Here is a 56,587-nt window from a genome sequence, read left to right as displayed (position 1 = left end):
GATCCGCACCCCGAAGCGGCCGGGCAGGTAGATGCCGGGCTCGATGGAGAAGCACATGCCGGGCACCAGCGGCCGCTCCTCGCCCTCGACCAGGTACGGCGGTTCGTGCGTGGTGATGCCGATGCCGTGGCCGGTGCGGTGGATGAAGTACTCGCCGTAGCCGGCCTCGGTGATCACCCGTCGGGCGATCCGGTCGATCTCCTGGCAGCTGATCCCGGGGCGGACCGCCTCGAACGCGGTCTGCTGGGCGAGCCGGACCACGTCGTGCACCTCCTGGACCTCCGCCGGCACCTCGGTGCCGACGTACACGGTGCGGGTGGTGTCGGAGCCGTAGCCGTCCTTGAGGCCGCCGAAGTCCAGCACCACGGTGTCGCCCGGCTGGATCACCCGGTCGCCGGCCTCGTGGTGCGGGTTGGCGCCGTTCGGGCCGGAGCCGACCACGGTGAAGTCGACCTGGCTGTGCCCGTACTGGATGAGCAGCGCGCCGAGGTCGGCGGCGACGTCGGTCTCCCGGCGGCCGGCGAACCCGACCTCCAGGATGCCCCGGTAGGCGGCGTCCGCGGCGCCGCCGGCCGCGGCCAGCAGTTCCAGCTCGTCGGAGCCCTTGACCGCGCGCAGCATCGGCAGGGTCTCGGTGAGCGAGGTGAAGCCGGTGCCGGGCAGCGCCGCCTGGAGGCCGAGCAGGTGCATCGCCCAGGCGTTGTCGGAGATGCCGTACCGACCGGCCGGGTCGAGCAGTGGGCCGGCGGTGGCGTACGGGTCCTCGCCGTCGGACCAGTCGAGCAGTCGCAGGGCCGGGGCGCCGGCCGCCTTCTCGGCGTCCGGGCGCTCCAGCTTGGGGACGACCAGCGCGGGTTCGCGCCCGGCGGTGAGCACCAGGGCGGTGAGCCGCTCGGTGATCGCGGTGGGCTGGTAGCCGCACAGGTAGACCAGGTCGGGGCCGGGGGCGATGACCAGGCCGGTCAGCCCGGCCGCGGTCGCGTCGGCGGTGGCCCGGGCCATCCGGGCGGTGTAGTCCTCGGTGGTGAAGGGGCGAGGCACGGTGGGGTCCTCCTCAGGGCCGGACGGGTTAACGCTGAAACTCCATCATGTTCGGGCGGAGTTGGCGAAGTGCCGCAGGAACAGGGCCTCGACGTGGGCCATGTGCTCGATCTCGCCGGGGTCGACGCTCTCGTTCGGCGCGTGGATCAGGCAGCGCGGCTCCTCGACGCCCATCAGCACGATCTCCGCCGCCGGGAAGGCGGTGGCGAACACGTTGCAGAGCGGGATCGAACCGCCCTGGCCGAGGAAGGAGATCGGCTTGCCGTAGACCTCCCGCATCGCCTTGTCGAGCGCGGCGTACGCGGGCCCGCCGGTCTCCGCGCGGAAGGGCGCACCGGCGCCCTCCCGCTCGACCTCCACCAGCACGCCCCAGGGCGCGGCGGCCTCCAGGTGCGCGATCAGCGCTTCCTGGGCGGCGCGCGCCTCGGTGCCGGGCGGCACCCGCAGGCTCACCCGGGCCCGGGCGGTGGCCGGGACGGCGGCGGCGGAGCCGACCACGGGCGGGCAGTCGATGCCGAGGACGGTCACCGCCGGGCGGGCCCAGAGCCGGTCGGCGACCGTCCCGGAGCCGGTCAGCCGGACGCCGTCCAGCACGCCGGCGTCGGCGCGGAACTGCGTCTCGTCGTAGCCGACGCCGCTCCAGGTGCCGGTGCAGTCCAGGTCGTCGATCCGGGTGCCGCCGACGGCGTCGCGCAGCGAGTCGAGCATCCGGATCAGCGCGGCGAGCGCGTCCGGCGCGGGGCCGCCGAACATGCCGGAGTGCATGTCGCCCTTGAGCGCCCCGACGGTGACCACCACGTTGGTGACCCCGCGCAGCGAGGTGGTGGCGGTGGGGACGCCGACGGCGGCGTTGCCGGTGTCGCAGACCAGCAGGGCGTCCGCGTGCAACTCCCCGGCGTGCGGGGGCACGTACTCCTCCAGGCCGCCGGTGCCCTGCTCCTCGGAGCCCTCGACGACCAGTTTGAGGCCGACCGGGACGCCGTCGCCGAGCGCCCGCAGCGCGGTGAGGTGCATGACGATGTTGCCCTTGCAGTCGGCGGCGCCGCGCCCGTACCAGCGGCCGTCCCGTTCGGTGAGTTCGAACGGCGGGGAGGCCCAGGCGGCGGCGTCGAGCGGGGGCTGGACGTCGTAGTGGCAGTAGAGCAGCACGGTCGGGGCGCCGGGCGGGGGCGGCCGGTGGCCGACCACGGCGTGGCTGCCGTCCGGGGTCTCCTCCAGGTGGACGTCGCGCAGGCCGGCCTCGGCGAAGGCGGCGGCGACCCACTCGGCGGCCCGGCGGCACTTCTCCGGCGGGTACTGGCGGGGGTCGGCGACGGACGGGATGGCCACCAGCTCGGCCAGGTCGGCCTTGGCGCGTGGCATCAACTCGGCTATTCGGTGAGCGAGTTCATCGGTCATCTGGGCTCCTGGGCGGGTGGCTTGCGGTCACCTGCGGACGGTGTCGCGCAGGTTGAGGTCGTCGATCCCGTCCTGGATGTCGGCGAGCTTGTCCGGGCAGTACACCGAGAGCAGGCCGGTGATCAGCATCGCGACCAGCCGGACGATCGCGCCGAGGTGGATCCAGCGGGGCCGGGAGGCCGCTCACCGGATCCGCTGGAACCGCCCGGGGCGCCGGCCTCGCCGGGGCCGCCCTGGCCGGGTGGGGGCGCGTCCGTGGAACCCATCTGTCCTCCTCCGGTACGGCCCCGGTCGGCTGCGCGAGGTCCGGGCACGAGGCGCCCCGGGCCCGGATGCCGCCTGGGAGGAGCCCCGGGGGCGGGCCGTACCCGGCCAGTTCACCCGGTTGCCGGGGCCGCCGCATGCGGCGTGCACCCGTGCGGGTGATCGCCGGTCAGGCCTGGGAGGGGGCCGGCGCGGTCGGCCAGACGGCGCGGCGCAGCGTCCGGCTCGCGGTCGCGGGCAGCAGGGCGACCGCGAGCAGGGCGGTGATCCCGGCCAGCGTGACGGAGGGGGAGAAGTGGTCCAGCAGCAGGCCGCTGCCGAGCGTCCCGGCGGGCATGCCCGCGGTCAGCAGCGTCATGGTCGCCGCGATCACCCGGCCGCGGAGCTCGTCCGGCACCTGCCGGAAGACCAGCAGATCCAGCATCACCCGCAGGGACGGAAGGCCGAGCCCCACCACGAACAGCCCGGCGAACACGGTGACCGCCCCGCCCGGCAGCAGCGGTGCCAGCGGCACCGGCACGGTGGCCCACGCCACCGCCAGCAGCAGGGCGCCGGGCCCGGCCCTCCGGTGCAGCCGGGAGACCAGGACCGCTCCGGCCAGCGCCCCGACCGCCTCGCCGGCCAGCGCCAGGCCGATCCCGCCGCTGCCCGTGCCCTGCTCCCGCAGCAGCACCATCACCGGCAGCACCAGGGCGGCCCCGGCGAGGTTGACCACCAGCAGGACGCCCAGGACGGAGCGCAGCAGCGGGGAGGCGGCGAGCAGGCGGAACCCGGCCAGGGCGCCGCCGGACTCGGGCTGCCGCTCCGCGGTTGCGGGCTCGTGGTTCGGCCGCGCGTCGGCGGGCCGGCCGGGGAAGCGCACCACGAGCGCGGACACCAGCGCGAGCAGGGAGGTGAACGTGGTCCCGAGGAAGGGCACGGCGCCGCCGAGCCCGTACAGGAAACCGGCCAGCGGCGGACCGGCCAGCGCGGCCCCGTTCAGCCGGGCCTCGTCCTGGGCGAGCGCCTGCGCCAGTTGCTCCGGCGCGACCACCGAGCGCACCGCCAGCATCCGGACCGGGCCGCTGTACGCCATGGTCGCCCCGATGGCGGCGGCGACCAGCAGCAGGTGGGGCAGGGTGAGCCGGTCGAAGGCCATGGCCACCGGGACGCTCGTCGCTGCGAGCAGCCGGGCGGCGTCGGAGGTGATCAGCACCCGGCGGCGGTCGAGGCGGTCGGCGACGGCGCCGCCGTGGATGCCCAGCAGCAGGGTCGTGATCATCTGCACGGCGCCGAAGGCCCCGGCGGCGGTGGAGGAGCCGGTGAGCGCGAGGACCAGCAAGGGGAAGGCGGTGTCGCCGACCCGCATGCCGAGCGACGCGGCGGCCTGGCCGGCCCAGAGCGCCTGGAACCGCAGGTTCCGCCGCAGCGGGACGGGCGGTGCGGCGGTTTCCGCCTCCGCTTCCGCTGCCGTGTTCGCCGCCGTGACCGGCCTCGACTCGTCGACCGTCGTCCTCTTCCCCGCCACGCTGTTCCCCGCCATGCCCACCCCATCGTTCGCGCTTTCGCCATCGTTCACGCTGTCGTGAATGATTGCGTGTCCGTGATTGATTACGCAAGAGTGATTGCTCACCGGAGCGTGATTGCGTGCGGCGCGGCCGATCTGCGAAGGTGTGCCCGTGGCCGAGCACGATCCGAGACCCGCCGACGGCGGCGAGCAGCCCGCCACCTGGGTCAAGGAACGCCAGGTGGCCGACGTCGCCGTCCTCAAGGCGCTGGCCGACCCGCTGCGGCTGGCCATCCTCGGCGCCCTGAAGTCCGCCGAGGACCGCCCGCAGACCGCCAAGGAGATCGCCGCCGCGCTCGGCGAGCCGCAGACCAAGCTCTACCGGCACATCAAGCAGCTGGAGAAGGCCGGGCTGATCATGGTGGCCGGCACCCGGCTCGTCTCCGGCATCGTCGAGAGTCGTTACACCGCCGCCCAGGAGTCGATCCGGCTCGCCCCGGAGATGTTCACCGCCGACTCACCGGCCCGCTCCGAGGCGTACGACGCCATCCTGGCCGCCATCGACCGGGTCCGCGGCGACTTCCGCGCCCAGGTCCTCGGCGGGCGGCTGGACTTCAGCTCGCCCCGGGACGGATCGGTCGGCCCGCCCGGTCTGTTCGCGCATTCGGTGCTGCGGCTCAGCCCGGACCGGCTGCTCCGGCTGCGGGCCCAACTCGCCGACCTCCTCGACGAACTGAACGAGGAAGCGCCCAGCACGGCCGAGGACGCGATGGACGTGACGCTCTTCACCCTGCTCTACGGACTCCGGACGGGCACGGAATCATAAACTCCGGGCCGACTGTCGGTGCGGTGGGACACGATGTCCGACATGCCCTATGAACTTCAGGCGCTGATAGGAACATGTGAGCTGCTGGCGGTCGCGGCGGCGGAGGTCCCGGCGGCCCGGGTGGTGCCACTGGCGCAGGGGCTGGCCCTGATCCCGGTCACCCCCGCGGTGCTCTCCGCGCTCCAGTCCGACGGCGACACCCGCAAGGCCGCCGACGGGGCCGGCTTCGGCTGGCACCCGGAGGGCTTCGAGCTCCGGCTCGCCGCCTGGTCCAAGGCCGGCCCGATCGCCTGCGTCGAGGCCGACTACTTCGGCGGCAGCGGTACCCAGCGCGCCGCCGTCTGGGACGACGGCCGGATCACCCTCGGCCCGCTCGCCAGCGGCGAGTTCGAGCCCTCCCCGCCCGAGGGCAGCCCGATCTCCCGCGCCCTGCGGCGGCTCGGCGCCCGCACCGAGCAGGGCCGGGTGGACGAGTTCGATTCCGTCGGCCTGTCCGCCCACCGCAGCACCGACGGCTGGGCCGCCGCCGACTGATCGGCCCACCCGCGGGAAAGGGCCCCGCTCCCATCCCGGGAGCGGGGCCCTGCCGCACAACCCCCCCAGGGGTCAGCGGTAGTTCACGTACTGGATCGCGAAGTCCAGGTCCTTGCCCTTGAGCAGTGCCTGGACGGTCTGCAGGTCGTCGCGGCTCTTCGAGCTGACCCGCAGCTCGTCACCCTGGACCTGCGCCTTGACGCCCTTCGGGCCCTCGTCGCGGATGATCTTCGCGACCTTCTTGGCATCCTCCGTGGAGATGCCCTCCTTGATGTCCGCGAAGATCTTGTACTCCTTGCCGGACAGCTGCGGCTCGCCGGCGTCCAGGGCCTTGAGCGACAGTCCGCGCTTGATGAACTTGCCCTGCAGGACGTCCAGGATGGCCTTCACGCGCTCCTCGCCGTTGGCCTTCATCTCGATCTTCTCGCCGGAGCGGCTGATCTCGCCGCCGACGCCCTTGAAGTCGAAACGGGTGGCGATCTCACGGGAGGTCTGGTTGATCGCGTTGTCGACCTCCTGCCACTCGACCTTCGAGACGATGTCGAAACTGGAGTCGGCCATGGGTGTTGGTCTCCTTGATGCTCTGGCTTCACTGACACGGCCCGCCCCACCGGGCGTCCGCCTCCCCAGCCTATCCAGCGCCACCCCGCCCCCGCCCCCGACAGCCACGCGTACCCCTTGATCATCACGTGACCAATCGAGTGGCGAAGCACCCCCCGGCATCGGGTATCGTTTACGAAGTCGAACGGGGCGCAAGCCCCCGGAGACGAACATCCTGGCTGGTTGCCCGAGCGGCCAAAGGGAGCAGACTGTAAATCTGTCGCGCAAGCTACGCAGGTTCGAACCCTGCACCAGCCACAGGATAGAGAAGGGCCCGTGACCTGCGGAAACGCAGGTCACGGGCCCTTCTGTCATGGTCGAACAGTGATATTGATGTCTGGTTGTTTTGGGTGGTTTGTCTCACCTAGTTCCGCCCGGATCTCGCTGCTGACCAGGGCGTACGGACCAGCTACGGACCAGGATCCGGGGCTGGCGGCGCCGCACGGTTCCGGTTGAGCCGCTTCGAGATCAGCTCGTTCGCGTACTCGACGGTGCCGTGCAGGCACTTCGCGTAGACCCGGAGCATGACGGCGACGCTGTGCCCCGCCCGCCGGGCGACCTCCGTCGGGTCGACTCCGGAGTTCAGCCCGAGCGAGATCCCCGCGTGCCGCAGGTCGTACGGCCGCTTGCCGAGCTTCGTCGCGCAGTCGGCCGGCGACAGCACCTCGGTGCGGGCCCGCTGCCAGACGACCCCGTACCCGCTCTCCTGCACCATCCCGCCCCGGGACGTCCGGAACAGCCGCCCGTCGGGCGCGGCGCCGAAGGCTGCGACGTGCTCCCGCAGGATCGCCACCAGCTCGGGCGGGACCGGAACGCGGCGGGTCGCCTTCTCGGCCCGGTGCTTCAGCCCGCGCTTGTCGTGCGACGTCCCGTCGTCCGTCCAGGACGAGCCGACCCGCGGCCGGGTCTCGTCCAGGACGACATAGCCCCACCCCTCGACCGGGAGGTGGCAGCGAGCGAGCGTGAGGAACACGGCCTCGGCCGGCCGCAGCCAGCCGTAGTAGAGGCACGCGAAGAAGGCCCGGAGGTGGGCCCCGCGCTTCCCCTGGCGCCCGGCCGCCTCGATCAGTGCCGCGGCCTGGTCCTCGTTGACCACCACGCCGGGGTCGACCTCCTCCTCGGTCTCCGGCGGCTGCCATTGGACGGTCGGGAAGGGGTTGGCGGCCAGGTAGCCCTCCTCCACCGCGTAGCCGAAGAGGTGCCCGAGGATGCGGCGCTTGCGCAGGATGACCGAGGGGGCCGCCTTCTTGCCGTCCAGCTTCACCGCGAGGGCGTTCAGCAGACGGCGCACCATCGGCGGCTCCTCGAAGGCGGACACGGCCACGGACTGCTTCTGCACCCACGCCAGGGCCTTGGCCCAGTCCGCCGGCGGCTCCTCCCCCCACGCGTTCACGTTGAAGGCCCAGCTGTAGAGCGCCCGGCGGACGATCCGCTTGTCCGGCATGCCGGCCTTCGACTTCACCAGCTCGAACGTGACCGTGGCGAGGGCGTCGGCCCAGGTCGTGCGAGTCTTGGCCGGAGCCCTTTCCCACCGGGCCTCGACGTACCGCCGACCGAGCTCGTACCAGGTGATCTGCTTCTCCCTGCGGAGCTCGGAGAGCGGCAGGCCCCGGTCGACGTCGAACGGCTGCCCGTCGCGGAGGGCGGAGATCAGCTCGGACTTCCGGCCGTCGGCCGCGGTCTTGGTCAGGAAGGACTCGGAGAACTCCCGCCCGGCGACGGTCCAGCGGACCATCCAGGGGGCCCGCCGGTCCGGGCGGTGTCGGTGGTCCCAGAACTTGACCTTGTACGAGGTGGGCATCAGGCGGCCACCTCGCAGGCGGCGAGCCACGAGTCCAAGTCGGCCCGGTCGACCCGGACCTGGCCGTTGGGGAGCTTGATAAGGCGCGGCGCCTGACCCCGGGCGCGCATCCGGTAGAAGGCGGCACGGGACATGCCGAGTTCGGCGAGCACGACGGGGAGCTTGAGCAGTTCGCGCTTGGGCATGGCGAAGTCTCCTGCTGTGGGTCTGGATTGATGGCTGCGGCGTGTTGCGGGCCCTCTCGCGGGAGGACGCGGAGGGCGGAGAGCGTCAGGGATGTCAGGGGAACTCGCTGACCTGCGGGTATGGCCCATGCCGGGGCGTCAGGAGTTGTCAGGGCTGTCAGGGGATCTCGGTTATCCCCTGACAGCCCTGACGTTCCCTGGCGGGCCGTCTGGTGGCGATTGGCCTGGTCAGGGCTTTGCCCTGACATCCCTGACGGTTACGCAGTCGCGTCCGGAGCCGTGGGGGTGCTCACGGCCGGGTGGACGCGGTAGGTGACGGCCTGGGGGCGGCCGCGCTGACCGTTGGCGGTGGGCTGGTCGGTGCGGAGCCAGCCGTGCTGTGCCAGCAGGTGCAGGGCGGGTTCGACGTCGGCGACCTTCTTGAACCGCCGGGACGACGCGACGGCGTCGTGGGCCTTGATGTGGGTGCGGTGGGTGCCGTCCTTCTTCGGCCGCTGGAGCCACTGGAGGAGGGCGTGGGCGTCCTCGGTGGCGGGGTCGGCGGCGATGAGGTCGAAGACCGCGAGGGTGTGAGCGGTGTAGTAGTCCGCGATCTCGGCGGCGCGGTCGACGGTGGCGGCCTCCAGGCCGGCACGCCAGGCGTTGCTGTCCCGGTCGGAGGCGATGTGGTCGGCGAGGTGGAGCAGGACCGCGATTCGGGTGATGTGGCCGACCAACTTGCCTGCCCAGTCCTTGATGTGGGCGAGCGGCTGGTCGGGGCGGAGCTGGACCTCCACGCGCTCCTGAAGACGCTCGATGGCGAGGTCGGCGGCCTGGTCCATGAGCACGGTGACCGGCTCGGTGAGGTCGGTCATGGCGCGGAGCAAGCGGGTCAGGTTGCGGTCGTAGGCGTTCGCGACCTTCTCGGGGATCGGCGCGGTGCGGACCTTGCGGTAGCCCAGGTTGGAGGGCGGCAGGGAGTAGAGGAAGCGAGCGAGCAGGCCCCGGTCGCGGGCTCCGGGGGCGGTGCCGAGTTCCTGGAGGACGGCGGGCTGCGGGGTCACGCCGATGGTGAGGGCGGGCTTGTCGACGGTGGGCTGCTCGCGGGTGATGCGGTCGGACTGGAGCCGCTCGCCCTTGTGGGCCTGGAGGAACACGCCCAGGTTCGGCTTGCTGCTGTAGCGGCCGACCATGCTGTCGAACAGGTCGCCCTCCGGGGAGAGCGCGGCCAGGCACCGGTGGATGGCGAGCTGGCTGGTGACGGTCTCCGGGGTGATGTCCCCGGACAGCGTCAGGCGCGGGGTCGGCGGGACGGTGATCTCCTCGGCGAGCATCTTCGCGGCGGAGATCTCCGCGACGAGCCGGGTGCGGTCGAGGTCGGGGTTCTTGCGGGCTTTGGCCATCAGGGCGTCGACCTCGGCGAGTGCGGCGTCCTTGGCGGTCTCGGCCTCGATGATCACCGCCCTGGCGCCGGCCTGGAGCTCGGCCTCGACCTTGTAGACCGGGCCCATCGTGAACGCGAACACGTCGGATTTGCGGCTGGCCGGGGGCATCGCGCAGGTCAGGTAGAGGTTGGACTGCTCGCGCCAGCCGGGCCGGATCTCCACGTTCACGCGCCCGCCGGCGGCGGTCGACAGCGCGGCGAGGGCCATGGTGGCGGCCGCGTCGGGCGGGGTCTGGGTGAACTCGGCGACCGCTCCGACGTAGGCGCCGACCCATCCGGGCAGGGCATGGGTGGGGAAGGTCGGCAGGGCGCCGTGGGAGCCGAGGGGAACGGGGTCGAGCCAGGTGTCGCCGGCGGCGAGGTCGGCGAGCATCGAGAGGGCAGCGGTGCGAACCGCGTCGAGGTCGGCTTGGTCCTCGCCGGCCATGGCCATGTTGGCGAGGCGGCTGGTGGCGGTACCGATGCGGCGGCGCTCGGCGGCGAGGCGCACGATCTCGGCGTAGTAGTCGCCGTTGGCGGCGGTCGGGGTCGCTTCGACGCAGGCGTGCAGGTAGCCGGGCCCGCCGACGCGGCCCAGGTCGCCCTGAGCGCGCAGGACGCCGGCCAGCAGCATCGGGTCGACCGGCCGCTCACCGCAGGCCATCCGGGTGATGGTGCGCCAGATCGTTTCGTGCGCGGGGTGGTAGAACGCGCTCGGGTCGCCGAGCTGGGCGGCCAGCGCCGGGATCTGGGCGGGGTCGAGCAGGGCGGCGCCGATGACGGCCTGCTCGGCGGCCTTCACGTCGGCGGGCTCGGGCCGGAACTGGACCACGTTCGGGGCGTACTCGGTGCTCAACGCGGCTCCTTTCGTGCGGAGCGGAGCGGGGCGGCCCGAGCCCGAGGACGTCTTCGGGCGCGGACCGCCCGAAGGAATGGGGAGGTCAGAGGTCGAGCGGGAAGAACTGCCCGTCGCACGAGGTCGTCGGCGTGGCGGGCTTGAGCTGGTCGGTGAGGGTGCGGATCGCGTCGGCGATGGCGAGCAGGCCGAGAAGGCGGGCGTGGTCCGCAGGCGGCAGGGAGCCGTAGGCGACGTAGACCCGGGCGAGGTCGTAGTGGCCGGCCTCGGGGCGGTTGAGATCGTCGATGGGCTGGGTCATGGGTCCGTTCGGTCTTGGTCGGGGATGGAGACGTTCACTGCGCTTCGTCCGCCAGAGCTGCCGAAGGCGAGGGGATATCGGGCCCGGCTTGGTCGCTGACGTGCGCTTCCTACCGCCCTACCGGTCTCAGGAGGGCCGGAGAGAGGGGTGGAGAGCGGGGGCAGGTGGCTTGCGGGGGCGTAGAGACAGGCCGACCAGCCGCAGGTGCGGGATGAACCGGAAGCGGTGGCCGACGCTGCTTGGCCACCGCTTCACCGCATGAGGAAAACGTCCGCTCAGGGCCCGGGGTGGGGCGGGGTGGTGGCACCGATGCTGGGGAAGAGGGACGCCCACGGCTGAGGGGTGGGCAGTGCGGGCCCGGGCGGGGTGTGCGGGGCGGCGGGCGGGTCCAGGTGGAGGGCCCACGCGATGAGCGCGGCGAGGATGACGGCCACGAGGGCGAGCGCCGGGCCCGGGCCGGGCCGGCGGGGTGCGCTGGGTGGGCTGGGCGCTGACGGGAGGGCCTGGAGTCGCTCGCGATCCGGGCGTCTGCCGTGGTGCACGGCGGCGATGTGGGCGCCGCGCTCGGCTGCGGCCTCGGCCTCGCTGGCGTGCTCGCTGACGGTACGGCAGACCCCGCACCAGTACTCGTACGGCATCCGCTGAGCATGGCAGAACCGCAGCCGGCCGAAGGGCCGAACGATGGCTTCTGGACCACGGAGAGATCAGGACCAGAGGCAGCGAAGAAGGGTAGGGCGGTAGGTAGGGGGCCGGTAGGGAGAGCGGTAGGCGTGCTCTGACCTGCGGTTCCTACCGTCCTACCCCCACCCCGGGAGCAGTGCTGGGAGGGGTTGGGGGAGCGGGGTCAGGCGGCCGGCTGGACCACCGCCGGGACGGTGCCCGGAGTGCCCTCGGGGAGGCCGTCCAGCAGTACCGCCTGGCGGTTGCGCTGGCGCCCGCCGAAGGTGAGCTTCTTGCCCTCCACGAGGGGCGCGTTGAGGGCGGCCAGATGGGCCTTCAGGTCGCCCTGCTCCCAGCCGCCGAACAGACGCCGCTTCTGGCCCTCGGCAAGGAGGTCCGGGAGGTGCGCGGCGGTGCCCTGGTCGGACATCGCGGCGACGTACCGCACGAGGGCGTACAGGTCGGCGTCGGCGGGGGCGTCCTGGAGCTCGTCGTCCTGGTCGTCGGAGTCGTCCGGCCCAGCCTCGGCGGAGACCTCTTCCTGGCTCCCGGCCTTGGCCTTGGCCGCCTTCTCCTTCGCGGCCTGGTCGGCCTCGGCCAGTTCGGCGGCGGCCTCGGTGTTGCCGACCACGACCGCCACGACCACCCACAGGACGAGGAGGACGGTGACCGTGGTCGGCGCGTACCGGGCGGCGGGCCGGGCCAGGACGGGGGAGAAGAACAGGCCGAGGGCGAGCGCTCCCCCGACCTGCTGGCGGGTGATGGTGACCTTCTCGACGTGGGGCCGGACAGCCCGGATGATCAGCCTGTTGCCCAGGCCGAACGCGGTGACCGACACGCCTTCGAGGTAGCGGCGCAGCTTCATCAGGCGCCCACCAGGCCCTTGAGGACCGAGCCGATCACGGTGAGCGGCAGGGCCCAGATTCCGCCGGCGGCGGCGTAGACGGACGGCACGGTGGCGCCGAGGATGCTGTCCTTCCACGGGCCGGGCTTGGTGCCGAACAGAGCGAGGGTCAGGATCGCGGCGACCGCTCCGGCGCCGACGTTGCCGAACGCCTGGCTCTGCGAGGTGAAGGCGTGGGTGAGGGCGTCGCCGACCGTTCCCGGTGCGCTGAACGCCTGTCCGGCGCCCGCCGCGAAGATTCCGAAGACGATCATGAGCCAGGCGGTGTGCTCGTCCTTGTGCTTCTTGGCGAGCTTGCCCTGCTTCTCGGCCTTCCGGCTGCCGAGGATGATCCACACGGCGATGGCCAGGCAGAGGCCGCCGGAGCCGAACGAGCCGAGCAGCTGGGTGTCCATGGTGATCTCCTGACGGTCAGTGGTGGGAGCTGGAGAGGAGGGTGATCAACGGGGCCAGGCCGAGGGCGCCGACCAGGGCGGAGGCGAGGGGCACCCGGACGAGGACCAGGACGGTGAGGGCGCCGGGGCCGCGGACCTCGGACACCCGGACGTGGCCCCACCTGCGCATGCGCAGGTCGAGGACCCAGGCGCCGGCCGCGGCGAATGCGGCGACGGTGAGGGGCAGGTGGGCAGCCAGTTGGACGGCGCCGACGTTGTAGCCGACCACGGCGGAAGCGGTGGTGAGGATGCACCAGCGGCGGAACCGGCGGGCGCGCTCGGACTGGGGCTGGCGCCACAGCACGGAGGCCTTGTGGCGCTGGGCCAGCCGTTCGGCCCGGTGCCGGGCCTTGCGCTGCTCGGGGGTCTCCCCCTGCCGCTGGTACCAGGCCTCGCGCTCGTTTCGGATCCGCTCGGCCCGCTCCTCCGGCGTCTCACTGATCAGCAGGCCCAGGCGGTTCACCAGGCTGTCCATGTCGTAGGAGGGGGCGGGCGGCGGGACGGGCTGCTGCGGGTCGGCGGGGCCGGCCTTGCCGACCGGGTCCTCGTCGGCCTGGTCCTCGCCGGCGTCGCCGGGGGCGGTCTTGCGGAGGTCGACGGGCTCGGCCTCGGAAGCGGTGCGCTGGTTCCACGGACCGCTCTTGCGCCACCACTCGGCAACGGGCTCGGGTTCGGCGTCGGGCAGGCCGACGGTCGGCGGCTGGGGCGGGGGCGGGGGAACGGTCACCGGTACCACCCCCGGCGGGCCAGCTCGCGCAGAGCCCACAGGCCGATCCCGGCGTCGACCAGGATCAGCAGCAGAACCAGGTAGATCACGGTCTGCCTCCATTGGCAGGTAGCGGGCCCGGCCGGAGCCGGGCCCGACGGCGGGTCAGGAGGAGAGCCACCAGCGACGGGGGATGGGCCCGGGGCCGGGGGTGGTGCTGCGGTTCTCGGGGCGGGCGTTGATCGCCGCGTGGCCGGCCCGGTCCGCCTCGCGGACGGCCTTCGCCCTGCGCTGCTGGCCGGACTGGGGCTGGGCGGGCTGCTTCTTGCCGAAGCCGCGCATCAGGTGCCCTCCCCGATCCGGCCGACGAGGACGAACGGCTCGCCGTCCAGCTCGCAGAGCGCGCGGAACTCGGCGGGGTGCTCGCCGTCGGCGGAGGCGTCGGTGACCGTCAGGCGGCGGCACCAGGTCTCGCGGAGCAGACCGGCGACCTCGTCGATCGTCAGCGGCTCGGCGAGGCGGTAGGCGAGGCCGCCGTGGTCGAGGCGGGCGGTGCCCAGGCCGGGCACCTGCTTGAGCGTGTTCACCGGGCACCGCCCGTCTTGCCGACCTGGACGGTCAGCACGCGGTCGGCGCCGGCGGCGGCGCGGGTGCGGTCTTCGGGAGTGATCGGGGGGACGGGGGGTGCGATCATGGTCAGGGCCATGACAGTGATCTCCTTGCTGAGGATCAGCCGAGCAGGTGTGGGGAGGCTGCGGGCCGCGACGGCGGTGCTGTCGGCGCAGGTCAGGCAGGTGCCATCCGGCGGGTGCCATCCGGCGGGTGCCGTCCGGGTCCCAGCGCTGCCGGCGACCTACCGCTCGTCGTCCGTGTCGTGCGGGTAGAAGCCGTACAGTTCGACCGGGACGCCACTGTGGGTGCCGGTGGCGATCAGCCAGGCGGTCGTGCCGTGCTGCTTCTGCTCGACGGTGGCGGGGTCGAGGCCGAGGGCGGCCCGCCACTGCTCGAACTGGCCGAGGCCGTAGTGCAGGGCGATGTACAGCCCCCACGTCCAGTCGTACGTGCCCGGCACGGACGTCACCTTCAGCTGGACGTCCGGGGCGGGCAGGCTCGGGTGAGCGGTGAGGATGGCCAGCAGGGCGCTGGCGGCGCTGACCTGGTCGCTGGCAACGGCGATGGTCTCGATGCTGGTGGTCACGATGCCTGCTCCTCGGACGCGGTGGTCTCTTCGTCGGTGCCGGGTACGGCGTGCAGGGCGGGGCGTTCGGTGGAGCGCAGTTCCTGGTAGCGGCTGGCGATCCAGCCGGCGGACCAGCCGGTCAGGTCGACCGCCCGTCGCTGCGGGATGCGGGCCACGACGCAGTCCTGGACCTTCATCCGGGCCTGCTCCTCGGGCAGCCGCTCGTCCACGGCGGGGGCGATGAGGAGTTCCTTCCGGAGTCGCTCGATCTCTCGCTCGGCGTCCTGCTCACGCTCGCGCTCACGGCGCTCACGCTCGCTCACCTCGCGCTCACGCTCGGCCCGCTCGGCCTGCTCGGCGTCCTGCCGGCGCTGCCGTTCGTCGCGGTCGGCGGCGTCCCGGCGGGCCTGCTCGTCCCGCTGTTCTCGGGCCATGCGCTCCTCGTGCTCACGCTGCTTGTCGGCCATCCGCTCGTCGTGCTCACGGCGCTCACGCTCGCGCTGGTCGGCCCGCGCGAAGTCCGCCAGCCGGTCCTCGCGTTCCTGTCGGCGGTGCTCCTCCTGACGGTGTTCGCGCTCGGCCCGCTCATCGCGCTCACGGGCCGCTCGCGCGGCCAGCGCGGCGGCGATTGCCCGCCGGTAGGCGAGCGAGGTCTCCGCCGTGACGATCAGCAACAGCGGCGCCACCGCGTGGACCGCCACCCCGACCTTGTCGTGGTCCAGGGCGGATTGACTCACGTTGAGCAGCACCGTCATGGCGCCGGTCATCCAGCGCAGCACGGCCGGCCACCGGCCGCCGTCGCCGTCCAGGCGCGCCAGCGTGCTGTCCATCCGGACCACGATCACCACCGCCGCGTCCACGACCAGCGGCAGGATCGGAGCCGTCCACCCCCAACCCTTCGGGGTGTGGTGGGACATCAGCGGGGTCACCGTGAGCACGCTGTACAGGACCGCGCCGAGCGTGATTGTCCACGTGCCGACCGCCAGCGCCTTCTCGGCCGAGCGGATCTGCTCCGGGCTCATCGGCACCTTCACCACGACCACCGCCCGGCGAGCGGAGAGCACGTCGTGAGCGAGTCGTGAGCGGACGTGAGCGCCGTGAGTGCGAGTCCGGTGCTCACGCGGCCACCCGCGCGATGCTCGCGGTGCGGCGGATGACCGCCGGGCGCCGCAGCGGCACCGGCGCCATCTTCATCTGCTGCTCGGCGAAGGCGGCCAGCTCCGGGTCCTCCCGGCGCAGGTCCGCCAGCACCGCGTACGCCACGTCCAACCGGGCCTGGCGCTCGACCGCCGACTCGCTGGCCACGCCGGCGAACAGCTCCTCGTCCACGCCCAACGCCAGCTCCGCGAACTCCTCGGTGCCCAAGGCGTGTTGACCTGCAACAATCGACTTCACGGGTCTACCTCTTCCAGTGGGAGGTGGGCCCCAGGGGCCGCCGCGCGCCCGGCCAAGGAAAGCGCGGCAGCCCCGAATTCAGGGCCAGCTACTCGTCACGTCACGAGCAGCCATGACCCCCGACCCGCCGCAGGCGGCACGGATCGGGGACCAAAGACACTCGTTCGCTGAGACCGCGCCGGTCCGGCGCCGAGGGGTTCGGCGGTGAACTGGCGGGGGGTGCGTCTTTCAAGGCAGACGCGGACCTCTCGGTCCATGCCATCCGACTGACAAGGCGCGGTGACCTCGGCCCGATCTGTCCCGGGCCCCTTCGCCTATCCCCATAGGCGCATTTGTCCAGCTCAGAGCAGCCCAAAGAAGGCCCCTCTGTGTCGCCCCTGTCTCACTTGGTGCGACACCCACAACATAGACAACCTGCTTAGGCAGGTCAAGAGTGTTGGGTTTCTCGCGCCTGTTGGGCACCTCCCCTAGCATTGGGCCATGGCCCTAGACCCGGATGACTCTCGCCCCCCGTATCAGCAGGTCGGCAGCTCTCTGCGGGCCTCGATCCTCACGAAGAAGCCGGGCTTCGAGACCGGCGACAAGCTCCCCTCCGGCCCCGAGCTGGCGAAGCACTTCGGCGTGGCGCGCGGCACGGTGGACAAGGCGCTCGACCTGCTCCGCACCGAGGGGCTGATCGTGACCCGGCAGGGGAGCGGCTCGTTCGTGCGGGAGCGCACCTCTCGGCCGGTCGGGCTGCGGCCTCACCTCGAAGCGGCCTTCGAGCAGCAGCAGGTGACCCTCGACTTCGCCGGCTTCTCCAGCGAGACGCTGCACAACGCGCTGCAGGAGCCGCTCGACAAGGTCCGCTCCGGCCGGCTGGCGCCGGAATCCATCACGGTCCGCCTGCTGTTGCCGGACACCACGGCGCCGATGGCCGTGCCGGTCCTGGTCGACGGGCTGCAGGACGAGGCCGCCCTCCGGGAGCGCGCCCGCAACATCGCCCTGACGAACGCCGGCGGGATCGCCCACTCGGTGGAGATGCTGGCCGAGCTGGGCCTGGTCCAGAAGGCGAGCGTCCAGGTCAAGGTCCACCGGGCGTCCAGCCTGTTCAAGCTGTACATCCTGAACCGGTCGGAGGCCTTCTTCGGCTTCTACCCGCTCCGCGAGCGCACCGTGGCGATCGACGACACCGCCCACACCTTCTACGACGTGACCGGCAAGGACACCACCCTGTTCCACCACGCCGCCGGCCCCGACGACGCCTCGCTCGGATCGCAGTACGTCCAGCAGGCCCAGATGTGGTTCGACAGCGTGTGGTCCACGATCGCCTACGAGCGGCAGCCATGACCGCCACCCCTCAGCAACTCGCCGACGTGCTGCGGCCGGTGAAGCACGTGCTCCTCGACTTCGACGGTCCGGTGTGTTCGGTCTTCGCCGGTCTCCCTGCCCCGGAGGTTGCGCGCCGACTCCGTGAGGGCCTGCTCGCCACCGGCGAGCGGGCTCCGGCCGGATCGGAGGAGGAGAACGACCCGCTCGCCCTGCTCCGGCTGATCTCGAACGCCCGGCCCGACCTCACGGAGAGCACGGACGCCGCGCTGGCCGCACTGGAGGCCGAAGCCGTCCGGGTCGCCCGCCCGACCCCGGGCAGCGAATCGGTTCTGCGCGCTGCTGCCCGCTCCGGTCGGCTGGTCTCCGTGGTCAGCAACAACGCGGGCGCGGCTATCGAGACCTACCTCGCCGAGTACGGCCTCAGCGACTACGTGGCTGGACTCTTCGGGCGCGCCCCGGGTGATCCCTCCTCCATGAAGCCGAACCCGCGCCTCCTGCTCGAAGCCATGGACGCCGCGGGCACCGGGCCGGAGCACTGCATCTTCATCGGCGACGCGGCCCGCGACGTCGAGGCTGGTAAAGCAGCAGGCATCCCCACGATCGGCTACGCCAACAAGCCGGGGAAGGACGCCAAGCTCGCCGCCTCCGGCGCTGTGGTGATCGTTGACTCGATGCAACTCATCGCCGACGCCCTCGCCTGATCGGGCGGTACCGGTCCCGTGGGCTCCGGCACCCAGACACGAGCGTTCCCAGAAACCTGTCTCCCTCTCGCGCTTGCTCCCCTACGCTCCGTCGTAGCAGGTGCTGGTCGAGGCGGAGGAGACGGGCATGACGGACGAGATCGCCCAGTTGGTGGAACAAGCAGGCCCGTACCTGGCGGCAGCCGTGAGTGCGTACGGCGGGGCTGTCTTGACCCGGGCGGAAGATGGTGCCGTGGAGGCAACCGCCAACCTGGGCCGTCGCGTCCTGCACGCAGTGTTCCGCCGCGGATCGCAGAGCGAACAGGCCGCCTTGGAAGTCGCAGTCCAGGATGCCGCCGAGGACACCACCGACCCGGATGCGGCAGCGGCTCTGCGCCAGCAGATCAAGCGAGCCCTGCGCGAGGACGCTGGGCTGCGCCAGGAGCTGGCCAGCCTCGTGGGACCGGCCGCCGCCTCCGTGACGATTACCGCGTCCGGGGAACGGTCGATCGCCGCCCACACCATCACCACGGCCATCACCGGCGACGGACACTGCCTCGGCCAGTGACCCGGTCCCTCTACGACGTCTCCGGCACCAGGGCGGTCGCGGCCCATCACATCGGTACTGCCCATACCGGCGACGTCATCGGCTTGCCCGCCGAGATTCTCACCGCCGCCCGCGACGTGTCGGCCCCGGCCAGCCTCACCAACCTGCCGCCCTCCCCCTTGTGCCTCGGGCGCGACGATGACCTCGTCTGGCTCCGCACTAGACTTGCGACGGAGAGCGGGACTGCGATCACCCAGGCGTCGACCGTGCAGGGTCTCGGCGGCGTCGGTAAGAGCACCCTCTCCCTTGCCTATGCCCACCGCTACCGCACCACCTACACCCTGGTCTGGTGGATCACAGCAGACTCCCCGACATGCATTGAGCAATCCCTTGCGGACCTGGCCCTTAGGCTGATTCCCTCCTGGGCCGGAACCGCCGCACAAGACCAACGGGTTCAGTGGGCGATGACCTGGCTGCAATGGCACCCGGGATGGCTGCTGGTCTTCGACAACGTTGAGAACCCAGCCGATCTGACCAGCTACCTTGGCGCCCTCAACGGCGGCCACCACTTGATCAGCAGCCGTCGCGCCGCCGGTTGGCCTCGCACAATCAGCACCTACCCCCTAGGTAACCTCACCCCCGGTGAGGCCACCGAACTGATCTGCTCCTACGCGTTCACCGACGGCAAACCCACACTGCGCGAACTACAGGACGCCCGCGCGCTTGCCGTCGACCTGGGCTACCTCCCACTAGCCCTGGAGCAGGCTGGCGCCTACCTGCGGCAGAACCCCACCATCAGCATCGATGCCTACCGCCGACGCCTTCCTGACAAGCTCGACAAAGCAGCCGAGGGCATCAACGCCGAACGCACCGTCGCCCACGTTTGGACTCAGACCCTCCAAGCCCTCGACGCCAGGAACCCCCACGCCGTCACAGTGTTGAGGACCCTGGCCTGGCTGGCTCCCGATGACATTCCCATCACCATCCTCGAAACGCTCGATGACGACAGCGACAGTCTCCATGAGGCTCTCGGTCTCCTGGGCGCCTACAGTATGGCCACCGTCACCCGGCACACCGTCAGCGTCCACCGGCTCCTCCAAGCGGTCCTCCGCTCTACCGCCCCCACCGAAGCCGAAGCATCGCCTGCAGGCCGGCATACCGCCGAGAAGGCGCTAGCCCAAGCCATTGACCTCCCAGAAGATCTCCTACCCGCAGCGCTGGATGCCTTGATGCCTCACCTCATCGCACTCGCCACTACCCGGCCGGCTGGACACAACAGTGACTACGAGTCCACCCTCTACAACCGCGCGGCTGATCATCTGTTCCAGCAGGACCACCCCGCCCGAGCGGTTCCTTTGCTACGCGTAGTCCTCGCTGAGCACGAGCGGGTCCTTGGTGACAATCACCCCGATACCCTGACCGGCCGCAACAATCTTGCATACTCCTATGAGTCGGCTGGTGACTTCGACCGTGCTATCCCCCTGTACGAGACCACCCTCGCCCAGAGCGAGCGGGTCCAGGGCGACACTCACCCTGACACCCTGGGTTGCCGCAACAACCTCGCTGGCGCCTACGCCTCGGCTGGTGACTTCGACCGTGCTATCCCCCTCTTGGAGTCGACCCTCGCTCAGTGCAAGCGGGTCCTCGGCGACAACCATCTCCAAACCCTGACCGGCCGCAACAACCTCGCCCACGCCTTTGACGCGGCTGGTGATTTCGATCGCGCTATCCCCCTGTACGAGACCACCCTCGCCCAGAGCGAGCGGGTCCTGGGCGACACCCACCCTCGAACCCTAGCCAGCAGTAACAACCTCGCCAGCGCATACGCCTCGGCTGGTGACCTTGATCGCGCTATCCCCCTGTACGAGACCACCCTCGCCCAGAGCGAGCGGGTCCTGGGCGACACCCACCCTGACACCCTGAGAAACCGCAATAATCTCGCCAGCGCCCTTGAGGGGGCCGGCGACCGTGATCGTGCTATCTCCCTCTACGAGAAGACCTTGGCCCAGTGTGAACGCGTCCTCGGTGAAGACCACCCCCATACCCTGGGAGGTCGCAACAATCTCGCCTATGCCTACGCCTCAGTTGGCGACCTTGATCGTGCAATCCTCCTGTACGAGACCACCCTTGCTCAGTGCGAGCGGGTCCTCGGTGATAACCACCCTCAAACTCTGACCCTCCGAAACAACCTCGCTTTCGCGTATGGATCGGCTGGCGGCCTCGACCGTGCCATCCCTCTCCTGGAATCGACTCTCGCCCAGTGTGAACGGGCGCTCGGTGTTACCCACCCCGACACCCTGAGCAGCCGTAACAACCTTGCCAGCGCATACGCCTCGGCTGGTGACCTTGATCGCGCTATCCCCCTGTACGAGACCGCGCTTGCCCAGAGCGAGCGGGTCCTGGGCGACACTCATCCCCAAACCTTGGCCAGCCGCAACAACCTCGCCGCGGCAATCCGCGATCGGGACAGGCGCAGGTAGCAAGCTCACAGCATGAATCGCGCGCATGTGCACGGAGGTGCGTGGTTCGCCCGCATGGTCGTCATCGAGATGCGGGGCGCAATCACTTGCGGCGCTCGATGCGTACTGCATCGAGGCGTGACGTGAAACACGAAAGGCCGGGGGTGGGCAGCGAATCTGCTGCCTACCCCCGGCCTTCGGTGCGCTCTCAAGGTGGTCCAATCGAGGCTCGTTCGGACCATGATCCGGACCAGGGGCGGACCAGATCCGGTCCGGGATCAAGAGTCCGCAGGTCAGGGCCCGCCTGGTCAGCGGCCTGTAAATCTGTCGCGCAAGCTACGCAGGTTCGAACCCTGCACCAGCCACCGGATAGAGAACAGCCCCTGATCTGTGGAGACACGGATCAGGGGCTGTTGTCGTTTTCCCCGGCCTTTCGCCGCTCCGCTGCCGTGCCTCCCCCCGTGCCACCAGTGGGTGCACTTATTGCGCATTGCTTGCAATTACGGGCAGTAGGCAGCAGAGTGGGGCCGGGGGTGGGTGGGGCCGTTCAGCGTGATTGTGAGTGGTGTCCCGGGTGCGCGGTGGCGTGCGCCGGGGGTTCTTCGCAAGAGCTGGTCGTCTTCCCAACCGGCGCCCGCCGGGACAGCGGCCCACCCACCCCCGCCACGGCTCTCCCGCGGTGCGTCAAGGGCGCGTCAATGGTGCCTGGGGCGGCGTCAGGAACGCGTAGGGGCCGGGGGCGCAACCGGGGTTCGGCCCGCAGGATCGGAGGACCAGCCGATCGCGGAGGTTCCGTCCGATGTCCAGCGCCATCACCACCCAGGCCGTCACGGCTGAACCCGAGCCGCCGGATACCGGCGCGGGCGACGAGCGGCACCGGCTGAGTGCGCTGGGCGGTCTGGCGGCGCTGTCCTTGGACGCGATGGCCTCGGTCGCGTACGGGCCGGAGTCGATCGTGCTGGTGCTGGCCGCGGCCGGCGCGTACGGGCTGGGCTTCACGCTGCCGGTGACGGTGGCGATCGCGGTGCTGCTGGCGGTGCTGGTGGCGTCCTACCGGCAGGTGATCGCGGCGTTCCCGGACGGCGGTGGCTCGTACGCGGTGGCGAAGGAGCACCTGGGCCGGCGGACGGCGCTGACCGCGGCCGCCTCGCTGGTGATCGACTACATCCTGAACGTGGCGGTCTCGGTGACCGCCGGCGTGGCGGCGCTGACCTCGGCGGTGCCGAGCCTGTACGGCGACCGGGTCTGGCTGTGCCTGGGGGTGCTGGCCCTGGTGACGGCGGTGAACCTGCGCGGCATCGCCGAGTCGGCGCGCTGGTTCATGGCGCCGACGGCCGTCTTCGTGCTGTCGATCCTGGCGATCATCGTGGTCGGCCTGTTCCGGGACGCCCCGGCGAGCACCGAGGCCGCCGCCGGCCACGCCTCGGCGCTGGCGGAGAACGCCACGACCGTCGGCGCACTGCTGCTGCTCAAGGCGTTCGCGGCCGGGTGTTCGGCACTGACCGGGGTGGAGGCGGTGGCCAACGCCGTCCCGTCGTTCCGGACCCCGCGGGTGAAGCGGGCGCAGCACACCGAGATGGCGCTCGGCGCCCTGCTCGGCGTGATGCTGATCGGTCTGGCCGTGCTGATCGGACGCTTCCACCTCCAGCCGGTGGAGGGCGTCACGGTGCTCGCCCAGCTCGCCGACGCCTCGCTCGGCCACGGCGCGGGCTTCTACGTCGTCCAGTTCGCCACCGTGGTGCTGCTCGGGCTGGCCGCGAACACCTCCTTCGGCGGGCTGCCGGTGCTGCTGCACCTGCTCGCCCGGGACAACCACCTGCCGCACGTGTTCGCGCTGCGGGCCGACCGCCAGGTGCACCGGCACGGCGTGCTGTTCCTCGCCCTGGTGTCGGCGGCGCTGCTGGTCGGCTCGGGCGGGGACGTGAACAGCCTGGTGCCGCTGTTCTCGATCGGCGTGTTCGTCGGCTTCACGATCTGCCAGGTCGGCATGGTCCGGCACTGGTACGTGCGCCGGCCGGACGGCTGGCACGGGAAGGCCGCGCTGAACGGGTTCGGCGCGCTGCTCACCGGCGTCGCGACGGTGGTGGTCACCGGCACCAAGTTCACCGAGGGCGCCTGGGGCATCGTGGTGGCGCTGCCGCTGCTGGTGGTGCTGTTCGAGGCGGTGCACCGCAGCTACGCGCGGATCGGCGAGCGGCTGGAGCTGGGCCGGGTGCCCGGTGCGGTGACCCGCCAGCGCAGCCTGGTCGTCGTGCCGGTGACCGCGATCACCCGGCTCACCAGGGACGGCCTGTCCGCGGCGCTGTCGCTCGGCGACGAGGTGCTGGCGGTGACGGTGGTGCACGAGCAGGCCGAGGCGGAGGCGCTGCGCCGGGACTGGGAGCTGTGGCAGCCGGGCGTGCCGCTGGTGGAGATCCCGGAGGACCGCCGCCGGCTGGGCCAGCCGATCGCGGCCTTCGTGAACAGGCTCGGCGAGGAGCACGCCTACGACCGGCTGACCGTGCTGATCCCCGAGGTGGAGCCGGCCCGCTGGTGGCAGCGGGCGCTGCAGAACCGGCGCGGCGCCGTGATCGACCGCGCCCTGCGCCGGCACACCGACGCGGTGGTCTGCCGGTTGCGGATGCGGATGTGACCTCGGGCGGTGTCGCAGAGCCCGGGTGGCGCCCCGGCGCCGCGGCACCCCGGGTGGCGCCCCGGCACCGCAGGGCCCGGGCGGCGCCCGAGCGCCCCGGCGACCAGCGGCGAAGGCCAACGCGGCCGGCCGGGATCCGATAACAACCTCATATCTTGACGCGGTCTTAACGGGGTGCCCTTGACGCCCTCGATACGCCCGGCACGTACCCGCCCGCAGTGGCTCTGACCTGCGGGAAGCCTTCGGCGGCGGGACGTGCCGGGCCGGCGTCGCAACGGATTCCGTCGTGCCCGACCGAACTTACGCTCGCCAACGTGTTCAACGCTCCCCAGGCGCTCAAGCGCCTCGTGATCGGCCGGGCCATGCGCAGCGAGGAGCTCGGCGAGACGCTGCTGCCCAAGCGGCTGGCGCTGCCGATCTTCGCCTCCGACCCGCTCTCCTCGGTCGCCTACGCGACCCAGGAGATCCTGCTGGTGCTCACCGTCGGTGGCGCCGCCTTCCTGTACCTGACCCCGTGGGTGGCGGCCGGCGTCGTCGCGCTGATGGCGGTCGTGGTGATGTCCTACCGCCAGGTGGTGCACGCCTACCCGAGCGGCGGAGGCTCGTACGAGGTGGTGTCCCGCAACCTCGGGGCCAACTCCGGCCTGGTGGTGGCCGCCTCGCTGCTGGTGGACTACGTGATGACGGTCGCGGTGTCGGTGGCCTCCGGCGTGGACAACATCATCTCGGCGCTGCCCTCGCTGGCCGACCACCGGGTCGAGCTGGCCGTCGGCTTCGTGCTGCTGCTGATGGCGATGAACCTGCGCGGCGTCCGGGAGTCCGGCAAGGCCTTCGCCGCGCCGACGTACCTGTTCATCGGCGGCATCCTGCTGATGGTGGTCACCGGGCTGGTCCGGGTCGCGCTCGGCGACGCGCCGGTGGCGTCCAGCGCCTCGTACGGGATCCTCCCGGAGGACGGCAAGGACACCGTGGCCGGGCTCGGCCTGCTGATGCTGGGCCTGCGGGCGTTCGCCTCCGGCTGTACGGCGCTGACCGGGGTGGAGGCGATCTCCAACGGCGTCCCGGCCTTCCGGGCGCCGAAGGCGCGCAACGCCGCGCGCACCATGGCCGTGATGGGCACCACGGCCGTGGTGATGTTCGTCGGCATCACCGCCCTCGCGCTGATCGCCAAGGTGCACATCACCGAGGGCGACGCCTGCCGGCTGACCGGCTTCCCCGGCGACTGCGCGAGCACGCCCCAGCAGACCGTGATCGCCCAGCTCGCCGCGGCGATCTTCGGCGGCGACCACAGCGTGCTGTTCTACGGGATCCAGGCGGTCACCGCGCTGGTGCTGATCCTGGCCGCCAACACTGCCTTCAACGGCTTCCCGCTGCTGGCCTCGATCCTGGCCGAGCACCGCTACCTGCCCCGGCAGATGCACACCCGCGGCGACCGGCTGGCCTTCTCCAACGGCATCATCGCGCTCGCCGTGGTGGCCGGCGGGCTGCTCTGGCTGTACGACGCGAACGTCACCAGCCTGATCCACCTGTACATCCTGGGCGTCTTCACCTCCTTCACGCTGTCCCAGATCGGCATGGTCCGGCACTGGAACCGGGCGCTGGCCACCGAGACCGACCCGGCCGTGCGCCGCTCGGCGCAGCGCTCCCGGGTGATCAACGCCTTCGGCGCGGTGGTCACCGCGCTGGTGCTGGTGATCGTGCTGCTCACCAAGTTCACCCAGGGCGCCTGGCTGGCCGTGGTCGCCGCGCTGGTGCTGTGGCTGATGATGCGCGGCATCCGCCGGCACTACGACGGCGTCGCCGCCGAGCTGGCGGTGGACGACCCGGAGGCCGAGTCGGTGCGGCCGGCCCGGGTGCACGGGATCGTGCTGGTGTCCAAGCTGCACAAGCCGACGCTGCGGGCGCTCGGCTACGCGGAGGCGTTCCGGCCGGACTCGCTGGAGGCGCTGACCGTGGCGGTGGAGCCGGAGGCCACCGGCGAGCTGGAACGGCAGTGGACGGAGGCCGGCGTCCGGGTGCCGCTGAAGGTGCTGGACTCGCCGTACCGGGAGATCACCAAGCCGGTGCTGGCGTACGTGCGGGAGCACCGCCGCGACAGCCCCCGCGAGGCGGTCGCGGTGTTCATCCCGGAGTACGTGGTCGGCCACTGGTGGGAGCACCTGCTGCACAACCAGTCGGCGCTGTGGCTGAAGAGCCGGCTGCTGTTCACGGCGGGCGTGATGGTGATCAGCGTGCCGTGGCAGCTGACCTCCTCCGGGCGGGCGGGCGGCCCGTCGCGCCGGGCACCGGGCGCGGTGCGCCGTGGTGAGCCGGCCCCGAAGGGCGGGTACGAGAAGCTCCCGGCGCCGGAGAGCGTCTGACGGCGTCCCCACCCCACGCACGAACGAAGGCCCCGAACGGCGGACCGCCGTCCGGGGCCTCCGGCGTCCCCCGGCCCGTCCCCGCGCCCGTCCCCGCGCCGTCCTGACCACCGCGACATCTCGGCCCGATCACGACGGTCTCGGCCCGGTGAAGCGCGCGTCAAGGTCGCGTCAACGTCCCACTGTCACCCGTATGGAGGGCGTCAGGGACCCATAACGCGCCCCTGACGGCTGCTTTGCTGCATCTGCCGGTCGTCCGCCGGTGCCGCACGAAGGCCCCGGCCCGTTCGCGGCAATCTCCCGAAGCACGCTGGTGGAGCCCATGTCCGATCTCATCTACGTCGGTGTCACGGTCGCCGTGTTCGCCGTCATCGCCCTGATCGCGCGGGGGGTGGAGAAGCTGTGAGCGCGGAGAACATCGCAGGTCTGATCGTGGCCGTCGCGCTCGTCGGCTATCTCGTCGTAGCGCTGATCTTCCCGGAGAAGTTCTGACATGGGATCCACTCTCGCGGGCTGGCTGCAGGCCCTGGCCCTGGTCGGGGCCCTGGCCCTGTGCTACCGCCCCCTTGGCGACTACATCGCCAAGCTCCTCACCACCACCAAGCACCTCAGAGTCGAGCGCGGCATCTACAAGGTGATCGGCGTCGACGGCGACGCCGATCAGCGCTGGCCGGTGTACCTCCGCTCGGTGCTGGCCTTCTCGGCCGTCTCGGTCCTCTTCCTCTACGGCCTGATCCGCCTCCAGGGCTACCTGCTGCTGAACCTGGGCGTTCCGCAGATGGAGGGCCACCAGGCCTGGAACACCGCGATCTCGTTCGTCGCCAACACCAACTGGCAGTCCTACGCCGGTGAGTCCGCGATGGGCCACCTGGCGCAGATGGCGGGCCTGGCGGTGCAGAACTTCGTCTCCGCGGCCGTCGGCATCGCCGTCGTCGCCGCGCTGATCCGGGGCTTCACCCGCAACCGGACGGACCGGGTCGGCAACTTCTGGGTGGACCTCGTCCGGATCAACCTCCGTCTGCTGCTGCCGATCTCGATCGTCTTCGCCCTGGTCCTGGCCGCCTCCGGCGTGATCCAGAACTTCCACGGCTTCCACGAGGTGGCCACGCTCAGCGGCGAGGTGCAGAAGATCCCGGGCGGCCCGGTGGCCTCCCAGGAGGTCATCAAGCTGCTCGGCACCAACGGTGGCGGCTTCTTCAACGCCAACTCGGCGCACCCGTTCGAGAACCCGACCGGCTTCTCCAACCTGGTCGAGATCTTCCTGCTGCTGGTGATCCCGTTCGCGCTGCCGCGGACCTTCGGCCGGATGGTCGGCGACCACCGCCAGGGCTACGCGATCGTCGCCGTGATGGGCCTCTTCTGGATCGCCTCGACCGCTCTGATCACCTTCGCGGAGTCGCAGCACCAGGGCACCGCCCTGCAGGCCGCGGGCGCCGCGATGGAGGGCAAGGAGCAGCGCTTCGGTATCGCCGCCTCCGGCCTGTTCGCGGCGTCGACGACGCTGACCTCGACCGGCGCGGTGAACTCCTTCCACGACTCGTACACGCCGTTCGGCGGCGGGCTGACGGTCTTCAACATGATGCTGGGCGAGATCGCGCCCGGCGGTACCGGCTCCGGTCTGTACGGCATGCTCGTGCTGGCGATCGTCGCGGTGTTCGTCGCCGGTCTGATGGTCGGCCGCACCCCCGAGTACCTGGGCAAGAAGCTCGGCGGCCGGGAGATGAAGTTCGCCTCGCTGTACATCCTCACCACGCCGACGATCGTCCTGGTCGGCACGGGCGTGGCGATGGCCCTGCCGGGGGAGCGGGCCGGGATGCTCAACTCGGGCGCCCACGGCTTCTCCGAGGTGCTGTACGCCTTCACCTCGGCCGCGAACAACAACGGCTCGGCCTTCGGCGGCATCACCGTCAACACCGACTGGTACGACACCGCGCTCGGCCTGGCGATGATCTTCGGTCGCCTCCTGCCGATCGTCTTCGTCCTGGCGCTGTCCGGTTCGCTCGCCCAGCAGCAGCCGGTCCCGGCCACCCCGGGCACCCTGCCCACCCACAAGCCGCTGTTCGTGGGCCTGCTGTCGGGCGTCATCCTGATCGTCGTCGGCCTCACCTACTTCCCGGCCCTGGCTCTCGGGCCGATCGCGGAAGGTCTCTCCTCCTGATGTCCACCCCTACGCTCAACCCCGCACCGGCCGACAAGGCCGAGCCCGCCGCGCCGCACAGAGTGGCCAGCGGTCTCCTCGACCCGAAGCTGATCGTCGCGTCCCTGCCGGACGCGGTGAAGAAGCTCGACCCCCGGGTGATGGTCAAGAACCCGGTGATGTTCGTGGTCGAGGTCGGCTCGGTGGTCACCACCGTCTCCGCGATCGCCAGCCCGTCCGTGTTCGCCTGGGCCATCACCGTCTGGCTCTGGCTCACCACGATCTTCGCCAACCTGGCCGAGGCCGTCGCCGAGGGCCGCGGCAAGGCCCAGGCCGACACCCTGCGCAAGACCAAGACCGAGAGCGTCGCCCGCCGGCTCACCGACTGGCCCGCCACGCAGGCCGAGGAGGAGGTCCCGGGCACCGCGCTGCGGCTCGGCGACCACGTGGTGGTCGAGGCCGGGCAGATCATCCCCGGCGACGGCGACGTCGTCGAGGGCGTCGCGAGCGTCGACGAGTCGGCGATCACCGGCGAGTCCGCGCCGGTCATCCGCGAGTCCGGCGGCGACCGTTCCGCGGTCACCGGCGGCACCAAGGTGCTGTCCGACCGGATCGTGGTGAAGATCGCCTCGGAGCCCGGCAAGTCCTTCATCGACCGGATGATCGCCCTGGTCGAGGGTGCCGCCCGGCAGAAGACGCCGAACGAGATCGCGCTGAACATCCTGCTCGCCTCGCTGACCATCGTCTTCCTGGTCGCCGTGGTGACCCTGCAGCCGATGGCCACCTACGCGGGCGCCCCGCAGTCGATGATCGTCCTGGTCGCCCTGATCGTGGCGCTCATCCCGACCACCATCGGCGCGCTGCTCTCCGCGATCGGCATCGCCGGCATGGACCGGCTGGTGCAGCGCAACGTGCTGGCGATGTCCGGCCGCGCCGTCGAGGCGGCCGGCGACGTCAACACCCTGCTGCTGGACAAGACCGGCACCATCACCCTGGGCAACCGCCAGGCCGCCGAGTTCCTGCCCGCCCCGGGCGTCTCCACCGAGGAGTTGGCCAGCGCCGCGCAGCTGTCGTCCCTCGCGGACGAGACCCCGGAGGGCCGCTCGATCGTGGTCCTCGCCAAGACCGAGTACGGCCTGCGGGCCCGCGCCCAGGGCGAGTTGACGCACGCCACGTGGGTCCCGTTCACCGCCCAGACCCGGATGTCCGGCGTCGACCTGGACGAGGCCGAGGCGGTCCACCAGGTCCGCAAGGGCGCGGCCGGCGCGGTCACCAACTGGGTGACCGAGAACGGCGGTTCGGTCGGTGACGAGGTCTCCGCCCTGGTCGACGGGATCTCCGCGGCCGGCGGCACCCCGCTGGTGGTGGCCACCAAGGTCGGCGCCGAGCCGGCCCGCGTCCTCGGGGTGATCCACCTCAAGGACGTGGTCAAGGAGGGCATGCGGGAGCGCTTCGACGAGCTCCGCCGGATGGGCATCAAGACCATCATGATCACGGGTGACAACCCGCTGACCGCCAAGGCGATCGCGGAGGAGGCGGGCGTGGACGACTTCCTCGCCGAGGCCACCCCCGAGGACAAGATGGCCCTGATCAAGAAGGAGCAGGAGGGCGGCAAGCTGGTCGCGATGACCGGCGACGGCACCAACGACGCCCCCGCGCTCGCCCAGGCCGACGTCGGCGTGGCCATGAACACCGGGACCATGGCGGCCAAGGAGGCCGGCAACATGGTCGACCTGGACTCCAACCCGACCAAGCTGATCGAGATCGTCGAGATTGGCAAGCAGCTGCTGATCACCCGTGGCGCGCTGACCACCTTCTCGATCGCCAACGACGTGGCCAAGTACTTCGCGATCATCCCCGCGATGTTCGCCGGGGTCTACCCGGGCCTGAGCCACCTCAACATCATGGGCCTGCACAGCCCGCAGTCCGCGATCACCTCGGCGATCATCTTCAACGCCCTGGTCATCGTCGGCCTGATCCCGCTCGCCCTGCGCGGCGTGCGCTACCGCCCGTCCGACGCCAGCTCCCTGCTGCGCCGCAACATCGGGGTCTACGGCTTCGGCGGTCTGGTGGTGCCGTTCGTCGGCATCAAGCTGATCGACCTGATCGTCCAGTTCATCCCCGGCCTGAGCTGAGAGAGGAGAATCCGATGTCCAAGCCCCTGCCGACGACCGTCCGCACCCACTTCACCGCACTGCGGGTGCTGCTGGTGCTCACGGTGATCCTCGGGATCGCCTACCCGCTGCTGGTCACCGGGATCAGCCAGGTCGCCTTCAGCGAGAAGGCCAACGGCTCGCTCGTGAAGTCCGACGGTAAGGAGGTCGGTTCCAGCCTGCTCGGCCAGAACTACAACCTCCCCAAGAAGAACCCCGACGACGCGAAGGAGGAGCCGGTCCCGGACCCGAAGTGGTTCCAGCCCCGGCCCTCCACCAACAACTACGCCGGCGACAACTCGGGCGCCTCCAACCTCGGCCCGAACAGCGACGACCTGCTCAAGGCCGTCAACGACCGCCGCGCCGCGGTCGCCGAGTTCGACGGCGTCGACCCGGCGAGCGTCCCGGCCGACGCGCTGACCGCCTCCGGCTCCGGCCTCGACCCGCACATCTCGGTCGCCTACGCCAAGGAGCAGGTGAACCGGGTCGCCAAGGCCCGGAACCTGTCGGCCGACACGCTGAACCAGCTGGTCGGCACGTACACCGAAGGCCGCTCGCTCGGCTTCCTCGGCCAGGAGGGCGTCAACGTCGTCCTGCTCAACCGGGCACTCGCGGAACAGAAGTGACAGGCCAACGGCTGGATCCGTGAAACGGGCCGACCCGGGCCGGGGCACCACCCCCGCGCCCGGGTCGGCCGCCGTACGTCCCGACCCCGGCACGAGGACGCCTGTCGGCCGCCCTCGCAGGAACGAAAGAGCAGTGCCCATGGCCCGCGACCTCACCCCCGGCACCGGTATCCGCGGCGGCCGGCTGAGGGTGTACCTCGGTTCCGCCCCGGGGGTCGGCAAGACCTACCGGATGCTGGACGAGGCCCGGCGCAGACAGGAGCGCGGGGCCGACGTCGTGGTCGGGTACATCGAGTGCCACGGCCGCCGCCACACCGAGGGCATGCTGGACGGCCTGGAGGTCCTGCCGCGCGTCCAACGCTCCTACCGGGACGCCGAGTTCGACGAGATGGACCTCGACGCCGTGCTCGCCCGCCGACCGGCCGTCGTGCTGGTCGACGAACTGGCGCACACCAACATCCCCGGCGGCCGTCACGCCAAGCGCTGGCAGGACGTCGACGAACTGCTGGCCGCCGGGATCGACGTCATCACCACCGTCAACATCCAGCACCTGGAATCGCTGAACGACGTCGTCCAGAAGATCACCGGCATCCCGCAGCGCGAGACCGTCCCGGACGAGGTGGTGCGCCGGGCCGACCAGATCGAACTCGTCGACATGGCCCCGCAGGCGCTGCGCCGCCGCATGGCCCACGGCAACGTCTACAGGGCGGAGAAGGTGGACGCCGCGCTCTCCAACTACTTCCGGGTCGGCAACCTCACCGCCCTGCGCGAACTCGCCCTGCTCTGGGTGGCCGGGCGGGTCGACGAGGGCCTGCGCGACTACCGGGCCGACCACAACATCGACCGGGTCTGGGAGACCCGCGAACGCGTCGTGGTCGCCCTCACCGGCGGCCCCGAGGGCGAGACCCTGATCCGCCGCGCCGCCCGGATCGCCGACCGCACCGCCGGCGGCGACCTGCTGGCCGTCCACGTCACCCGCAGCGACGGCCTGGCCGGCGCCTCCTCGGGCGCGCTCGCCCAGCAGCGGCAGCTGGTGGAGACCCTCGGGGGCAGCTACCACGTCGTGGTCGGCGACGACATCCCCACCTCGTTGCTCGCCTTCGCCCGCGCCCACGACGCCACCCAGCTGGTGCTCGGCACCAGCCGCCGCGGCCGGATCAACCGCTTCCTCACCGGCCCCGGCATCGGTGAGACCACCGTGGACGCCTCCGAGGACATCGACGTCCACATGGTCACCCACGAGTTCACCGGCCGCGGCCGGCTGCCCTCGCTCGGCCGCCGCCACTCCCGGCGCCGCACCATCGCCGGCTACGTCGCCGGCCTCGTGGTGCCCTGGCTGCTGACCGCGATCCTCTCCCAGGCGCACCAGAGCATCAACCTCACCACCGACGCGCTGATCTTCCAGCTCGGCGTGGTCATCGTCGCCCTGCTCGGCGGCGCCACCTCCGCCCTGCTGGCCTCGGTCGCCGCCTCGCTGCTGCTCAACTACTACTTCATCCCGCCGATCCACACCCTGACCATCGGCGAGACCAACAACATCGTCGCCCTGGTCGTCTTCGCCGCCGTCGCGCTCGCCGTCTCCACCGTGGTCGACCACGCCAGCCGGCTCACCACCCGCGCCGCCCGCGCCACCGCCGAGGCCGAGACCCTCTCCACCCTGGCCGGCAGCGTGCTGCGCGGCGCCGACGCCCTGTCCGCCCTGATGGAGAAGTCCCGGACGGCCTTCGGCATGCAGGCCGTCGCCCTGCTCTCCCGGGTCGACGGCGAGGTGCTCGCCCACTCCGAGACCGAGCACCAGGAGGACACCGACGAGCAGAGCGAGACCACCGAGGTCCCGGTCGGCGCGGACGCCGTCCTGGTCCTCACCGGCCGCCGGCTGCCGGCCGCCGACCAGCGCGTGCTCACCGCCTTCGCCGCGCACGTGGCCGTCGCGCTGGAACGCGACCGGCTCGCCATGGTCGCCGCCGAGGTCGAGCCGATCAAGGCCGCCGACCGGATGCGCACCGCCCTGCTCGCCGCCGTCAGCCACGACCTGCGCACCCCGCTCGCCGCCGCGCTCGCCTCGGTCGGCTCGCTGCGCAGCCCCGACGTCGAGTTCTCGCCCGAGGACCAGGCCGAACTCCTGGCCACCGCCGACGAGTCGCTGGTCAAGCTCACCCGCCTGGTCGACAACCTGCTCGACATGAGCCGCCTCCAGGCCGGCGCGCTCACCCTGCACCTCACCGAGACCCACCTCGACGAGATCCTGCCCCGGGCCCTCGACAGCCTCCCCGACCCGTACGCGCCGGTCCAGCCGCTCGACCTGGACACCGCGCCGCCGGTGCTCGCCGACCCGCCGCTGCTGGAGCGGGTGCTCGCCAACGTGATCACCAACGCGCTGCGCCACAACGCCCCCGGCGCGCCCGTCCTGGTGACCGCCAGCCACCACGCCCACCAGGTCGAGATCCGGGTGATCGACCGCGGCCCCGGTATCGCCCCCGAGGAGCGCGACCGGGTCTTCCTGCCCTTCCAACGTCTCGGCGACACCGACAACACCAGCGGAGTCGGCCTCGGCCTCGCGCTCTCCCGCGGCCTGGCCGAGGCCATGGGCGGCAGCCTTGAGGTCGAGGACACCCCCGGGGGCGGCACCACCATGTTGCTCACCCTGCCCGCCGCCACTCGGGAGGAGCCCGTGCATGAGTGAAATCCTGATTGTCGACGACGAACCCGCCCTGCTGCGCACGCTGCGGATCAACCTCAGCGCCCGGCAGTACGCCGTCCGGACGGCCGCCAGCGGCGGCGAGGCACTGGACCGCGCCGCGCACTCCGTCCCGGACGCCGTGCTGCTCGACCTCGGCCTGCCGGACCTCGACGGCATGGACGTGCTGCGCGGCCTGCGCACCCGCAGCGCGATGCCGATCATCGTGCTCTCCGGCCGCTCCGGCGCCGCCGACAAGGTGGACGCCCTCGACGCGGGCGCCGACGACTACCTCACCAAGCCGTTCCTGATGGACGAGCTGCTGGCCCGGCTGCGCGCCGTACTGCGCCGACCGTTGGGCGGTGCCCCGCTGGGCCGCCCGGTGATCGGCGACCACACCGTCGACCTGACGGCCACCACGGTGACCGGCCCGCGGGGCGCGGTGCGGCTCACCCCGACCGAGTGGCGGATCCTCGCCCTGCTGGTGGCCAACCCCGGCCGGCTGGTGCCCGGGCGGCAGATCCTGCGCGAGGTGTGGGGGCCGGCCCAGGAGGCGCGCGGCAACTACCTGCGGGTCTACCTGGCCGGGCTGCGCCGCAAGCTGGAGCGCGATCCGGCCCGCCCGCGGCACCTGATCACCGAGCCGGGGATCGGGTACCGGTACGAGCCCTGAGCCCGCGTCGGCCGCCGCCGCGTCAACACCCCGTCAAGAGCGGGCCGGGGGCCGACAGGAGAGCGTCAAGGCCGACCGGCGGCGGTGCTCCGTGGGCGTAGCGTCAGTGCTGACCGAGCGGGCCCGGCTCCGTTGTGGGGGAGGTCCGGGGCCGCTCCAGCCGCCGTCCGACGGCGGCCAGCAGGTGGGGGAGGGGCGCGCGACATCAGTCGCGCGCCCCTTGAATTTCCCCCGTCGACTCCTCCCCGCAGCCGTCAGCCCCCGCCGGTGCTCCCGGACTGCCGGGGCAGCGCCAGCGCCACGGTGTCCGCGAACTCCCGCACCGCGCTGGTCCGGCTGACCACCCGGCCGCTGTGCACCACCAGCCGGCTGTGCCCGCCCGCGAGCGCCCCGGCCAGGCTGTCCCCGCGCACCGCCAGCAGCTCCGCCGGGAACCCGGCGTCCACCCGGACCGGCGGCAGCCCGAGCGCCGCCCGGGCCTGGTTCGCCACCGCGTCGTACGCCGCGTCCACAGCCAGCTCCCCACCCGCCGCCAGCAGGTACGCCGACTCCAGCGGGTCCGCCCGGCCGACCGGGTTGGACGGGTCCCGCAGCGCGCCGCTGCCGGCCGCCAGCGACACCCGGGCCTCCGTCAACTCCCGCAGCAGGCCCGGTCGCATCCCCGCCGACCGGCCTTCCAGGCCGGTGCAGCCGCCGTTCTGCGGCAGGCAGACCACCCGCACCCCGCCGGTCGCCAGCACCGTCGACGCGCCCCGGGCCAGTGCCCCGCACGGCCCGAGTGACACCCGCGGCCGCAGTGGCGCCAACGCGCCGACCAATCGCGCGAGTTGGGCCGGATCGCCGGCCGTGGTGTGCAGGTCCACCGGGCAGTCCGCCTCCCGGGCGGCCTCCAGCAGCACCTGGACGTACCCGGCTGGATCGGGGTCCAGCTCCGGGCAGCCGCCGGCCGCGGTGGCGCCCAGCTTGAGCGCGTCGCGCAGCTGCGCCCGGCCGTCCGCGCCGGCCCGGCCGGTGAGCAGCCGGGGCATCGCCACCGCCTGGAGCTCGGCCAGGCCGCGCAGCGCCTGCCGGGCGGTGAGCACCGCCTCCAGCCGGCGCAGCCCGTGCACGTCGCCGATCCGGACGTGGGTGCGCTGGGCGGTGGCGCCGTAGCCGAGCGAGGTGAGCGCGGCCTCGGTGACCCGGCGGGTGAGGTCGGTGGGGGTGTCCGGCGGCGGGGTGGGCAGCGCGGCGGAGAAGGCGGCGTCGTAGTGGGCGTGCGCCTCGGCGGGGGCCGGCAGCAGCAGGTAGCCCTTGAGGTCGATCCGGGCGCCGGTGGTGACGGTGGGCGCGCCGGGCAGGGCGGGCAGCGGGCCGAGGCTGCCGACGGTGCCGACGGCCTGGATCCGGTCGCCGCTGATCCGGACGTCCACCACCCGTCCGTCGGCCAGTCGGGCGCCGGTGAGCAGGAGGATCGGTCCGTGCCCGAGCGGGTTGGCCGCCGGGCCGGGCCCCGAGTGCGGCCCGTCGGCGGCTGCGCTGTCCATCGCCGGCTCCCTTCCCGCGCTGGCCCGTCCGGTCGGCCGGACCGTCCCGATCCCAGGTCGTCCTGATCTCCCGGGCCGTCCCGATCAACGAGGGTCGAGCCTATGGCGCGCGGGGGCGGGGCGCCGGGAGGCGGGCAATAGTCGTATCGGGTCGGGCCGTGCGGCCGGGAGGCCGGTCGAACGCGGGGCCTCGGATCGTTCGTCCGTGCACCTCGCCGACCTGCGGTCTTCGCGTCGGGATACGGATTTCACCTCTGGGCGCGGAACGTGTAATCTCTTCCTCGTTCGCCCCTATAGCTCAGTCGGTAGAGCGTCTCCATGGTAAGGAGAAGGTCTGCGGTTCGATTCCGCATGGGGGCTCTGGTGAAAAGCAGTCAGTTGCCACTGTGCTGCGGATCACCGTGGCGGTGTAGCTCAGTTGGTAGAGCAAGCGGCTCATAATCGCTGTGTCACCGGTTCAAGTCCGGTCACCGCTACCCCGCGTAGTCGGTCGGGAGATCGCACTCCCGGTCGGCTACTCTTGTTGTGTTCTTATTCGTTGTCCAAGGAAGGCACTCCCGTGGCTGCCACCGATGTCCGCCCGAAGATCACGCTGGCCTGCGTGGAGTGCAAGGAGCGGAACTACATCACCAAGAAGAACCGGCGTAACGACCCGGACCGTCTTGAGATGAAGAAGCACTGCCCCCGCTGCAACTCGCACACCGCGCACCGCGAGACCCGCTGACCCTTTCGCAGGGCATCGGGCCTGTGTGAATCAGGTCTTGAGCTCCGGGCCGCATCCCTCAGGGGGTGCGGCCCGGAGTTTTTCGCGTATGCACCCATGCGCACCCCGCCGACGGCAACGGCCGCCGGATCCACCGCGCTTCCGAGGAGCTGCCCCCATGGCACTCGACCCCTCCTTCATCGGGCGGACCTACCCGCCCACCGAGCCGTACGAGGTCGGCCGGGAGAAGATCCGCGAGTTCGCGATCGCGATCGGGGACGCCAATCCGGCGTTCACCGACCCGGAGGCGGCGAAGGCGCTGGGCCACCCCGATGTGATCGCCCCGCCGACCTTCCCGTTCGTGATCACCTACCGGGCGGCCGCCCAGGTGGTCGAGGACCCGGAGCTCGGCCTGGACTACAGCCGGGTGGTGCACGGGGACCAGAAGTTCTCGTACTCCCGCCCGGTGCTGGCGGGCGACCGGCTGACGGTCGCGGTGACCATCGACAACATCAAGTCGCTGGCTGGCAACGACGTGCTCACCGTGCGTGGCGAGGTGTCGGACGCGATCGGCGAGCACGTGGTGACGTCGATCATGACGCTGGTGGCCCGGGCCGCCGACGAGACGGGGGAGTGAGCACGATGGCGATCAGCTACGACGAGGTCGAGGTCGGCACCCAGCTGCCGGCGCAGTCCTTTCCGGTGACCCGCGACACCCTGGTGCGGTACGCGGGCGCCTCCGGCGACTTCAACCCGATCCACTGGAACGAGAAGTTCGCGCTGGAGGTCGGCCTGCCGGACGTCATCGCGCACGGCATGTTCACCATGGCCCAGGCGATCCGGGTGGTCACCGACTGGGTCGGCGACCCGGCGGCGGTGGTCGAGTACGGCGTCCGCTTCACCCGTCCGGTCCCGGTGCCGAACGACGGTGTCGGCGCGGTGGTCGAGGTCTCGGCCAAGGTCGCCAAGCTGCTGGACGACCGCAGGGTGCAGGTCGACCTGCTGGCCACCACGGGCGGGCAGAAGGTGCTCGGGATGTCGAGGGCGGTCGTCCGGCTCGCCTGAGGCGCGTCCGGCCGCGGCGGGGCCCGTTCGGCGGGCTTCCCGCCGCGCCCGTCGGCCTTGCGAAGATAGTGATTGGCCACTAACTTGACTTCCATGGCGAGGGCGAGCATGCGGATGAGTGCGGAGGAGCGGCGCGAGAGCGTCATCCGTGCCGCCATGATCGAGTTCGCCAGGAGCGGCTACCGGGGGACCTCCACCGAGACGATCGCCCGCCGGGTGGGCGTCTCGCAGCCGTACCTGTTCCGGCTGTTCCCCAGCAAGCAGGCCATCTTCAAGGCCGCCGCCGACCGCTGCATCGAGGAGACCTGGCAGGTCTTCGACGAGGCCTCGGCCGGGCTGACCGGCGAGGCGGCCGGCGTGGCGATGTCCCGCGCCTACCTGGGGCTGGTCGGGGACCGCGAGCAGCTCATGATGCAGATGCAGCTCTACGTCTCGGTGTTCGCCGGCGAAACGGCGGACGAGGACGAGATCGGCGAGGCCGCCCGGGCGGGCTGGCTCGAACTGTTCGACCGGATCAGGATCCGGCTGGGCGGCGACACCGAGGACGCGACCGCGTTCATGGCGTACGGGATGCTGATCAACACGCTGGTGGCGCTGGGCTACCCCAGGGACCACCGGATCTGGGACGGCTTCGGGCCGCCGGACGAGCCGCAGGGCGAGGAGCGCGACGGGGAACAGGGCGAGCCGCAGGGCGAGTCCTAGGCCGGGGAGAGGCCGTGCGGCGGCGTCCGCGCGGCCCTTTTTCGGCCCACAGAAGTTATTGATCAATAACTATCCAGAGGGGAAGTGGGGGACGTCATGTCGGAGAAACCGGAGAAGACGGAACGGCGGGCGGCGGCGGAACGGCCCGAGCCGCCAGGCCTGGGGCGGACCGGCGTCTGGACGCTGGTGATCACCAGCGTCGCGGGCTTCATGGCCAGCCTGGACAACCTGGTCGTCACCACGGCGCTGCCGTCCATCCGCGAGGATCTCGGCGGCGGGCTGTCCGACCTGGAGTGGACGGTCAGCGCCTACACCCTGGCCTTCGCCGTCCTGCTGATGTTCGGCGCCGCGCTCGGCGACCGCTTCGGCCGCCGCCGGATCTTCCTGGTCGGGCTCACGCTCTTCACCGTCGGCTCCGCCGCGGCCGCCCTGTCGCCGGACATCGGCTCGCTGATCGCCGCCCGCGCCGTCCAGGGCGCCGGCGCCGCGGTGTCGATGCCGCTCACCCTCACCCTGCTCACCGCCGCGGTGCCGGCGGCCAAGCGGGGACTGGCCTTCGGCATCTGGGCGGGCGTCAACGGCCTGGCCGTCGCCACCGGGCCGCTGGTCGGCGGGACGCTCACCGAGCACTTCTCCTGGCAGTGGATCTTCTGGGTGAACGTCCCGGTCGGCCTCGTCCTGGTACCGCTCTCCGCCCTCAAGCTCCGCGAGAGCCGGGGCGCCAGCCCGGCCCTGGACGTGGCCGGCACGGTCCTGGTCAGCCTGGGCCTGTTCGGCGTCGTCCTCGGCCTGATCCGCGGCAACCCGAACGGCTGGACCAGCCCGCTGGTGCTGGGCTCGCTGATCGCCGGCGTCGCACTGCTGACCGCCTTCGTGCTGTACGAGCAGCGCTGGGCCAAGCACCCGATGCTGCCGATGCGGCTGTTCCGCAGCCGGGCGTTCTCCGCCGTCAACGCGTCCGGCCTGCTGATGTTCCTCGGCATGTTCGGCTCGATCTTCCTGATCAGCCAGCACCTGCAGACCGTGGGCGGCTACAGCCCGCAGGAGGCCGGCATCCGGATGCTCCCGTGGACCGGGATGCCGCTGATCGTCGCCCCGATCGCGGGCATCCTGGCCGACCGGTTCGGCGGCCGCCCGATCGTGGTCACCGGGCTCCTGCTGCAGGGCGCCGGCCTGGCGATGTACGCGGCGATCACCGGCGGCACCACGGGCTACGACTACGGCGCCGAGATCCCCGCCGTGGTGATCTGCGGCATCGGCATGTCGCTGTACTTCGCCCCGACCGCCGCCCTGGTGATGGACAGCGTCCGGCCGGAGGAGCAGGGCATCGCCTCCGGCGCCAACAACGCGCTGCGCGAGGTGGGCGGCGCGCTCGGGGTGGCCGTCCTCTCGGCGGTGTTCTCGGCGCAGGGCGGGTACACGTCCGAGCAGTCCTTCGTCGACGGGCTGGTGCCCGCGCTGTACGTCGGCGCGGGGGTGGTCGTGGTCGCGGCCGTGTGCGCGATGCTCCTCCCGCGCAAGGCGAAGCCCGCGGCGGCCGAGCCTGTGGACGCCACGCAGGCTGCGGCCGACAGGACGGGCAAGGCCGTAGCGGCCGCCGACGCCGAGCAGCCTGCGGCGGAGCCGGTCCCCGCCGAGGCGTCGAAGGTCTGACCGGCGGGTCGGGGGCGGCGCGCCGGTGCCCGGCGGGCCCGCCGCCCCGCCCCGTACGCTGGTGGGCGTGCTGGTAGAAAACGACGCCCCCCTCGCCCCGCTGACCACGCTCCGGCTCGGCGGCCCGGCCCGCCGCCTGGTGACCGCCCACACCGACGACGAGGTGATCGCCGCCGTCCGCGAGGCCGACACGGCCGGTGAGCCGCTGCTGGTCCTCGGCGGCGGCTCCAACCTGGTGATCGGCGACGCCGGCTTCCCCGGCACCGTGCTGCGGATCGCCACCACCGGCTTCGCCCTGGACGGCACCGTGCTGGAGCTGGCGGCCGGCGAGGTCTGGTCGGAGGCGGTCACCCGTACGGTGCGCGAGCACGGCCTGGCGGGCGTCGAGTTCCTGGCCGGCATCCCCGGCTCGGCCGGCGCCACGCCGGTGCAGAACGTCGGCGCCTACGGCCAGGAGGTCGCCCAGTCGATCACCGAGGTGGTCGCCTACGACCGCACGGCCGGCGCGGTGGTCACGCTCACCAACGCCGAGTGCGCGTTCTCCTACCGGCACAGCCGCTTCAAGGCCGAGCCGGACCGCTACGTGGTGCTGCGGGTGCGGTTCGCCCTGGCGGACCACGACGGCCTCTCCACCCCGGTCAAGTACGCCGAGGTGGCCCGGCACTTCGGCGTCGAGCAGGGCGAGCGGGTGCCGCTGGAGCGGGCGTACGACGCGGTGCTGGGGCTGCGCTCCGGCAAGGGCATGGTGCTGGACCCGGCGGACCACGACACCTGGTCGGCCGGCTCCTTCTTCACCAACCCGGTGCTCACCGCCGCGCAGTACGAGTCCTTCCGCACCCGCCCGGGCACCGAGAACGCCCCCGCCTACCCGGCGTCGGAGGGCTGCACCAAGACCTCGGCCGCCTGGCTGATCGACCGGGCCGGCTTCGGCAAGGGCTACGGCGACGGCCCGGCGACGCTCTCCACCAAGCACACCCTGGCGCTCACCAACCGCGGCTCGGCCACCGCCGAGGACCTGCTGGCGCTGGCCCGGGAGATCCGGGACGGCGTCCGCGAGGCCTTCGGGGTCGAGCTGGTGAACGAGCCGGTGATGATCGGGGTCAAGCTCTAGGGACGGCCCCGTCCTGGGCGGCCGCACCGTTGGCCAGCCAGGCGTCGACGTCCGCCAGCAACTCCTTGCGGACGGCCTCCGGTGCGCGCGAGCCGCGCACGGACTGCCGTGCCAGCTCGGCGAGTTCGGCATCGCTGAAGCCCAGGACGTCGCGGGCCAGGTCGTACTGGGCGGCCAGCCGGCTGCCGAACAGCAGCGGGTCGTCGGCGCCCAGCGCCAGCGGCACACCGGCGTCGAACAGCCGCCGCAGCGGCACGTCCTCGGGGCGCTCGTAGACGCCGAGCGAGACGTTCGAGGACGGGCAGACCTCGCAGGTGATCTGGCGGTCGGCCAGCCGCGCCATCAGCCGGGGGTCCTCGGCGGCGCGGACGCCGTGGCCGATCCGGCCGGCGCCCAGGTCGTCCAGGCAGTCCCGGACGGACTCGGGCCCGGCCAGCTCGCCGCCGTGCGGGGCGGCCAGCAGCCCGCCCTTGCGGGCGATCTCGAAGGCCCGGTCGAAGTCCCGGGCGAGGCCGCGGCGCTCGTCGTTGGAGAGGCCGAAGCCGACCACGCCGTGGTCGGCGTACCGGACGGCGAGCCGGGCCAGCGTCCGGGCGTCCATCGGGGACTTCATCCGGTTCGCCGCGACCAGCACCCGGATGCCCACCCCGGTGGCCTCGGCGGCGTGCTCCACCGCGTCCAGGATCAGCTCCAGCGCGGGGATCAGCCCGCCCAGCCGGGGTGCGTACGAGGTCGGGTCGACCTGGATCTCCAGCCAGCGGGAGCCGTCCCGCCGCTCGTCCTGCGCGGTCTCCAGGACCAGCCGGCGGATGTCCTCCTCGTCCCGCAGCACCGAGCGGGCGGTGTCGTACAGGCGCTGGAAGCGGAACCAGCCGCGTTCGTCGGTGGCCCGCAGTTTCGGCGGCTCGCCGGAGCTGAGCGCCTCCGGCAGCCGGACGCCGTGCTTGTCGGCCAGCTCCAGCAGGGTGGCGGGGCGCATCGAGCCGGTGAAGTGCAGGTGCAGGTGGGCCTTCGGAAGGTCCCTGACGTCTCGCGGGTTCAACAGGCGTTCCATTCGCCGATACTGCCGCATCGGGCCCCCAAACGGGAACCGCCCTCCTTCCGTCCCCCGAAGGGGTGAAAGAGGGCGGCTGCCACGCGTCGGCGGGCCGGCGGGAACCCGGGTCAGTCGCGGGCCTCGCCGAGCAGCTTCTGCAGCCGGCCGATGCCCTCGACCAGGTCGGCGTCGCCGAGCGCGTAGGAGAACCGCAGGTAGCCGGGGGTGCCGAAGGCCTCGCCCGGGACGGCCGCGACCTCGGCCTCGTCCAGGATCAGCGAGGCCAGCTCGCCGGAGCTCTGCGGGCGCCTGCCGCGGATCTCCTTGCCCAGCAGGCCCTTGACGGACGGGTAGACGTAGAACGCGCCCTCCGGCTCGGGGCAGTACACGCCCTCGATCTCGTTGAGCATCCGCACGATGGTCCGGCGGCGGCGGTCGAAGGCGGTGCGCATCTCGTGCACCGCGGACAGGTCGCCGCTGACGGCGGCGATCGCGGCGCGCTGGGCGACGTTGGAGACGTTCGAGGTGGCGTGCGACTGCAGGTTGGTCGCGGCCTTGATCACGTCCTTGGGGCCGATCACCCAGCCCACCCGCCAGCCGGTCATCGCGTAGGTCTTGGCGACGCCGTTGACCACGACGCACTTGTCGGCCAGCTCGGGCAGCAGGGCCGGCAGCGAGGTGAAGGCGGCCTCGCCGTACACCAGGTGCTCGTAGATCTCGTCGGTGAGCACCCAGAGGCCGTGCTCCAGCGCCCAGCGGCCGATCGCCTCGGCCTCGGCCTCGGTGTACACCGCGCCGGTCGGGTTGGACGGCGAGACGAAGAGCACCACCTTGGTGTTCTCGGTGCGGGCGGCCTCCAGCTGCTCGACCGAGACCTTGTAGCCGGTGGTCTCGTCGGTCACGACCTCCACCGGGACACCGCCGGCGAGCTGGACCGACTCCGGGTAGGTGGTCCAGTACGGGGCCGGGATGATGACCTCGTCGCCCGGGTCCAGGATCGCGGCGAACGCCTCGTAGATCGCCTGCTTGCCGCCGTTGGTGACGAGCACCTGGGAGGCGTCCACCTCGTAGCCGGAGTCGCGCAGCGTCTTGGCGGCGATCGCGGCCTTCAGCTCGGGCAGGCCACCCGCCGGGGTGTAGCGGTGGTTCTTCGGGTCGCGGCAGGCCTCGACGGCCGCCTCGACGATGTAGTCCGGGGTGGGGAAGTCCGGCTCGCCTGCGCCGAAGCCGATCACCGGACGGCCGGCCGCCTTGAGGGCCTTGGCCTTGGCGTCCACGGCGAGGGTCGCGGACTCGGCGATCGCGCCGACCCGGGCGGAGACCCGGCGGTCGGCGGGGCGGATGGAACGGTCGGGCTGCGGGGTGGAAGCGCTCATGCCTGCATCGTCGCAGAACCGGGACGGACCGGGCAGCGCGGTTTCACCATCCGTACCGGTCCGTCCACATGGCGGCATCCGCCGATCCGCCGGTGATCATGCGGGCATGCCGGACATATGCCGGGCGACCAGGGCCCGCGGAAGAAGAGGTTCGACCAAACACCCCTCGACCACGTACACTCACTGCTCGACGGCCCGCCGAAAAAGACCGGAGCTTCCGCCAGCTGTGCAGACAGCGGGGGGAGATGCGGTAGGTTGGTCGCTACGGAGCCGCGAGGCCCCGTAGGGCAATAGCTCAATTGGTAGAGCACCGGTCTCCAAAACCGGCGGTTGGGGGTTCAAGTCCCTCTTGCCCTGCTGCTTGATCCGTTTTCAGCCCGTTCGCTCGACAGAGCGAGCGGGCTTGACGCGGAGAGGGCGCCGATCAGCACCGTTTTTAGCCGGACGTTCGTGCCCCATCGGGTGACGGGACGCTCGGCAGGACCCGGATTCAGGTGAGGACGAGTGACGGAGACCACGGGCTCCACCGCAACGCCTGAGAGCGGCAACCCCGAGGGGGCCGACGGCGCTGCCGAGACCACGCCTGCGGAGGGCGAGGAGAAGGCGCTCTCGCGCCGCGACCGCAAGCGGGCCGCCCGCGCGGGCGACAAGAAGGCCGGCAAGCGGGCCAAGAAGGGCGTGTTCGCCCGGACCGCCCTCTTCTACCGCCAGATCATCGCCGAACTGCGCAAGGTCGTCTGGCCCACCCGGAGTGAGCTCACCAACTACACGACCGTCGTCGTCGTGTTCGTCGTGGTCGTGATGGCCTTCGTGGCCGGCCTGGACTACGGCCTCTCCAAGCTGAGCCTCCTGGTGTTCGGCTGACCTGGCCGTCCCCCTTCGAAACAGCCTCCCGACCCGGGCCGATCCTCGGCCCGGGTCGTGCTGTCTGCGCCGGTTGTACGCGGCCGCTACCGTGGACTCGGTACTGTTGAAGTCTCCGAGTCCTCTTCCTGGCGCCCGCGCGAGCGGCAGCCCGCCGGAGGCGGCCCCGGAGCGCGCCACCTTCACCATCTCCAGGAAAGAAGCAGCCACCGTGTCTGAGTCCCCCCTGTACGACGCCGACGAGACCGTCCGCGAGGCGGATGTCGCCGCCGAGCTGGACGCGGCCGAGCTGGCTGACGAAGCCGAGTCCGCCGAGCAGATCGTGGACGCCGCGGACAGCGACGAGGACGAGGTCGAGGCGTACGACGAGGCCGAGGCCGGCGAGCCCGCCGAGGAGGCCGCGCTGCACGTGGAGAGCGACGTGGAGCCCGCCGTCGAGGAGGCCGCCGAGGAGGCCGAGGTCGAGGTCGAGGCCGAGGAGGCCGTCGAGGTCGACCCGGTCGCCAAGTTCCGCGAGGACCTGCGCTTCATGCCGGGCGAGTGGTACGTGATCCACACCTACGCCGGCTACGAGAACCGGGTGAAGCAGAACCTGGAGCAGCGCGCCGTCTCGCTGAACGTCGAGGAGTACATCTTCCAGGCCGAGGTGCCGCAGGAGGAGGTCGTCCAGATCAAGAACGGCGACCGCAAGACCATCCGCCAGAACAAGCTCCCCGGCTACGTCCTGGTGCGCATGGACCTCACCCCCGAGTCCTGGGGCGTCGTGCGCAACACCCCCGGTGTCACCGGCTTCGTCGGCAACGCCTACGACCCGTACCCGCTGACCCTGGACGAGGTCGTCAAGATGCTCGCCCCGGACGTCGAGCGCCAGGCGGCCAAGGAGGCCGGCAAGCCCTCGCCGGTCAAGCCGAGCGAGATCCAGGTGCTGGACTTCGAGGTCGGCGACTCGGTCACCGTCACCGACGGCCCGTTCGCGACCCTGCAGGCGACCATCAACGAGATCAACCCCGACTCGAAGAAGGTCAAGGGCCTGGTCGAGATCTTCGGCCGGGAGACCCCGGTCGAGCTCTCCTTCGACCAGATCCAGAAGAACTAGTCCCACGGTCTTCGGATCCGGGGCGGGGCCGAGGGCCCTGCCCCGGATCCGTTTTGGTCCAGCGACGCGAAGGCGTTAGCCTGGTTCGATGTGTGTGCTGGCGGCCGGGTGTCGCCCCGGTTCCGCACACACCAGCAATCACCTCTCGGAAGGACCCGGAGAGACATGCCTCCCAAGAAGAAGAAGGTCACGGGGCTTATCAAGCTCCAGATCAACGCCGGTGCGGCCAACCCGGCGCCGCCGGTCGGCCCCGCGCTGGGCCAGCACGGCGTCAACATCATGGAGTTCTGCAAGGCCTACAACGCTGCGACCGAGTCGCAGCGCGGCATGATCGTGCCGGTGGAGATCACGGTCTACGAGGACCGTTCCTTCACCTTCATCACGAAGACGCCGCCGGCCGCGCGCCTCATCCTGAAGGCCGCCGGTATCGACAAGGGCTCCAGCGAGCCGCACAAGACCAAGGTCGCCAAGCTCACCAGCGCCCAGGTCCGCGACATCGCCACGACCAAGATGCCCGACCTGAACGCCAACGACCTGGACGCGGCGGAGAAGATCATCGCCGGCACCGCCCGGTCGATGGGCATCACCGTCGAGGGCTGATCAGCCCTTCTCGTCCCTGTGGTAGGGCCTGCGCAGGCCCGTGCTACCACGACTCCCATCACCATTCAGGAGCAGCAGTGAAGCGCAGCAAGGCTCTGAAGGCCGCGGACGCTCAGGTCGACCGCGAGCGCCTTTACGCCCCCCTCGAGGCCATCCGCCTCGCCAAGGCGACCAGCACCACCAAGTTCGACGGCACCGTCGAGGTCGCCATGCGTCTGGGCGTCGACCCGCGCAAGGCCGACCAGATGGTCCGCAGCACCGTGATCCTCCCGCACGGCACCGGTAAGACCGCTCGGGTCCTGGTCTTCGCGACCGGTGACCGTGCCGAGGCCGCGCGTGCTGCGGGCGCCGACATCGTCGGCTCCGACGAGCTGATCGACGAGGTCGCCAAGGGCCGTCTGGACTTCGACGCCGTCGTCGCCACCCCGGACCTCATGGGCAAGGTCGGCCGCCTCGGCCGCGTGCTCGGTCCCCGTGGTCTGATGCCGAACCCGAAGACCGGCACCGTGACCCCGGACGTCGCCAAGGCTGTCAACGACATCAAGGGCGGCAAGATCGAGTTCCGCGTCGACAAGCACTCGAACCTGCACTTCATCATCGGTAAGGCCTCCTTCACCGACGAGCAGCTGGTCGAGAACTACGCCGCCGCGCTGGACGAGGTGCTCCGCGCCAAGCCGTCCGCCGCCAAGGGCCGCTACATCAAGAAGACCGCCATCAGCACCACCATCGGCCCCGGCATCCCGGTGGACCCGAACCGCACCCGCAACCTCCTCGTCGAGGAGGACCCGGCCGCGGTCTGAGCCGATCGGCTCTGAAGCAGTCCGCACGGCGGGCCCGTACCCCCTTCGCCGGGGGTGCGGGCCCGCCGTCGTTTCCCGTGGGGACGGGGGCGGATGGGAACGGTTGCCCGGAGCGTCGTACGCTCTGCCGGTCAGATCATGTGCAGAACGTGTGACCGTCGGAGTGTGCCGTGCCGCCCACCCTTCGCCCCGCCGTCGCGGCGGCGACCCTGCTGCTGCTCGGCGCCACCACCGGGTGCAGCCTGCTGGCCGTTCCGGGGACCCGGACCCCCGGCGGCGAGGCCGCGGCCGTGCCGCCCCGGCAGGTGGTGCTCGCCGCCGCCCAGGCGCTGGACGACGCGGGCGGCGCCCGGATCGACGTGGTCGAGGAGGGCCCGGCCGGCCGGCGCACCGCGAGCGGCACGCTGGTCTGGGGCCCCCGGGACGAGGCCGCGCTGACCGTCACCGACGAGCGGGGCACCGGGCAGCTGACCGCCCGGAACGGCGAGCTCGACCTCAGCTACCAGGGCGCCCAGCCCAGGCACGCGGACCGGGACAGTGCCGAGTCGCTCGACTCGCGGTCGGCCACCGGTCCGGGCGGCTACGCGGGCGGCTGGATGACCGGACTGGTCACCAACCCGGGCAGCCGCGCGTACGCGATCGCGCAGACCGGGAAGCTCGGCTCGCTCGGCGGCGAGCAGCTGGCCGGGATGACCGTCGCGCACTACCAGGGCTCCGCGCCGGTGGCCGAATACTTCAGCGACGACAAGGAGTTGACCCCGGAGCGGCTCGCCGCGGTGGTCGACTGGTACCGGCAGCGGGGGGTGACGGCGATCGGCTACGACGTCTGGGTCGGGCCCGGCAAGCGGCTGTTGAGGCTGCGTGCGACGGCCCGGGGGAGTGCCGGAACCACGGTGACCACGACGGATGTCTCGGCCCCCGGGGTGGGCGACGAGTCCCCGGCCGCGGACGGGTGACGGGACGGGCATATCCGGTGCGTGGGGCATCTGGTGATCCGTTAGAGTCCGCGTGAGAAGAAGCTGAAAATCGGCTCTTCGTCGGATCGTTCGGATTTCACGGGGGACTTCATGCGTGCTGCGCGCCTCGCCTCGACCGTCGTCACGGCGACGGTGCTGCTCGGTGCCGCCACCGCCTGCGGCAGCAAGGGCGCCGCGGACGCCACGGGCGGCGGTGCCAAGGGCGGCGACGCGGCGGCCGCGGCGTTGACCGGAGACCCCAGGACCGCGCTGGCCACCGCCGCGCTGGTGATGCAGAAGGCCGGCAACGGCAAGGTCACCATGATCGCCCCGGACGGCTCGACCCACACCGCGGGCAACGGCGACGCCGACTGGAAGGACCCGAGCCGCATGGCCGTCGACCTGACCGGCGAGGTGGAGACCAAGAAGACCCGGTTCCGGGTGATCGGGACCGACGGCTACCTCGGCGGTGGCGACGCCGAGGCCGCGGCCATGGGCGGAAAGCACTGGCTCAAGCTGCCCGCCTCGAACGAACTCGGCGACAGCGTCCTGCTGATGAGCCAGATGGTCAACCCGGTCGTCCAGCTCACCCTCGCCGCCCAGGGCGGCAAGCCCGTCAAGGTCGGCCAGGAGAGCCTCGACGGCGTCCAGGTCACCCACCTGCGGGCGGTCGAGGAGGCCTCCGCCGTGGTGGCCGGGATGCCGGCGCTGTCGGCCGGCCAGCGCACGGCCGTCCAGAAGTCCCTGGAGGTGGACGGCAAGACCCTCACCGTCGACTTCTGGCTCAACGGCCGACAGGAACTCGTCCAGTACCAGGAGTACGGCGACAAGAACGGCGAGCACGACGCCGTCACGGTCAAGTACTCCGACCTCGGCAAGGCGGCCAGGATCGAGGCGCCCGCCGCCACCGACCTGGGCAGCGACACCGACATCCTCAAGCTGCTCGGCTGATCCGCTCCGCACCGAAGACCGGAGCCCACCGGGCTCCACCGCACCAACCGGCTGAAGCCCCGGGCGCGCACCGCGCCGGGGATCCTCAAGGGGGGAACCATGGCTGGAACCCGCAAGACCGCCGTCGCCGTCGTCCTCGCCGCTCTGGCGCTGACCGCGACCGCGTGCAACAACAACGACGACGGCAAGGGCGCCGCCCCGGCGCCGACCACCGCCGCGGCCGCGCAGCCGACCACCGAGGCGGCCGCTACAACGCCGGCTCCGAGCGCGCCGCCGGCCAAGGTGGCCCCGGCGGTCTTCCTGGAGCAGGTCAGCCAGAAGACCAGCGCCGCGAAGTCCGCCAAGATCGACGAGGTGATCACGATCGGCCAGGTCACCATGAAGGGCAGGGGCGCGGTCTCCTGGGCCGACGGCCTCCAGGGCGACGTCACGATGGACCTGTCCGGCTCCCCGCTGGGCAAGATGCTCGCCCCCGTGACCGGCGGCCAGTCGGCGCCGTACCGCTTCACCAAGGACGCGATGTACCTGCGCCTCGGTGGGGACGCGGTCGATGCCCTCGGCGGCCGGCACTGGCTGCGCTACAGCAAGGCCGAGCAGGCGAAGGCCTCCGGCGGCGCGACCGACCAGCTCAAGAACGCCGACCCGGTCCAGGGCGTGCGGACGCTCATCGCCACCGGCAAGGTGTCCGAGGTCGGCCAGGAGACGGTGAACGGCAAGGCCGCCACCCACTACACCGGCGAGCTCAGCGCCAACGACATCGTCGGTGCCACCGGCAAGGGTCTGACCCAGGAGCAGGCGGACCAGATCAAGCAGAACCTGGACACGGCCGGCATCAGCAGCGAGCAGATCGACGTGTGGGTCGACGCCGACCAGCTGGTGGTCAAGCGGAGCGAGCAGGCAGACACCAAGGCCGGCGCGTTCGCCGCCACCGTCACCTACTCGGACTACGGGGCTCCGGTCACCACGACCGCGCCGGACGCGTCCGACTCGGTGGAACCGGCCGAGCTGGCGAAGCTCGGCAAGGGGGGCGCCACCAGCTGACCCGGGCCCGGGTGGCAAGGTGGCCGGGAGACAGGGCCGCCGGCGCGGCACCCGGGCGAGGAGGAACCAGACGATGGCGGGACGGCAGCGGTTGGCGGCGCTGGCCGCGGTCGTCCTGCTGGCGAGCGGGCTGACCGGATGCGGCGGGGGCGGCGGCGCGTCGTCCACGCCGTCCAGCAGCCCGGCTCCGACCTCGACCCCGACCAGCGCCTCGCCGAGCGGGCCGGCCAAGCCCACCGACCGCTCGCCGCACGGTGTCCTGCTCTCCGCCCAGCTGGCCATGCAGACCGCCCGCCGGGCCAAGGTCAGCTACCGGCTGGGCGCGGACGCCGGATCCGGGCCGCTGTTCTGGCAGCCCAAGACGGCGCTCCAGATCAAGCGCTCCACTCCGGCCGACGCCGAACAGCTGATCGTCGTGGACACCGTCGCCTACCAGGGCGGCGACGCCGCCACCGCGGCCCGCCAGGGCGGCCGGCACTGGGAGCGCTTCGCCGTCCCGCCCGACCCGGACGGCCACAAGGAGGTCCCGTACGCGGGGCTGATCGACCTGCTGAACCCGGTCGAGGCGCTGGCCGCCGCCACCGTCGACGGGGCGGACGCCCGCTTCGTCGGCGAGGAGAAGTTCGAGGACTCGACGGTCGAGCACTACCGGGTCACCACCACCGCCGAGCGCTACGCGGCCGCCCAGACCCAGCTGACCCAGTCCCGCCGGGACGGCCTGCGGGCCGCGCTGGCCCCCGGCGGCTCGCTCTCGCTCACCCTGGACCTCTGGCTCAACGACAAGGACCAGCTGGTCAAGCTGCAGCGCACCGGCAGCGGGGACAGCGGCCAGGCGGACGACTCGGTGCTCTACTCCGACTTCGCCGGCGCCCTGCTCTCGGTGCAGGCTCCGGCCGAGTCGGACACCGTGGACACCGGTACCCGGACAGTCTCCCCGCTGGCCCGCTGAGCCGGTCCGCCCCGGCCGATCCCGGCCGGTCGGGGGCGATTTGCCCCGGACGGGCGAGTCCGGTTAGTGTTACCGAAGCCAAAGACCGCTGGTTGTCGCCGTGCCCCGCAAGGGAACCGGTGGCCGAAGGATCTGCGCTTCGTCGCAGTCAGCCCGCGCAGGTGTGTCTGGAGCTTCGACTTCCGGGTCCGCGTTAGCGCGCATGCCCGTTGAGGTCGTACCGAGCCCCGTGCGCCTGCGCACCGGGGCTCATCTGCTTTTCCGCAGGGGCTTTCCTTCCGTCCGGTTGGTTCGAGGCGTGAATGGTCGACTTTCGCGGTCGGCCGGACTTCGACATCACGGAAGGAGGCGTAAGCCTATGGCAAGGCCCGACAAGGCTGCTGCCGTCGCCGAGATCACGGACAAGTTCCGTGGCTCCTCCGCGGCGCTGCTGACCGAGTACCGCGGTCTCTCGGTGAAGCAGGTTAAGACCCTGCGTCGCTCGCTCGGCGAGAACGCCGAGTACGCCGTGGTGAAGAACACGCTGACCAAGATCGCGGCCAACGAGGCCGGGATTTCGGAGCTCGACGACCTGTTCAACGGTCCGACGGCTGTCGCCTTCGTCACCGGTGACCCGGTGGAGTCGGCGAAGGCTCTGCGTGACTTCGCCAAGGAGAACCCCGCTCTCATCATCAAGGGCGGTGTCCTTGACGGTAAGGCGCTGTCCGCCGATGAGATCAAGAAGCTCGCGGACCTCGAGTCCCGCGAGGTGCTGCTCGCCAAGCTGGCGGGTGCCCTGAAGGCCAAGCAGTCCCAGGCTGCCGCGCTCTTCCAGGCCCTGCCGTCGAAGCTCGTCCGCACTGTGGACGCGCTGCGCGACAAGGTCGAGCAGGGCGGTGCCGGTACGCCGGCTCCCGCCGCCGAGGACGCCGCCGCCGAGTAATTCGGCAGGCTCACGCCTCGCTGCGGGCCCGTGCCCGCCCAACCCGTACATACGGCACCACCTGCCGATTTAGTGGAAGGACGCCATCATGGCGAAGCTGTCCCAGGACGAGCTGCTCGCGCAGTTCGAGGAGCTCACCCTCATCGAGCTGGCCGCCTTCGTGAAGGCCTTCGAGGAGAAGTTCGACGTCACCGCCGCCGCCCCGGTCGCCGTTGCCGCCGCCGGCGTTGCCGGTGCCCCGGCCGAGGCCGAGGCCGAGCAGGACGAGTTCGACGTCATCCTCGAGGGTGCTGGCGACAAGAAGATCCAGGTCATCAAGGAGGTGCGCACCCTGACCTCCCTCGGCCTGAAGGAGGCCAAGGACCTCGTTGACACCGCTGGTGCCAAGGTCCTGGAGAAGGTTGCCAAGGACGTTGCCGAGAAGGCCAAGGCCGCCCTTGAGGGTGCCGGCGCCAAGGTCACCGTCAAGTGACTTCTCGCCCCCTCTGAGGGGGCCTGAGGCCGGGCCGATCACCCTTGCGGGTGGTCGGCCCGGCCTTTTCGCGTTCCAGGCCCAGGGCCGCCGTACGGCCGGGAACCACCGGTGTGGCCGAGAGCCCACTCGGCAGCGTCGGTGCGGGCGGGTATGGTGATCACCGTCATCGACGGTGGCCCCCACCACGGCTTCTGTAACGCCGGGGGCCGCCCGGCCGATGAACGGGTCGAGGTCCGCACCGCCTGCGGGCCCTTGACGAACCCGGCGAGGCGCGCGATTCTCAAGGCGCGAGTCCGCCCGGTTGGTTTGCCGCTGGATGCATAACCAGTGGCTCAGGCGGGAAATGACTCCACGTGAGTTATGGGGCCCGGGCAGTGCCCGGGCCGGTGCAGTACCCGGTGGGCGTACGCGTCCGCCGGCTACCGGGAGGAGTCTCCGATTCGGTTTCCGAATCAGAGCTGGACAGCAGTGTGCCCTTTGGCTACACTGTCCCTTTGCGCTGCCTGTTAGCTGCTCCGTGACTCGTCGCCCGGAGTTTGCGTTGCCCTGAAGGGGTCTGGCATCGCCTCCGCAAAGCGGCTCTGACCTGGGTTTCGATCCCGGCGGAGGCCAGTGGCGAGGGAGGCGGGACCAAGCCCAGTTAGGCCCGGCTGGTACGCGCGTAGTGAGCTCCGAGCCCTCGGAAGGACCCCCCTCTTGGCCGCGCCGCGCAACGCCTCGAACAATTCCGCCGCATCCACCGCCCCGCTCCGCGTCTCCTTCGCGAAGATCAAGGAGCCCCTCGAGGTACCGAACCTCCTGGCCCTGCAGACCGAGAGCTTTGACTGGCTGCTCGGCAATGCGGCCTGGAAGTCCCGGGTCGAGGAGGCGCTGGAGAACGGTCTGGACGTCCCCACCAAGTCCGGTCTGGAGGAGATCTTCGAGGAGATCTCCCCGATCGAGGACTTCAGCGGGTCGATGTCTCTGACCTTCCGCGACCACCGTTTCGAGCCGCCGAAGAACTCCATTGACGAGTGCAAGGACCGTGACTTCACGTACGCGGCCCCGCTCTTCGTCACGGCCGAGTTCACCAACAACGAGACCGGTGAGATCAAGTCTCAGACGGTCTTCATGGGCGACTTCCCGCTCATGACCCACAAGGGCACGTTCGTGATCAACGGCACCGAGCGTGTCGTCGTGTCGCAGCTCGTCCGCTCCCCGGGTGTGTACTTCGACTCCACCCTGGACAAGGTGTCCGACAAGGACATCTACTCCTGCAAGGTCATCCCCTCGCGTGGTGCCTGGCTGGAGATGGAGATCGACAAGCGCGACATGGTCGGCGTCCGCATCGACCGCAAGCGCAAGCAGTCCGTCACCGTGCTGCTCAAGGCGCTCGGCTGGACCAACGAGATGATTCTCGAGGAGTTCGGCGAGTACGAGTCCATGCGCAACACCCTGGAGAAGGACCACACCCAGGGCCAGGACGACGCGCTGCTGGACATCTACCGCAAGCTGCGCCCGGGCGAGCCGCCCACGCGCGAGGCGGCGCAGACGCTGTTGGAGAACCTGTACTTCAACCCGAAGCGCTACGACCTCGCCAAGGTCGGCCGTTACAAGGTCAACCGCAAGCTGGGCAACGCCGAGTCCCTGGACTCCGGCGTGCTCACCGAGCCCGACATCATCGGTGCGATCAAGTACCTGGTGAAGCTGCACGCCGGTGAGACCGAGTGGAACGACCAGACCGGTCGCGACATCGTGGTCGAGGTCGACGACATCGACCACTTCGGCAACCGCCGCCTGCGCAACGTCGGCGAGCTCATCCAGAACCAGGTCCGTACGGGTCTCGCCCGGATGGAGCGCGTCGTGCGCGAGCGCATGACCACCCAGGACGTCGAGGCGATCACGCCGCAGACCCTGATCAACATCCGGCCGGTCGTCGCCTCCATCAAGGAGTTCTTCGGCACCAGCCAGCTGTCGCAGTTCATGGACCAGACGAACCCGCTGTCGGGCCTGACCCACAAGCGTCGTCTGTCGGCCCTCGGCCCCGGTGGTCTCTCCCGTGAGCGCGCCGGCTTCGAGGTCCGTGACGTGCACCCCTCGCACTACGGGCGCATGTGTCCCATCGAGACCCCTGAAGGCCCGAACATCGGTCTGATCGGGTCGCTGGCCTCGTACGGCCGGGTCAACGCCTTCGGCTTCATCGAGACCCCGTACCGCAAGGTCATCGAGGGTGTCGTCACCGAGCAGGTCGACTACCTGACCGCCGACGAGGAGGACCGCTACGTCATCGCGCAGGCCAACGCCCCGCTGACGGCGGAGCTGACCTTCGCCGAGCCGCGCGTCCTGGTCCGCCGCCGTGGCGGCGAGATCGACTACATCCCCGGCACCGAGATCGACTACATGGACGTCTCGCCGCGCCAGATGGTGTCGGTCGCGACCGCCATGATCCCGTTCCTCGAGCACGACGACGCCAACCGCGCGCTCATGGGCTCGAACATGATGCGCCAGGCGGTGCCGCTGCTGAAGAGCGAGGCTCCGCTGGTCGGTACCGGCATGGAGTACCGCTGCGCCGTCGACGCCGCGGACGTCATCACCGCCGAGAAGTCGGGTGTCGTCCAGGAGGTCTCGGCCGACTACGTCACCGTGGCCAACGACGACGGCACGTACACCACGTACCGCGCCGCCAAGTTCACCCGCTCCAACCAGGGCACCGCCTTCAACCAGAAGGTGCTCGTGGACGAGGGCGCCCGGGTCGAGGTCAACCAGGTGCTGGCCGACGGCCCGTGCACCGACGAGGGCGAGATGGCCCTCGGCAAGAACCTGCTCGTGGCGTTCATGTCGTGGGAGGGTCACAACTACGAGGACGCGATCATCCTGTCGCAGCGCCTCGTCCAGGACGACGTCCTCTCCTCGATCCACATCGAGGAGCACGAGGTCGACGCCCGTGACACCAAGCTCGGCCCCGAGGAGATCACCCGGGACATCCCGAACGTCTCCGAGGAGGTCCTCGCCGACCTCGACGAGCGCGGCATCATCCGGATCGGCGCCGACGTCGTCACCGGCGACATCCTCGTCGGCAAGGTCACCCCGAAGGGTGAGACCGAGCTGACCCCCGAGGAGCGCCTGCTCCGCGCGATCTTCGGTGAGAAGGCGCGCGAGGTCCGCGACACCTCGCTGAAGGTGCCGCACGGTGAGTCCGGCAAGGTCATCGGCGTGCGCGTCTTCGACCGCGAGGAGGGGGACGAGCTTCCCCCGGGCGTGAACCAGCTGGTGCGCGTCTACGTGGCCCAGAAGCGCAAGATCACCAACGGTGACAAGCTCGCCGGCCGCCACGGCAACAAGGGCGTCATCTCCAAGATCCTGCCGGTCGAGGACATGCCGTTCCTGGAGGACGGCACCCCGGTCGACATCATCCTCAACCCGCTGGGTGTCCCGTCCCGAATGAACCCGGGACAGGTCCTGGAGATCCACCTCGGGTGGCTCGCGAAGCAGGGCTGGGACGTCTCCGGCCTCGCCGACGAGTGGGCCCAGCGCCTCCAGGCGATCGGCGCCGACACCGTCCAGGGCGGCACCAACCTCGCCACCCCGGTCTTCGACGGCGCCCGCGAGGACGAGATCACCGGCCTGCTGGACAACACCACCCTCACCCGTGACGGTGAGCGCCTGGTGAACTCCACCGGCAAGGCCCGGCTGTTCGACGGCCGCTCCGGCGAGCCGTTCCCGATGCCGGTCTCGGTCGGCTACATGTACATCCTCAAGCTGCACCACCTGGTCGACGACAAGCTGCACGCCCGTTCGACCGGTCCGTACTCGATGATCACCCAGCAGCCGCTCGGTGGTAAGGCGCAGTTCGGTGGTCAGCGCTTCGGTGAGATGGAGGTGTGGGCCCTTGAGGCGTACGGCGCTGCTTACGCGCTGCAGGAGCTGCTCACCATCAAGTCCGACGACGTCCTCGGCCGTGTGAAGGTCTACGAGGCCATCGTCAAGGGCGAGAACATCCCCGAGCCCGGCATTCCCGAGTCCTTCAAGGTTCTCATCAAGGAAATGCAGTCGCTCTGCCTCAACGTGGAGGTGCTGTCCTCGGACGGCCAGTCCATCGAGATGCGGGACTCCGACGAGGACGTGTTCCGCGCCGCCGAGGAGCTCGGCATCGACCTGTCCCGGCGCGAGCCGAGCAGCGTCGAAGAGGTCTGACGGAGGTTGGGCCGGCTGCCCGCGCAGCCGGCCCGCCCCCAGGCCCCCCTCAGACCACATGAACGACTCTCGACTTACGAAAGAGGGCTTGACGACCAGTGCTTGACGTCAACTTCTTCGACGAGCTCCGCATCGGCCTGGCCACCGCCGACGACATCCGCCAGTGGTCGCACGGCGAGGTCAAGAAGCCGGAGACCATCAACTACCGCACCCTGAAGCCCGAAAAGGACGGCCTCTTCTGCGAGAAGATCTTCGGCCCGACCCGGGACTGGGAGTGCTACTGCGGTAAGTACAAGCGCGTCCGCTTCAAGGGCATCATCTGTGAGCGCTGCGGCGTCGAGGTGACCCGCGCCAAGGTGC

The 56,587-nt window shown here is 71.2% G+C and carries 54 protein-coding genes and 4 tRNA genes (2 of these 58 cut by a window edge); 37 read left to right on the top strand and 21 right to left on the bottom strand.

The window, feature by feature from the left end; all coding sequences use genetic code 11:
- The 3 genes from ACIO5E_RS26510 to ACIO5E_RS26500 all read right to left on the bottom strand — a co-directional run.
- On the bottom strand, positions 1-1,002 hold the 5' portion of the coding sequence (locus ACIO5E_RS26510) for an aminopeptidase P family protein (protein WP_400672339.1). Its footprint begins 78 nt before the window's first position; the window shows 1,002 of its 1,080 coding nt (coding positions 1-1,002); it begins with the start codon at positions 1,000-1,002; the stop codon falls past the left edge of the window.
- 84 nt (positions 1,003-1,086) lie between these two features.
- Entirely contained in the window at positions 1,087-2,439 is a 1,353-nt protein-coding gene (locus ACIO5E_RS26505; RefSeq protein WP_400672212.1) for a dipeptidase, read from the bottom strand.
- Positions 2,440-2,872: 433 nt separating this feature from the next.
- Positions 2,873-4,225 carry an MFS transporter gene (locus ACIO5E_RS26500; RefSeq protein WP_400672209.1) on the bottom strand — a complete coding sequence of 451 codons (1,353 nt, stop codon included), beginning with the start codon at positions 4,223-4,225 and terminating at the stop codon, positions 2,873-2,875.
- Between the two features lie 136 nt (positions 4,226-4,361).
- Here ACIO5E_RS26500 and ACIO5E_RS26495 point away from each other — a divergent pair, with 136 nt between their 5' ends.
- Both ACIO5E_RS26495 and ACIO5E_RS26490 read left to right on the top strand, forming a co-directional pair.
- The gene (locus tag ACIO5E_RS26495; RefSeq protein WP_400672207.1) at positions 4,362-5,015 is read left to right on the top strand and encodes an ArsR/SmtB family transcription factor; all 654 of its coding nucleotides are present in this window, start codon (positions 4,362-4,364) and stop codon (positions 5,013-5,015) included.
- A 42-nt stretch (positions 5,016-5,057) separates the two neighbouring features.
- Positions 5,058-5,549: a hypothetical protein gene (locus ACIO5E_RS26490; RefSeq protein ID WP_400672206.1), complete on the top strand. Its 492-nt coding sequence runs from the start codon at positions 5,058-5,060 to the stop codon at positions 5,547-5,549.
- A 72-nt stretch (positions 5,550-5,621) separates the two neighbouring features.
- Here ACIO5E_RS26490 and ACIO5E_RS26485 read toward each other — a convergent pair whose 3' ends face one another.
- Positions 5,622-6,110 carry a YajQ family cyclic di-GMP-binding protein gene (locus tag ACIO5E_RS26485; RefSeq protein ID WP_063348915.1) on the bottom strand — a complete coding sequence of 163 codons (489 nt, stop codon included), beginning with the start codon at positions 6,108-6,110 and terminating at the stop codon, positions 5,622-5,624.
- A gap of 216 nt (positions 6,111-6,326) precedes the next feature.
- On the opposite strand from ACIO5E_RS26485, the gene ACIO5E_RS26480 reads away from it, so the two are divergent.
- Positions 6,327-6,407 (top strand) — tRNA-Tyr (locus ACIO5E_RS26480).
- Positions 6,408-6,558: 151 nt separating this feature from the next.
- On the opposite strand, the gene ACIO5E_RS26475 is transcribed toward ACIO5E_RS26480, so the two are convergent.
- The 14 genes from ACIO5E_RS26475 to ACIO5E_RS26410 form a co-directional block, all read right to left on the bottom strand.
- Positions 6,559-7,950: a tyrosine-type recombinase/integrase gene (locus tag ACIO5E_RS26475; RefSeq protein WP_400672203.1), complete on the bottom strand. Its 1,392-nt coding sequence runs from the start codon at positions 7,948-7,950 to the stop codon at positions 6,559-6,561.
- Positions 7,950-8,135, bottom strand: coding sequence for a helix-turn-helix transcriptional regulator (locus ACIO5E_RS26470; protein WP_400672201.1), 186 nt, complete (start codon positions 8,133-8,135; stop codon positions 7,950-7,952). The genes ACIO5E_RS26475 and ACIO5E_RS26470 overlap by 1 nt, the downstream gene beginning before the upstream one ends.
- Before the next feature lie 257 nt (positions 8,136-8,392).
- Positions 8,393-10,393: a DUF3987 domain-containing protein gene (locus tag ACIO5E_RS26465; RefSeq protein WP_400672198.1), complete on the bottom strand. Its 2,001-nt coding sequence runs from the start codon at positions 10,391-10,393 to the stop codon at positions 8,393-8,395.
- Between the two features lie 85 nt (positions 10,394-10,478).
- Positions 10,479-10,694 carry a hypothetical protein gene (locus ACIO5E_RS26460; RefSeq protein ID WP_400672196.1) on the bottom strand — a complete coding sequence of 72 codons (216 nt, stop codon included), beginning with the start codon at positions 10,692-10,694 and terminating at the stop codon, positions 10,479-10,481.
- Positions 10,695-10,969: 275 nt separating this feature from the next.
- A complete protein-coding gene (locus ACIO5E_RS26455; RefSeq protein ID WP_400672193.1) occupies positions 10,970-11,332 on the bottom strand; it encodes a hypothetical protein in 363 nt (120 codons plus the stop codon).
- Positions 11,333-11,538: 206 nt separating this feature from the next.
- A complete protein-coding gene (locus tag ACIO5E_RS26450) occupies positions 11,539-12,219 on the bottom strand; it encodes a hypothetical protein (protein ID WP_400672191.1) in 681 nt (226 codons plus the stop codon).
- Positions 12,219-12,653: a hypothetical protein gene (locus tag ACIO5E_RS26445; protein ID WP_280675274.1), complete on the bottom strand. Its 435-nt coding sequence runs from the start codon at positions 12,651-12,653 to the stop codon at positions 12,219-12,221. The genes ACIO5E_RS26450 and ACIO5E_RS26445 overlap by 1 nt, the downstream gene beginning before the upstream one ends.
- Before the next feature lie 16 nt (positions 12,654-12,669).
- On the bottom strand, positions 12,670-13,419 hold the full coding sequence (locus ACIO5E_RS26440; RefSeq protein ID WP_400672188.1) for a hypothetical protein: 750 nt from the start codon (positions 13,417-13,419) through the stop codon (positions 12,670-12,672).
- Between the two features lie 144 nt (positions 13,420-13,563).
- Complete coding sequence (locus ACIO5E_RS26435; protein ID WP_400672186.1) at positions 13,564-13,740, bottom strand: hypothetical protein; 177 nt, start codon at positions 13,738-13,740, stop codon at positions 13,564-13,566.
- The gene (locus tag ACIO5E_RS26430; protein WP_400672185.1) at positions 13,740-13,985 is read right to left on the bottom strand and encodes a hypothetical protein; all 246 of its coding nucleotides are present in this window, start codon (positions 13,983-13,985) and stop codon (positions 13,740-13,742) included. Before ACIO5E_RS26430 ends, ACIO5E_RS26435 begins: the two co-directional genes overlap by 1 nt.
- Positions 13,982-14,104 carry a hypothetical protein gene (locus ACIO5E_RS26425; protein ID WP_400672183.1) on the bottom strand — a complete coding sequence of 41 codons (123 nt, stop codon included), beginning with the start codon at positions 14,102-14,104 and terminating at the stop codon, positions 13,982-13,984. Before ACIO5E_RS26425 ends, ACIO5E_RS26430 begins: the two co-directional genes overlap by 4 nt.
- 147 nt (positions 14,105-14,251) lie before the next feature.
- Complete coding sequence (locus tag ACIO5E_RS26420; protein WP_400672181.1) at positions 14,252-14,596, bottom strand: hypothetical protein; 345 nt, start codon at positions 14,594-14,596, stop codon at positions 14,252-14,254.
- A complete protein-coding gene (locus tag ACIO5E_RS26415; RefSeq protein WP_400672337.1) occupies positions 14,593-15,600 on the bottom strand; it encodes a DUF2637 domain-containing protein in 1,008 nt (335 codons plus the stop codon). Before ACIO5E_RS26415 ends, ACIO5E_RS26420 begins: the two co-directional genes overlap by 4 nt.
- A gap of 94 nt (positions 15,601-15,694) precedes the next feature.
- Positions 15,695-15,973, bottom strand: a complete 279-nt coding sequence (locus ACIO5E_RS26410) for a hypothetical protein (protein ID WP_400672179.1) — start codon at positions 15,971-15,973, stop codon at positions 15,695-15,697.
- A gap of 480 nt (positions 15,974-16,453) precedes the next feature.
- Here ACIO5E_RS26410 and ACIO5E_RS26405 point away from each other — a divergent pair, with 480 nt between their 5' ends.
- The 13 genes from ACIO5E_RS26405 (at position 16,454) to ACIO5E_RS26345 (ending at position 34,228) form a co-directional block, all read left to right on the top strand.
- Positions 16,454-17,302: a GntR family transcriptional regulator gene (locus ACIO5E_RS26405; protein ID WP_280675262.1), complete on the top strand. Its 849-nt coding sequence runs from the start codon at positions 16,454-16,456 to the stop codon at positions 17,300-17,302.
- Positions 17,299-17,985 (top strand): HAD family hydrolase, encoded by a 687-nt coding sequence (locus ACIO5E_RS26400; protein WP_400672177.1) that lies wholly within the window; start codon positions 17,299-17,301, stop codon positions 17,983-17,985. The genes ACIO5E_RS26405 and ACIO5E_RS26400 overlap by 4 nt, the downstream gene beginning before the upstream one ends.
- Before the next feature lie 127 nt (positions 17,986-18,112).
- Positions 18,113-18,532 carry a hypothetical protein gene (locus ACIO5E_RS26395; protein ID WP_400672175.1) on the top strand — a complete coding sequence of 140 codons (420 nt, stop codon included), beginning with the start codon at positions 18,113-18,115 and terminating at the stop codon, positions 18,530-18,532.
- A complete protein-coding gene (locus ACIO5E_RS26390) occupies positions 18,529-20,991 on the top strand; it encodes a tetratricopeptide repeat protein (protein ID WP_400672174.1) in 2,463 nt (820 codons plus the stop codon). Before ACIO5E_RS26395 ends, ACIO5E_RS26390 begins: the two co-directional genes overlap by 4 nt.
- A 778-nt stretch (positions 20,992-21,769) precedes the next feature.
- Positions 21,770-23,602 carry an APC family permease gene (locus ACIO5E_RS26385; RefSeq protein ID WP_400672172.1) on the top strand — a complete coding sequence of 611 codons (1,833 nt, stop codon included), beginning with the start codon at positions 21,770-21,772 and terminating at the stop codon, positions 23,600-23,602.
- Between the two features lie 362 nt (positions 23,603-23,964).
- Positions 23,965-25,962, top strand: a complete 1,998-nt coding sequence (locus ACIO5E_RS26380) for an APC family permease (protein WP_400672335.1) — start codon at positions 23,965-23,967, stop codon at positions 25,960-25,962.
- 262 nt (positions 25,963-26,224) lie between these two features.
- Complete coding sequence (locus ACIO5E_RS26375) at positions 26,225-26,368, top strand: hypothetical protein (protein WP_400672169.1); 144 nt, start codon at positions 26,225-26,227, stop codon at positions 26,366-26,368.
- Entirely contained in the window at positions 26,365-26,454 is a 90-nt protein-coding gene (gene kdpF / locus ACIO5E_RS26370) for a K(+)-transporting ATPase subunit F (RefSeq protein WP_037971201.1), read from the top strand. Before ACIO5E_RS26375 ends, kdpF begins: the two co-directional genes overlap by 4 nt.
- Position 26,455: 1 nt before the next feature.
- Positions 26,456-28,120 (top strand): potassium-transporting ATPase subunit KdpA, encoded by a 1,665-nt coding sequence (gene kdpA / locus ACIO5E_RS26365; RefSeq protein ID WP_400672167.1) that lies wholly within the window; start codon positions 26,456-26,458, stop codon positions 28,118-28,120.
- Positions 28,120-30,234, top strand: a complete 2,115-nt coding sequence (gene kdpB, locus ACIO5E_RS26360) for a potassium-transporting ATPase subunit KdpB (RefSeq protein WP_400672164.1) — start codon at positions 28,120-28,122, stop codon at positions 30,232-30,234. Before kdpA ends, kdpB begins: the two co-directional genes overlap by 1 nt.
- A 14-nt stretch (positions 30,235-30,248) precedes the next feature.
- Complete coding sequence (kdpC, locus tag ACIO5E_RS26355) at positions 30,249-30,878, top strand: potassium-transporting ATPase subunit KdpC (RefSeq protein WP_400672162.1); 630 nt, start codon at positions 30,249-30,251, stop codon at positions 30,876-30,878.
- Positions 30,879-31,017: 139 nt separating this feature from the next.
- Positions 31,018-33,561, top strand: a complete 2,544-nt coding sequence (locus ACIO5E_RS26350; protein WP_400672160.1) for an ATP-binding protein — start codon at positions 31,018-31,020, stop codon at positions 33,559-33,561.
- Entirely contained in the window at positions 33,554-34,228 is a 675-nt protein-coding gene (locus ACIO5E_RS26345) for a response regulator (RefSeq protein ID WP_400672157.1), read from the top strand. Before ACIO5E_RS26350 ends, ACIO5E_RS26345 begins: the two co-directional genes overlap by 8 nt.
- A gap of 254 nt (positions 34,229-34,482) precedes the next feature.
- Here ACIO5E_RS26345 and ACIO5E_RS26340 read toward each other — a convergent pair whose 3' ends face one another.
- Entirely contained in the window at positions 34,483-35,754 is a 1,272-nt protein-coding gene (locus tag ACIO5E_RS26340; protein ID WP_400672155.1) for a hydrolase, read from the bottom strand.
- 287 nt (positions 35,755-36,041) lie between these two features.
- Between ACIO5E_RS26340 and ACIO5E_RS26335 the strand changes: the two genes are divergently transcribed.
- The 8 genes from ACIO5E_RS26335 (at position 36,042) to ACIO5E_RS26300 (ending at position 40,988) form a co-directional block, all read left to right on the top strand.
- Positions 36,042-36,114, top strand: a tRNA-Thr gene (locus ACIO5E_RS26335).
- A 43-nt stretch (positions 36,115-36,157) separates the two neighbouring features.
- Positions 36,158-36,230 (top strand) — tRNA-Met (locus tag ACIO5E_RS26330).
- A gap of 83 nt (positions 36,231-36,313) precedes the next feature.
- Complete coding sequence (rpmG, locus tag ACIO5E_RS26325) at positions 36,314-36,478, top strand: 50S ribosomal protein L33 (RefSeq protein ID WP_006604855.1); 165 nt, start codon at positions 36,314-36,316, stop codon at positions 36,476-36,478.
- A gap of 157 nt (positions 36,479-36,635) precedes the next feature.
- Positions 36,636-37,094: a MaoC family dehydratase N-terminal domain-containing protein gene (locus tag ACIO5E_RS26320; protein WP_400672153.1), complete on the top strand. Its 459-nt coding sequence runs from the start codon at positions 36,636-36,638 to the stop codon at positions 37,092-37,094.
- A gap of 5 nt (positions 37,095-37,099) precedes the next feature.
- Entirely contained in the window at positions 37,100-37,522 is a 423-nt protein-coding gene (locus ACIO5E_RS26315) for a MaoC family dehydratase (RefSeq protein ID WP_280675234.1), read from the top strand.
- 114 nt (positions 37,523-37,636) lie between these two features.
- Positions 37,637-38,224, top strand: a complete 588-nt coding sequence (locus ACIO5E_RS26310) for a TetR/AcrR family transcriptional regulator (protein WP_400672332.1) — start codon at positions 37,637-37,639, stop codon at positions 38,222-38,224.
- A gap of 210 nt (positions 38,225-38,434) precedes the next feature.
- The gene (locus ACIO5E_RS26305) at positions 38,435-39,877 is read left to right on the top strand and encodes an MFS transporter (protein ID WP_400672330.1); all 1,443 of its coding nucleotides are present in this window, start codon (positions 38,435-38,437) and stop codon (positions 39,875-39,877) included.
- A gap of 25 nt (positions 39,878-39,902) precedes the next feature.
- On the top strand, positions 39,903-40,988 hold the full coding sequence (locus tag ACIO5E_RS26300; RefSeq protein ID WP_400672150.1) for a UDP-N-acetylmuramate dehydrogenase: 1,086 nt from the start codon (positions 39,903-39,905) through the stop codon (positions 40,986-40,988).
- Here the strand turns inward: ACIO5E_RS26300 and ACIO5E_RS26295 are convergent.
- Together ACIO5E_RS26295 and ACIO5E_RS26290 are read right to left on the bottom strand one after the other, a co-directional pair.
- On the bottom strand, positions 40,978-42,042 hold the full coding sequence (locus tag ACIO5E_RS26295) for an adenosine deaminase (protein ID WP_400672149.1): 1,065 nt from the start codon (positions 42,040-42,042) through the stop codon (positions 40,978-40,980). The genes ACIO5E_RS26300 and ACIO5E_RS26295 overlap by 11 nt on opposite strands.
- 110 nt (positions 42,043-42,152) lie before the next feature.
- Positions 42,153-43,400 carry a pyridoxal phosphate-dependent aminotransferase gene (locus ACIO5E_RS26290; protein ID WP_400672147.1) on the bottom strand — a complete coding sequence of 416 codons (1,248 nt, stop codon included), beginning with the start codon at positions 43,398-43,400 and terminating at the stop codon, positions 42,153-42,155.
- 284 nt (positions 43,401-43,684) lie between these two features.
- Here ACIO5E_RS26290 and ACIO5E_RS26285 point away from each other — a divergent pair.
- From ACIO5E_RS26285 to ACIO5E_RS26225, 13 genes are all read left to right on the top strand, one after another.
- A tRNA-Trp gene (locus ACIO5E_RS26285) sits at positions 43,685-43,757 on the top strand.
- 147 nt (positions 43,758-43,904) lie between these two features.
- Positions 43,905-44,264, top strand: coding sequence for a preprotein translocase subunit SecE (gene secE / locus ACIO5E_RS26280; protein ID WP_400672144.1), 360 nt, complete (start codon positions 43,905-43,907; stop codon positions 44,262-44,264).
- A 211-nt stretch (positions 44,265-44,475) separates the two neighbouring features.
- Positions 44,476-45,360: a transcription termination/antitermination protein NusG gene (nusG, locus tag ACIO5E_RS26275; RefSeq protein WP_400672142.1), complete on the top strand. Its 885-nt coding sequence runs from the start codon at positions 44,476-44,478 to the stop codon at positions 45,358-45,360.
- Between the two features lie 165 nt (positions 45,361-45,525).
- The gene (gene rplK / locus ACIO5E_RS26270; protein ID WP_360226157.1) at positions 45,526-45,960 is read left to right on the top strand and encodes a 50S ribosomal protein L11; all 435 of its coding nucleotides are present in this window, start codon (positions 45,526-45,528) and stop codon (positions 45,958-45,960) included.
- A 77-nt stretch (positions 45,961-46,037) separates the two neighbouring features.
- On the top strand, positions 46,038-46,760 hold the full coding sequence (gene rplA, locus ACIO5E_RS26265) for a 50S ribosomal protein L1 (protein WP_400672139.1): 723 nt from the start codon (positions 46,038-46,040) through the stop codon (positions 46,758-46,760).
- A 170-nt stretch (positions 46,761-46,930) separates the two neighbouring features.
- Positions 46,931-47,716: a hypothetical protein gene (locus ACIO5E_RS26260; RefSeq protein WP_400672137.1), complete on the top strand. Its 786-nt coding sequence runs from the start codon at positions 46,931-46,933 to the stop codon at positions 47,714-47,716.
- Positions 47,717-47,827: 111 nt separating this feature from the next.
- Positions 47,828-48,667 (top strand): hypothetical protein, encoded by an 840-nt coding sequence (locus ACIO5E_RS26255; protein WP_400672135.1) that lies wholly within the window; start codon positions 47,828-47,830, stop codon positions 48,665-48,667.
- A 99-nt stretch (positions 48,668-48,766) separates the two neighbouring features.
- Positions 48,767-49,708 carry a hypothetical protein gene (locus ACIO5E_RS26250; RefSeq protein ID WP_400672132.1) on the top strand — a complete coding sequence of 314 codons (942 nt, stop codon included), beginning with the start codon at positions 48,767-48,769 and terminating at the stop codon, positions 49,706-49,708.
- Positions 49,709-49,781: 73 nt separating this feature from the next.
- A complete protein-coding gene (locus ACIO5E_RS26245; protein WP_400672130.1) occupies positions 49,782-50,657 on the top strand; it encodes a hypothetical protein in 876 nt (291 codons plus the stop codon).
- A gap of 358 nt (positions 50,658-51,015) precedes the next feature.
- Entirely contained in the window at positions 51,016-51,579 is a 564-nt protein-coding gene (rplJ, locus tag ACIO5E_RS26240; RefSeq protein WP_063348937.1) for a 50S ribosomal protein L10, read from the top strand.
- Between the two features lie 88 nt (positions 51,580-51,667).
- On the top strand, positions 51,668-52,051 hold the full coding sequence (gene rplL, locus ACIO5E_RS26235; RefSeq protein ID WP_400672127.1) for a 50S ribosomal protein L7/L12: 384 nt from the start codon (positions 51,668-51,670) through the stop codon (positions 52,049-52,051).
- A gap of 699 nt (positions 52,052-52,750) precedes the next feature.
- Positions 52,751-56,227 (top strand): DNA-directed RNA polymerase subunit beta, encoded by a 3,477-nt coding sequence (gene rpoB / locus ACIO5E_RS26230; RefSeq protein WP_280675208.1) that lies wholly within the window; start codon positions 52,751-52,753, stop codon positions 56,225-56,227.
- A 98-nt stretch (positions 56,228-56,325) separates the two neighbouring features.
- Positions 56,326-56,587, top strand: partial view of a DNA-directed RNA polymerase subunit beta' gene (locus ACIO5E_RS26225; RefSeq protein WP_400672125.1) — the beginning only. It continues 3,632 nt past the right edge of the window; 262 of the gene's 3,894 nt are visible here — the first part of the coding sequence; it begins with the start codon at positions 56,326-56,328; the stop codon falls past the right edge of the window.

The organism is Kitasatospora sp. NPDC087314, assembly GCF_044744365.1.
Lineage (GTDB): Bacteria > Actinomycetota > Actinomycetes > Streptomycetales > Streptomycetaceae > Kitasatospora.
The sequence above is the reverse complement of the archived record's forward strand: the minus strand, read 5'-3'. Positions and strand labels throughout refer to the sequence as shown.

Coding starts and splice junctions, on each gene's coding strand:
- ACIO5E_RS26425 (WP_400672183.1), bottom strand. CDS start 14,104: ATGGCCCTGACCATGATCGCACCCCCCGTCCCCCCGATCACTCCCGAA.
- kdpC (WP_400672162.1), top strand. CDS start 30,249: ATGTCCAAGCCCCTGCCGACGACCGTCCGCACCCACTTCACCGCACTG.
- ACIO5E_RS26405 (WP_280675262.1), top strand. CDS start 16,454: ATGGCCCTAGACCCGGATGACTCTCGCCCCCCGTATCAGCAGGTCGGC.
- ACIO5E_RS26455 (WP_400672193.1), bottom strand. CDS start 11,332: ATGCCGTACGAGTACTGGTGCGGGGTCTGCCGTACCGTCAGCGAGCAC.
- ACIO5E_RS26400 (WP_400672177.1), top strand. CDS start 17,299: ATGACCGCCACCCCTCAGCAACTCGCCGACGTGCTGCGGCCGGTGAAG.
- ACIO5E_RS26380 (WP_400672335.1), top strand. CDS start 23,965: ATGCGCAGCGAGGAGCTCGGCGAGACGCTGCTGCCCAAGCGGCTGGCG.
- ACIO5E_RS26290 (WP_400672147.1), bottom strand. CDS start 43,400: ATGAGCGCTTCCACCCCGCAGCCCGACCGTTCCATCCGCCCCGCCGAC.
- ACIO5E_RS26340 (WP_400672155.1), bottom strand. CDS start 35,754: ATGGACAGCGCAGCCGCCGACGGGCCGCACTCGGGGCCCGGCCCGGCG.
- ACIO5E_RS26500 (WP_400672209.1), bottom strand. CDS start 4,225: ATGGCGGGGAACAGCGTGGCGGGGAAGAGGACGACGGTCGACGAGTCG.
- ACIO5E_RS26485 (WP_063348915.1), bottom strand. CDS start 6,110: ATGGCCGACTCCAGTTTCGACATCGTCTCGAAGGTCGAGTGGCAGGAG.
- ACIO5E_RS26450 (WP_400672191.1), bottom strand. CDS start 12,219: ATGAAGCTGCGCCGCTACCTCGAAGGCGTGTCGGTCACCGCGTTCGGC.
- ACIO5E_RS26295 (WP_400672149.1), bottom strand. CDS start 42,042: ATGGAACGCCTGTTGAACCCGCGAGACGTCAGGGACCTTCCGAAGGCC.
- ACIO5E_RS26345 (WP_400672157.1), top strand. CDS start 33,554: ATGAGTGAAATCCTGATTGTCGACGACGAACCCGCCCTGCTGCGCACG.
- ACIO5E_RS26460 (WP_400672196.1), bottom strand. CDS start 10,694: ATGACCCAGCCCATCGACGATCTCAACCGCCCCGAGGCCGGCCACTAC.
- ACIO5E_RS26490 (WP_400672206.1), top strand. CDS start 5,058: ATGCCCTATGAACTTCAGGCGCTGATAGGAACATGTGAGCTGCTGGCG.
- ACIO5E_RS26350 (WP_400672160.1), top strand. CDS start 31,018: ATGGCCCGCGACCTCACCCCCGGCACCGGTATCCGCGGCGGCCGGCTG.
- ACIO5E_RS26250 (WP_400672132.1), top strand. CDS start 48,767: ATGGCTGGAACCCGCAAGACCGCCGTCGCCGTCGTCCTCGCCGCTCTG.
- rplL (WP_400672127.1), top strand. CDS start 51,668: ATGGCGAAGCTGTCCCAGGACGAGCTGCTCGCGCAGTTCGAGGAGCTC.
- ACIO5E_RS26305 (WP_400672330.1), top strand. CDS start 38,435: ATGGCCAGCCTGGACAACCTGGTCGTCACCACGGCGCTGCCGTCCATC.
- ACIO5E_RS26445 (WP_280675274.1), bottom strand. CDS start 12,653: ATGGACACCCAGCTGCTCGGCTCGTTCGGCTCCGGCGGCCTCTGCCTG.
- ACIO5E_RS26395 (WP_400672175.1), top strand. CDS start 18,113: ATGACGGACGAGATCGCCCAGTTGGTGGAACAAGCAGGCCCGTACCTG.
- ACIO5E_RS26415 (WP_400672337.1), bottom strand. CDS start 15,600: ATGAGCCCGGAGCAGATCCGCTCGGCCGAGAAGGCGCTGGCGGTCGGC.
- ACIO5E_RS26505 (WP_400672212.1), bottom strand. CDS start 2,439: ATGACCGATGAACTCGCTCACCGAATAGCCGAGTTGATGCCACGCGCC.
- rplK (WP_360226157.1), top strand. CDS start 45,526: ATGCCTCCCAAGAAGAAGAAGGTCACGGGGCTTATCAAGCTCCAGATC.
- ACIO5E_RS26320 (WP_400672153.1), top strand. CDS start 36,636: ATGGCACTCGACCCCTCCTTCATCGGGCGGACCTACCCGCCCACCGAG.
- ACIO5E_RS26245 (WP_400672130.1), top strand. CDS start 49,782: ATGGCGGGACGGCAGCGGTTGGCGGCGCTGGCCGCGGTCGTCCTGCTG.
- rplJ (WP_063348937.1), top strand. CDS start 51,016: ATGGCAAGGCCCGACAAGGCTGCTGCCGTCGCCGAGATCACGGACAAG.
- ACIO5E_RS26470 (WP_400672201.1), bottom strand. CDS start 8,135: ATGCCCAAGCGCGAACTGCTCAAGCTCCCCGTCGTGCTCGCCGAACTC.
- ACIO5E_RS26475 (WP_400672203.1), bottom strand. CDS start 7,950: ATGCCCACCTCGTACAAGGTCAAGTTCTGGGACCACCGACACCGCCCG.
- ACIO5E_RS26435 (WP_400672186.1), bottom strand. CDS start 13,740: ATGCGCGGCTTCGGCAAGAAGCAGCCCGCCCAGCCCCAGTCCGGCCAG.
- kdpB (WP_400672164.1), top strand. CDS start 28,120: ATGTCCACCCCTACGCTCAACCCCGCACCGGCCGACAAGGCCGAGCCC.
- ACIO5E_RS26255 (WP_400672135.1), top strand. CDS start 47,828: ATGCGTGCTGCGCGCCTCGCCTCGACCGTCGTCACGGCGACGGTGCTG.
- ACIO5E_RS26385 (WP_400672172.1), top strand. CDS start 21,770: ATGTCCAGCGCCATCACCACCCAGGCCGTCACGGCTGAACCCGAGCCG.
- ACIO5E_RS26310 (WP_400672332.1), top strand. CDS start 37,637: ATGAGTGCGGAGGAGCGGCGCGAGAGCGTCATCCGTGCCGCCATGATC.
- kdpA (WP_400672167.1), top strand. CDS start 26,456: ATGGGATCCACTCTCGCGGGCTGGCTGCAGGCCCTGGCCCTGGTCGGG.
- ACIO5E_RS26315 (WP_280675234.1), top strand. CDS start 37,100: ATGGCGATCAGCTACGACGAGGTCGAGGTCGGCACCCAGCTGCCGGCG.